This is a genomic window from Planctobacterium sp. AWM4_229, from assembly GCF_056160305.1.
Window position 1 is genome coordinate 230,685 of sequence record NZ_JBSWWX010000006.1, and the last position, 57,671, is coordinate 288,355.

Below are 57,671 nucleotides of genomic sequence, written 5' to 3' on the forward strand. Positions count from 1 at the left end.
AATCTTTCACGTTTTTGGCGCTGTTAAATCCCGGCGATAAAACGGTTACTCCCTCTAACGCTTGCATATAAGCATTGTCATTGAGCAATATTTCAATGGGAGATTGGCCATTGGCCGGTACTGGTTGACGAAGATTTGTCAAAGATTGCTGCATGGCATCCCAGCGTGCTTTAGCCTGCTGCTCTTGGGTCTTTGAGGCGGCTTTGAGTGCTTTGCTGTTGGCCACAAATTTTTTGAAGTCAGCCATTTGACTCTGCTCAAATTCCTGACTTTGTTTAACTATGCTTGGTATTGAAATCGTCATAGGTGCTTCAATTGAAGTTTGCGTAACTGCTTAACTGTTCATTGAGAACAGTACGCATTTGTTCAAATTGCTGCAACATTTGTTGGTAGTAGGCACTGTAACCACCTTGCAAATTGCATTGAAACGTTTGTTGAAAAACATTTGCTTGTGAATTGGCCCAGGGTGAGTTGATGCGAAATAGTTGTTCAGCGTCAATGAAATAAGGTTGTTGTTTGGCCTCAGAGTGAGAATGCTGATGATGAGGCGGAGTTTCAGTCTGATTGCAATGGTTGCGCTCGAAAGACTCACCAACCGGGTCATTTGACTCTACCGGTTTCGGAGGTTCCTGACACTCGTAATTACCTGTTGCTTGCTGAGTGGCTTCAAATATCAAGGGGGCGTTTGTCATCTGTTAGATCTCCTTGCAATTGTGATGTTGTCACTGAGTCTGATGTCGTTTTTAAACTTTTCTGTATTTTGCTCATGATCACATCGAGGTGATCCAGATTACTCTCTTGCAAAACCGTCACCGCTTGCAATGGAACTTCTGTAGAAAGCTGTGCCGCACCTGTGTCCGGATCTGTGCTTTCCCGGCCGTTTGAGTTACTGTGTTGATTTGCATCTGTTGCTCCTGGTGTTACTGCTTTCGCCTTTTTGGTTGATGCTGTCGTTAATGGCAAGTTCTGTTCCACTTTATGTTGCGCGGCGCCATTTAGCCCTGTTTTTGCACCGCTATTGGGTTGTTTTAAGTGTTGAACCATTTCATTGAGCTTGCTTTGTTGCTCCTGCATCAGACGCAGCAATTGTTCATCAGCTTGCTTTTTTATATCCTGCGCTTGCTGTCGAGCATTTTGCTGAGTTTGGCTCAGTGCTTCATTATTCTGAAGCTCGCTTGACACTGCCCCTTGTGGACTTGTTTTTTTCATTGTAATCATCCCACAGTTCGCATTTGTGCTAATCTGCGCTCGACCACCTTCCGGTGAACACCTAGTAAGCGTGCCGCTTCAGATTTGTTGCCATTACTGGCTTCTACGGCTTGTTTAAATAGCGCATCGTTGATGGTTTTAACCTTGTTGTTGATGGGTAAGTCAATGATTTCAAGGGCAACCCTGGTAGCCCAATCTACACCGTGTTCACAGAGCGAAAGGTGTTGTAATGCTGTTGCAGATATTTCCCTGCTTTCTGCTAAAACCGACACTTTTTCAATGGTGTTTTTTAGTTGTCGGATGTTGCCTGGCCAGTCGGCATATTGCAGAAGTTCTAGCGCACAGGGCAGGAGTATCAAATCAGATGAAGTACGTGTGAAATATTTGGCCAGTAGTGGAATATCTTCTCGACGTTGATTAAGAGGAGGAATGGTAAGCTCAAAAAGATTGAGTCTATACCATAAATCTTCTCGAAATAAACGCGCAGCTACCTGTTCTTCCAGCGCAACATGCGAAGCACTGATAATACGGCCTGTAAAAGCCTGTTTTTCAGCACTACCGACACGTGAAAACTGACGTTCTTCCAAAACTCTGAGCAATTTCGCCTGGTGATTTAAGGGGAGCTCAGCAACTTCGTCCAGGAATAATGTGCCTTCAGCGGCATGAAAAAAGAAGCCCTGTTGTTTTTTATCTGCGCCAGTAAAAGCCCCTTTTTCATGGCCAAAAAACAGTGATTCGAACAAGTTTTCAGGGATCGCGCTGCAATTTACGGATATCAGTTCGCCTGGACGCCCACTGACTTGGTGAATGGCTTTAGCAAATAGTTCCTTGCCTGTACCCGTCTCGCCATTGATAAACACAGAGGCATTACTGGCGGCGATTTTTCGAGCCTGAAGGGCCAGCTTCTGCATCTCTTTATTCCGACTGATTATTCCCGGTAGCACTTCCGGGAAAACAGGAGCAAAAGTTCGTATTGCATCCATTTCAAATCCTCCATTTAAATCCAGAGGACCATATTAAAGGTCAATAAAATAACCTTTCTTTTGATTTTGACTCAATATTTTTGTGAATCTGACACTTTTTTTCAATTTTTATCTTATATTTTTTTAATGGGACGAAATCAGCCTTTCAAATATTTGTTTTTGGATGAACTGCTCCAGATGTTTTTAAATGCTTTTTTATATTTTACGGGGTTTCGGACGAATTCGCTTTTTAAGAATTAATAACCTGCCTTAATTTGACCGTTTTTTATTGATTTTGATGGGTTAAAAAATGTGGCATTCGTGTTGCACATGTCGATTTTATCTTTGCTGTTTTACAGGACCTTTTTGCGAGGCTGTCGAGTTCCAATGAATGAAGAATATCTGTTATTTACTAAAGCGGTACACCGCATTTTCTCCGAACCAGAGCTACAGGAGGAAAAGCGATTTTTATTGGACTGGGCGACAGCGGTATGGTTGGTTCGAATCTCAGGCGAAAAGAATACACGCTTGAACTCCAACAGCGATGGCATTTTACAATATTCAGTCCTGTGTGAGCTTTTGCGCATTATACAAACACGTTCTGCAACCCTGCCATCACCTGATGCAATGCGTAAGCAATTTGATTATGGAAGGGAACGCAAAAAACGTCAGCAGGCACAAGACGACATTACTTTTTTATTGACTCAGTGCGAGACCTTTTACCGAGACAAAGCGTTGCACGAATCCACATCTTTAAACCGCTGTGGTACTGAATCCAATTCAACTAGCACCTCGAAAACTCCGTCGAAAATGCCGTCAGTAACGCCAATTGAGCCCTCTTTTTCCAAGGAGGAGGGCGAATCGACAGCGCATAGGGATGTTAGTGAGCAAAGGTTACTAATGGATGATTTTTAATTTTTAACAGGAGGAGAACTATGAGTTCAACGCGAAACATTCCATCTGTCTTTCAAGGCCAGCAAAGAAGCTGGCTGGAGCAAGGGCAATTCAAAGAGTTGTACGAACAGCTTCGGGACGAAATATCAAATTACTACAAAGTTGATAAACTGGCGCCCACAGACACCTATAGCGACCAGTCTGCTCAGACCGTTTTTGGTTTTGAGGCTGAATTCGCACAGAGTGTTTTTGGACGAGAAACCGGCCAGGTGCTAATCAGCAAAGCGTTGCAAGTCCCGGCAAACAAAGAACAGTTGAAGAACGCGTTAGGAGTAAAGGACCTGACACAGGAAGTGTTGCAAGAGTGGGAAGACAAAGTCGCCTCACTGGAAAATCTTTTTCATATGGACATAGAGAAATCACCTTTTTATGAAAATGGTATCAAAGTAGATAAGAAAATCGGCGGCTGGGAGTTAGGTACTGATTATTTTGATGTGCTGGAGTTAGCGACACCCGCTTTGAAATACAAACCTGTATGGGATACCAGTGGTGATTTTCCGAAGCTAAAAGGCGTGGGCGCATGGAAAGAGATGAAAGATATTGGCAGGGTTTGGGAAAAAGCCCTTTGGATAGCTACCTCGGAACGGGCATATCTCGCCCTTAAAGATCAGAAGTTTCCCAATTTACCCCAAGATGAGCAGAAGCACTCCAAACCGTTTTGGGAAAAAACTAAAACGGTAGACATGGTGTTGCAATTGCTGCGAGGAGGAGCGCCGGATGGATTATTAAAGGATGGTTTAGCGGTCTCCTGGAAAGAACAGAGTAAAGACGGCGACCTGGTGCTGGAACCCAAACATTTTACCTTGCACCCTAACGAGCTGCCCAATTGTATTTGTGCTACCCCTCCGAAAGTATTAAAGAAAAATCTTTACACGGCTTTGATACAGCGCAATTTTGTGAAAAATGGGCTGCGCTTGATCGCGCCGCAATACAATATCACCTTGCCTGCTACCTGCGCACTTGCGCTGGTGGAGCAAGGCGTCAACCTTGAAGCGTCCTTTGAATCCAAATATTTGGATGCATTAAATAATTTGCACCTGGGATTTCGCAAATACCTCACCGCTAAGTGTAACCCCCAAACGGATATTGCCAGGTACGCGGTGACTTTACTGGCGTATTACCTCACTAATATTTGTGGGCTGCCCAGTCAAATTCGCGGTGATTTGCGCACCCAAACAAAATTCGACGTTTGTACCGATCCGAAAAGAAAGCAGGCATATCTGGAAAAAATCAAAGAGATTGATAAAGCCTGGAAAGACTACGAAACCAAGGCCTATTGTTATACCCATAGCTGGATCAAGGATGTGGCTCATACCTGGATTAAAGCGAATGGTGTTACCAGTTTGCAAGCCGTTGTTAATTGCTTTAAAAACGATGCGGATAAACTGGTCTTTCTCGAAGTGTTTAAACAAGCATTGCTGGCCATGGCACCAGATGATGACAACGACCTCCAGCAGCTTAAAAACAACTTGTCCAGTGGGGATATTAGTACGCCATTACTTAAAGTTGCCGGCTTGATGGATTATGACTTTGAGGATCGTAAGTTTGTGCGTTTTGTATTCAATAGTGAAAGACTGGATCAGCTTGTAGGAGGCCCAATAAAGCGCCAGGAAATATTTCAAAAATACAAACCGGGTTTATTTGATCCCGCCGATCCGGCTAAGCCCAAAGCAGAATTTCAACCAGAACAATACTTTCAGAGTGGCCTGGAGCAATGTATTTGGGCTATTAACAACGTAGTGAGATGTTTCAAATATCACAGCTACACGGAATACAACCAACTTACAAAAGGCGTAAAAACAGACCAAAAGGTCATTGATAGGTTTAAAGAGTACAAGGATATTACCTGGTGTCGCTCGGATACCTATAAGGTTTATGAAGAACACCTCTATAAAGATAACGATCAGCTGCCTGGTAAAAACAATGTGTTGGTGACTGAGGTTCGCGACCAGGAATTTCTGGACAAGTTGTGTGACGATCTTAATTACAATGAGAAAGGGGGTTAGAGATGAGCGGTTCTGAATACTTTCCTGTGGTCATCGATAATGATCAGTATCAGGGATTTCAATATCGCTGGCAGCCGTTGGTAAATACAACATGCTTCCTGGTAACCATATTCGGATCAGGTGGCGGCGGAGCGGGGGGAGAGTCAACCCATGCTGATACCTGTAGCTCCAGAGCGGTTCTTAATGCGGGTGGCGGTAATGCTGGCATGTTTTGTACCTTTAAGTATTACCCGGACGGCAGTAATCCTGATATAGAACTCAGTGTTGGCAAGGGGGGAGCTGGTGGTGGAGCCGGACAATACGGTGCCAATGGCGAAGAAACTCGATTCGGTGATTGGGTGCGTGTGGAAGGGGGCCGAGGAGGAACCTATTCCGGCTCACAGCCTGAACCTCGTGTAATTTGGCGAGATTCAAAATCTATCGAAATGATAGCTTATGGCGTTAGCCAAGCCGGTGAAATTATGTCATCCACAAACAGTGGGTCTTCTGCTCACATGACTACTGAAAGTGTCGAGGTGACCTCAGGAGATTCCCGAGGCGGGCAAGGCGGCAAAGGTGCGAATGGTCAGATTATCATTTCTCGCGGATGAACCAGAGATTGTCTTTTTAGTAAAAACAAACAAAAAAATACGGCGAATACTGAAGCAATTCTAGTCAGCTTTGGTAGTTCGCTGTTATTTTTAATTTAGCTATCACAATGTTTTACGTGGATACTAAAACACTTTTCCTGTCTTTATTTTTATCGAAACGCTTTTTGTTTTTTCAATATTTTTTCTGGCGGTTTTTTTCTTAATATGCGGAACTTGAATAAAATAAAAGGTATCTCGCAAATCGCGTCTAATACTATGCCAGGTTTAGTCAGGAGTAGAGCACTCTTTAGTTCTTAGTTTTCCAGCTCAATTTCCGATCTCAGTACGGTCAACAGTTCACTTAATTGTTTGTGTAATACTGAATTTTGTTTTTCGTCGCCGCGGTAATAAAATGTGTCATTGTCTGAGGGGGGCTTGGCTGAAAATGGGAGTAAGCGAAAACCTACCTTGCGAGTGGCTTTATGCGATGCTTTATTGTGTTCAAAGATCTTAGTAAAGCAATCCTTCAAATCAAAATGTGTCTCTCCTAGCTTTAACAGCTGAGCAACGGCTCTGGGACCAAACCCTTTGCCTCTGAAGCTCTCTCCTAGCCAGTAGTAGAAAAAACCGTGTCTTTGGTGTACATGAAGACAAGTAGAACCGATAAAGCCAAACTCTTTGTGGAATATTGCAAAGAGGTGGTGATTCGGGTCTTTTTGGCAGTTGTGTAGCCAATTAAGCCAGGATTCAGCCGTGTGAAAAACCGGAAGATTACACAAAGAGGCAATGCTTGGGTCGTGGTACTGCCAGCCAAAATCAGCGACGTGGTGGTAGTCGAGTGGAGTAAGCCATAATTCCTTATCTTGTTGCGTTGTTGTTAAGTAGGGGTGTTTTTGCATTGTTTCTGCAATTAGGGCCCGCTGTTGAATAAGCAATAAGTCACCGGGGTGGTGGCGCAATGCTTCGTCATTGATCTCTTTTGCATGTGTAAATTTACCCATATGAATAAAGGGGACTGCTCTATCTAATTCGCCAGGGTTGTATAGGTTTTGCTGTATCAGGTAAGTCAACAAAGGCCAATCAGCGAGGTATTGGCTGAGAGAAATAATCTTCTGCAATATTTGCGAAGTCGGGTCCGGTGAGGCTCGAATTGCACTGCGCATCGCATTTAAAAAAACGCTGCGATCATTCGCCACAATGGTTTGAGGATTAATGTTAATAAAGGCCGCGATAGCATCGCTTTTTCCGGCCAATGCACCTGAAATTAAATGCCAAAACGGATGAGACGAGATGTTATTGCTAGCGGTGTGAAAATTTGCCATGTTACTTATTGTGTTTAATATATTTAACAATAAGATTAGCAAGCGCAGTGCCAGCAACTGTCACAGGGATTGCGGGTGAATTGGCACAAAAAACTGGTATTTATTGGCCATAATTGGGAAAGTAAATGGCTGTATCCGACCAGTGTTTGTGCGGATGCAGCTCAGGACTAAGCGTTGCGGTCGACAGCGATGTCTGCCAGCGCAATTAAAGCCTGTTTGTATTCTGAGTCTGGAATAGGGGTAAGTGCAGCAACGGCTTGATCTCGGGCCTGAAAAGCGAGCTTTTTGGTATAGTCCAGTGAGCCTGTGTTGTGCATTGTTGCCAGGATGGCATCGAAGTGCTCCGTACCATCATTGTTTTCTATTGCTGAACGTATCATTTGACTTTGCTCAGGTGCGCTGTGCCACATTGCGTGTAACAGCGGTAAAGTGGGTTTACCCTCTGCCAGATCGTCACCGGCATTTTTGCCCATGGTACCGCTATCGGCGGCATAATCGAGAATATCATCCATTAGCTGAAATGCCGTACCCAGGTATTTGCCATAGTCCTGCATGGCGGTTTCAATTTCAGCTGGTTGGTCCGTTAATACTGCTGCCAGTTGGGTTGCCGCTTCAAATAATCGAGCGGTTTTGCTGTAAATCACCTGCAAGTAACGCTCTTCAGTGGTATCCGGATCGTTACAGTTCATTAGCTGCAGCACTTCACCTTCGGCTATTACATTAGTGGCATTCGCCAGAATTTCCATAACCCGAAAACGCTCCAGGCTCACCATCATCTGGAAAGAGCGAGTATATAAGAAGTCACCCACCAGAACACTGGCCTGATTGCCAAACACTTCGTTGGCGGTTTCTCGCCCACGGCGCATGGTGGATTCATCCACCACGTCATCATGTAATAAGGTCGCAGTATGGATAAATTCAATAATAGCCGCTAGTGTGTGATGTTGGTCATTCTTAATGTCCAGGGCTCTTGCCGCCAGAACGCAAAGCATTGGCCGAAGACGCTTACCACCACTATTAACAATGTAAAATCCAAGCTGGTTTACCAGAGAAACCTCTGATTGCACTTGTTGTTGGATTAGTTGGTTGACACTCAGCATGTCTGAGTCGCTGAGTTGACGAATTTGCTCTATTTCCATTGGCGAAGGGTACAGATAAGCGTTTGAATTTAAATTCCTAAGTGCGCGAATTCTGACAAAAAATCATTACGGTATCCAGTTTTTCTGGCCTGTCGAAGTAAAATGACTGCGGAAACGGGAATTGTACAAAATAAATTCAAATTTAGCCTTGATAGTCATAGATAATTCACATACAATTCGCGCCCTGTTTTTTGAATGAATGCACTGAATAGTTTCGGGTAAACACAGTGCAAGTGCGGAGTAAGTTATGTACGCGGTTTTCCAAAGTGGTGGTAAACAACACCGTGTGGCTGAGGGCCAAACTGTTCGCCTGGAAAAAATTGAAGTAGCTCCAGGTGAAACTGTTACTTTTGACGAAGTAATGATGGTGAGTAATGGAGACGATATTAAAATCGGTACTCCATATGTAGCGGGCGGCAAAGTGACTGCAGAAGTAGTGACTCATGGTCGTGGCGAGAAGGTAAAGATTGTTAAATTCCGTCGCCGTAAGCATTCACGTTCTCAGATGGGCCACCGTCAGTGGTTCACAGAAGTGAAAATTACTGGCATTAGCGCTTAATAGGAGAGACGACAAATGGCACACAAAAAGGCCGGTGGTAGTACTAAGAACGGTCGTGACTCAGAAAGCAAACGCTTAGGTGTTAAGCGTTTCGGTGGTGAGTCTGTTCTGGCTGGTAACATCCTTGTTCGTCAACGTGGTACTAAGTTCCACGCAGGTGACAACGTAGGTATTGGTAAAGATCACACTTTATTCGCTTTATCAGACGGTAAAGTTCAGTTCGACGTTAAAGGTCCTAAGAACCGTAAATACGTGAACATCGTAGCTGCTTAATCAGCACTTCGAACCGAATTGAAAAACCCCGCATAAGCGGGGTTTTTTTTGTTATATTGTAGGTTCGACCTACAAAAATGTAGGCTCTGCTTTAGCTGGACATTGGGGGCTATTTGACTGCCCTTGTCCGACTGAAGTCGAACCTACAGATATTTTCTTAAATATATAGTTAGATCCTCATGAAATTCGTAGATGAAGTTGATATCCGTGTTGAAGCGGGTGATGGTGGTAACGGTATTGTTAGTTTCCGTCGTGAAAAGTACATTCCCAGAGGCGGCCCTGATGGCGGTGACGGCGGTGATGGCGGTGACGTATATTTGTTAGCTGACGAAAACCTCAATACGCTAATCGATTATCAATTTGAGCGATTTCACCGCGCCGAAAGAGGTCAAAATGGTCAGCGTACCGATTGTACCGGGAAGCGCGGTCAGGATTTGGTTATTAACATGCCGGTGGGCACTCGTGTAACTGATAAAGACACTGGTGAAGTGCTGGGTGATCTCACCCGCAATGGTCAAAAGCTGATGGTGGCCAAAGGCGGATTTCACGGTTTGGGTAATGCCAGATTCAAAAGCAGTACCAACCGTGCACCGAGGCAAAAATCTAACGGTACACCGGGCGAAATACGCAATCTGCACCTGGAGCTGATGTTATTAGCTGATGTGGGGCTCTTGGGTTTGCCTAATGCCGGAAAAAGTACCTTTATTCGCAGTGTGTCCGCAGCTAAACCAAAAGTGGCTGATTACCCATTTACTACGCTGGTTCCCAATCTTGGGGTGGTGCGTCAGGACGCTCGCCGCAGTTTCGTTATCGCTGACATTCCAGGCCTGATTGAAGGTGCTTCAGATGGGGCTGGTTTGGGGATCCGTTTTCTGAAACACCTGGAACGCTGCCGGGTGCTGCTGCATTTGATCGACTTATTACCTGCTGATCAGTCCGATCCATTGGAAAATGCCAAAACCATTATTGCTGAGCTAGAAAAATACAGTCCAAAACTGGCTGCAAAACCCCGTTGGATAGTGTTTAACAAGATAGATTTGATGTTGCCCGATGAAGTTGAAGCAGAATGTCAGCGCATTCTTGAGGGATTAGGTTGGGATGAAAAACACTTCCAAATCTCTGCATTCCAAAAACTCGGCACGGATGCACTTTGTCACGATGTTATGAACATGCTGGACACATTGCCAGTTGAAGAGCTCAACACCGAAGAAGAAACTGATTTCAAGTGGGACAATTATCAAGAGCAGGTGATGTCGGAATACGAAGATGACGACGATGATGATGACTTTGATGATGACGATTACGATGTGGAAGTGATTTACGAGCGCTAAGGTTTTTAGATAAGGATATATTATGAAAATCTCAATGATTGCCGCCATGGCCAACAATCGTATTATCGGCTCAGACAATCAAATGCCGTGGCACCTGCCGGCAGATCTGAAGCATTTTAAAGCCGTAACCTTGGGCAAACCCGTGATTATGGGGCGCAAGACCTTTGAATCTATTGGTCGTCCATTACCCGGGCGACTGAACATTGCTATCAGCCGCTCAGGGTTTATGGCAGAAGGCGTAACCGTTGTTGCCACTCCTGAAGAGGCGTTGGCGATGGCCGGAGATGTCTCTGAAGTGATGATTATCGGCGGTGGTGTAATTTACGATTTGTTCTTATCTAAAGCGACACGCCTGTACCTCACCTTTATCGAGCTTGAGGTATCGGGAGACACGCAATTTCCTGACTATCAACAAGACGGACAATGGATTGAAGTCGAATCGGAAGATCATCAGCCAGATGACAAAAACCCTTATAATTATCGCTTTGTCACTCTGGAAAGGAGAGATTAGGCTCTTCTGGAAGCGGACTCAAACGTAGTTGGGTAACCAGTTTTGCACAGATTCCTTGCTGGTTACTTCAACGCTATTTGGGACTTCCTCATAACGTAAATCCATGACTTTTTGATCCTGAACTAACATCACATAGCGGGTGGAACGTTTGCCTAAACCCAAATGACTCAGGTCTACATTAAGGCCTAGTTTAGTGGCAAAGTTGGCGTTTTTATCGGTATAAAACGCCATGCTATTTTTTACCTGCATTTTTTCTGCCCAGGCGTTAAGAGTGAATGGATCCGAAGCAGATATACAGAGTACTTTTTTGACTAACCAGTTGTCCACCAGTTCTTTGGCATAGGGGATAAATTCAGGTAGGTGTTTCTGGCTACAAACCGGGCCGAACGCATTAACTACGCCCACAACCAACACCATTCCCTCCTGGAATATATCCGCGGTACTGTATGACAGTATTCCTTCTGTACCGAATTGTACAAACTCTGCATCGGGCAGTAGTGTTCCTTTTTCAATAACTGCTTTCATAGCCGTCTCCACTAATACTCATTTAATGAGTGTAATCGCGGATAACAAGGAAGAAAATTCTACCTTAGTTGTACACTCTCAGATGGTTTAGAGAGTCTTTGCTTTTACTGATACCGTTTTGAGATCTTTCAAGTTGATAGCTGTCATCTTGCCGCCCCAAATGTAGCCGGTGTCCAGCGCGTGAATACGCTTACTTGAACTATTACCTTCCAGAGCGGCCCAATGACCAAATAGCAGGTGATTGTTATGCTTGAGCCTGGGGTGTTGAAACCAAGGGAAGATACCTTGAGGAGCGTCTTGAGGCGACGTTTTGAGCCGCAGATTGAGTATTGCTTTTTGGTCTACAAAACGCATGCGGGTAAAGGCATCGATCACAAACTTATGCCGTTCTAACCCCATTAAATCGTCTTTCCAGCGCAGCTCTTCACTTCCGTACATGTATTCCAACAAACTCAGCCATTTGTCGCTTTTCAGGTAATAACTGGTTTCCCGTGCAAGCTTTAGCGCTTTGCTTTCAGACCACAGCGGATACAGGCCCGCATGACTCAAAAAAAAGCCATCTTCAGGGATAGCGGCCAGGGGTTTTTCACGCAACCAATCGATAATGAGATTTTTTTTCTTGCTCTGCAACAGTGGGGCAAAGCCGTCTTTGTCTTTAACTTCGCGAATGCCCTGACTCACTGCCAGAAAATGCAGATCGTGGTTGCCTAATACGGTGTTGAAACTGTCGCCTAACGACATTAGAAATTCGATAGTTTCAAGCGCCTGTGGCCCACGACCGATGAGGTCACCGACAGCCCAAAGCTGGTGCTCTTTTGGGTTAAACCCCACTTTTAGCAACAGCTTTTTCAGTCCGGCATAGCAGGCCTGAATATCACCAACAACAAAAATGCTCATAATAGCCTTTGAACTTAATTCAGACTGTTCGGAACACTGAGAGTAAATACCTCAATGGGGACCTTGAAAAGATGCTCGTCATGACTTTTGAACTCGTAATGTCCTTGCATAAAACCTACCGGAGTGTCCAAAATTGCGCCTGACTTGTAGGCAAAGCTTTCTCCGGGGTGAATTATGGGAGTTTGGCCAACGACTCCGGGTCCGGCAACTTCAGAGTTTTTGCCATTACCATCTGTAATTAACCAATACCGGTTGAGCAATTGCACTGCAATGTCGGCGTGATTGCTGATAGTGATGTGGTAAGAGAAAGCGTATTTGTTTTGTTCTTTGCCAATTTGTTCGGGCAACCAGGTGGTTTCCACTTCAATCTTGATCAATTCAGAAATAGTGCTTTCCTTATCCATAGCAACGCCTATGATTCTGTTTTATTGGCCAGGTTTGCAAAGTCCTGTAAAGACAGGGTTTCAGCTCTTGCGGCCGGATTGATACCCACAGCTTCAATATCCGCTTCCGACAATAGCTCTTTGAGACTATTGCGAATCGTTTTGCGCCTTTGATTAAATGCGATAGCGCATACCTGGTCTAGTGCTTTCTTATCCTTCACTGCTACAGGGGGGGCTGCATGGGGTATTAACCTAACTACTGCAGAATCCACTTTGGGGGGCGGTTGGAAAGCATGCGGTGGCACTTCTAATACCGGGATCACCTGACAATAATACTGTGCCATAACAGACAGACGACCATAATTTTTATGCCCAGGTTCTGCTGCCAACCGATTTACTACTTCTTTTTGCAGCATAAAATGCATGTCTTGCACCAGTGTAGAGAAGCTAAACAGGTGGAACATTAAAGGCGTTGATATATTGTAGGGTAGGTTGCCGAATATTCTTAGTGGCTTGTCTTGCGCTAGTTGGGCGAAGTCATACTTCAAAGCGTCGCTCTCAACAATGTTGAGTTTATCGCGAATAAAGGGGTGTGAGCGCAAGCGAGTTGCCAGGTCACGGTCTAATTCTACTACGGTGAGTTTTGAAACCTGTTCGCAGACAGGCTCTGTTAACGCCCCCAAGCCTGGCCCAATTTCCACCAGGTTTTCACCGTCAACTGGTCTGATAGCACTAACGATGTCGGCTATCACTTGCTCATCATGCAAGAAGTTCTGACCAAAACGTTTCCGGGCCACATGTCCAAGATGTGCTTTACTCATTGATGTTCTTCGCTAATTTAATGGCTTTTCGGATGGCCACTTTAAAACTGCCATTGTCTATATTTCCGGTGCCCGCAAGGTCCAAAGCGGTACCGTGATCTACCGATGTACGGATAATGGGAAGTCCAAGTGTGACATTCACTGAAGCGCCAAAACCTTTGTATTTAAGCACCGGTAAACCTTGATCGTGATACATGGCTAACACCACATCTGCGTCATCCAGATACTTTGGGTGAAAGATAGTATCTGCCGGCAGCGGACCCATCAGATTTATCCCCCTTTGTCTAAGCACGTCCAATGTCGGGTTGATCACCAGTTGTTCTTCTTTGCCTATGTGGCCATTTTCTCCTGCATGAGGGTTTAAGCCGCACACATAAATTTTAGGGGAGGGAATTTTAAACTTGGTGATCAGATCATGATTAATGATGGAGATCACTTTTTCCAGGCGCTCTGGTGTAATGGCTTTACTGACGTAGGCAAGTGGAATATGTGTGGTAACCAGAGCTACTCGTAATCCTTCTGTAGACAGTAACATCACAACATCAGAGGTATTGCTTTGCTGAGCAAAAAACTCAGTATGACCGGAGAACGAAATTCCCGCTTTGTTAATAATGCTCTTGTTGACCGGACCTGTTACAACGGCATCAAATTCTCCACGCAAATTGGCTTCGCCGGCTTGACGAAGCGTTTCAACAACGTAGCGTCCGTTTTCTTCGTTTAGCTGGCCTGCAACGACTTTAGCCGCCAGTTTGACGGGTACGATTAATAACTTTCCGGCGGGTAAAACATGGTTGCATTCAGGTGTGTATTCTACCAGGTTTAGTGGTAGGTTTAACTGAGCTGCGCGTTCTTGCATCATGTCCGGATCAGCAAAGGCGACAAGCTGTACATCCCAATCTAACTGAGCCATTTGAATCACTAAATCAGGCCCAATACCTGCCGGCTCACCGGGCGTAACTGCTAATTTTAAAGGCATCACTGTCTCCATGAGATGGTGTTGAGGCTTTTGCTTATTCAAGCACTTCTACGTAAGCCTGATCTCGCATTTGTCTGATCCAAGCTTCTCTTTCTTCACCAAATTTACGCTGGAATAACAACTGATAGGCCTTTTCTTGTTTCAATTTATCGGTTACGTCACCAACGCGCTTTCCTATTAGCTGAACAAGGTGCCAACCGTGCACGGAGCGAAAGGGCTCGGATAACTCGCCTGGCTCATTTAGTTGCGCAAGCGTTTCTTTGAACGCTGGTACGTAAATTGAAGGATCGTTCCAACCTAGCTCACCACCGCGAGCTGCGCTGCCAGGATCTTTGGAGTGCTCTTTGGCGAGATCTTCAAACTCAGCTTCGCCATTGATGACTTGCTCTTTGAATTCACTCAGCATTTGCTGCGCGCGCTCTTCACTGAGGATCACAGAGGTTTGGATTAAGATATGACGAGCATTAACTTCTTCAATCTCGGCTATTTCTTTGCCACGGATATCCAAAATTTTGAGAATATGGAAACCCGCACCGCTGCGAATTGGGCCAATCAGGTCGTCCTTTTTGGCATCTGCCACCACTTCAGCGAAAAGTGTGGGCATGGTATTGACGTTCATCCAGCCCAAATCACCACCCTCTAGTGCTCGGGGACCTGAAGAAGCGGTAGTGGCAATTTTTCTGAAGTCGGCATCTTCTTTTTGCAGTAACTCTATGACCCGCTCTGAGCGTGTTTTGGCCGAGTCAATATCTTCTTGTGTTGCTTCTGACGGGAATCCAACAAGAATGTGACCCAGCTGAAATTCAACTTCCTCTGCGCCTTGTTCATTAATCAAACTGACCATGTTATCGATTTCTTGAGGAGTTACATAGACGCGGCGTCTAACATTGGCGCGTGTGACTTCACCGGTGATTAGCTCTTTACGGATACGCTCTCTGTATTGCTCCCAATCCATACCCTCTGACTCTACCTTGGCGCGCAATTGTTCTGCTGTGAGGTTTTCTGAAGAGGCGAAATTTTGCAGGGTCTGCTCAAGTTGCGGATCGCTTACCTGAATACCCATGCGCTGCGCCATTTGCATTTGCAGCGCTTCGGTAATCAACCTTTCAATCGCCTGAGTACGCAATACGCGGTCATTCGGTAAGTTCTGATTGTTTCTGATGGCATTGGCCTTAACTGTGGTAATTAAGTCCTTAATTTCACTTTCTAAAACCACGGTTTGGTCTACTATGACAGCGACCTTGTCCAACTCCTGGACCTGGGCTTTAACGAAAGCTGAAAAACTCAGAATAAAAATTGAAAATACGGTTATTAATTTCATAGATAATTTATTGCCCTATTACATAAGGTTGCTGGTAACCATACAAGCCATCTTGTAACAATGACTTGCGGTTTCGGCGTTGCCCCATTCCTTTAAACTCGAACTTTAAGCTGATACCAGAATCATATTCATCCAGGCTTTGATTTCCAAGTGCATCAAAGCGATTGGTTAAATGTCGTTCCCAAACAAATTGTAACGACCAGCAACAGGAATCATACTGAAATCCTGTGTAGCTCTCTGTGGTGCGATTTAAGTCGAGATCCCGGTAATAACGCCCCACCCAAAGCCAATTCTTAGCAAAACTCCAGCTGGCGGTTATACCAGCCTGATTGATCTCCACACCGGATAAGTCTCTAACGAAGCGATGACCAACCTGAATTATGTTATTGTTGCTCTGGCGATACTCCAATGAGACACTGCTTCTTTCAACTCGTTCATTTTGAGATGAAACTTGTGCCTCTAAGGAGGCAATCCAGCGAGAAGACAAGTTCCAATCCAGCTCAGTGGCAATGGCGGAGCGATTGCTATCCTGACGCTCAGCTTCCAGAATTCGGCTATCGTCCAGATAAAAAATCTGGCCCAGGCTGAATTTGAGCTTATCCTGTCCCTTGCTGTTTAATATTCGGGTAGTGACACCTAAGGTTAACTGGTTCTTATCACTTATACGGTCAAGCCCGGTAAATTCCTGCCCTCGAAACAAACCTTCAAAGTCATTCAGCAGCCTGGTGGTATCATACAGGCCGATGTTGTCCTGATTTTTGTAGCTGGTGTACAAATACTGGGCTTTTGGCTCTAGTGTTTGGGTCGCAGAGTCACCAAACCAATTGATGTCTCTTTCAAACGCCATAGTACCGTAAAGCCGAACTTGTCCAAGGGTGCGGCTAACGTCTTTGTCGAGTGTTGTGCCATCGGTGTTTTTTTGCCGGTAACTGGTATGCAGAACACTGGTTTCAGCCAGGAATTCAGCCCACGGTGTTCTCCAGGGGAGCGACAGCTTTGGTGCAATATGAAAACGAGCCGCTTTCGGTAGGTCCGTTTCGGCATTGTCAAATAGAGTCAATTCAGAGTGTATGTCCAGGTTTAAATAATCCCCATGCCATGCCTGGTAATCCAATTTGATTTCAGGCAATGCCCGGTAGGTGCTGGGATGGTCACCGATAACCTCAAAGTCTCGAAAGCTGGCATTGATATCTAGTTGCTGAGTATCGTAGTTGAGAGAAACTGTCTTGAATAAATGAGTGTCAGCTCGGTTGTAAAAATCTGAACCTAAGTCTGCTATGTAATTGTCATCGCTAAGTTGGTTCCATTCAGCATTGATTGACCACTCTTCTGAAAGCTGTCCGAAATGTGTTAAACGATAAAAGTAACGGCTATCCTTTTCTTCGGTGTCTCTGTCTTCAGCCATGTATTCAAGGTGAATGGCCCCTGTATGCTGCTCCGTCAGATAGCGAAATTCATTTTGTAGTTGGAAACCTCTGTCCGTCATCACCCGAGGGGTAATGGTGGCATCGTAATTGGGCGCAATATTCCAATAAATGGGTTGAGCGTAAGACACACCGAATGTATCAGAGCTATTGATTTCGGGTAGGAGTAAACCACTTTGGCGTTGGTTGGTTACCGGGAATGAAAAATAGGGCAAATAGAGCACCGGCACATCTTTAACGTAAAATCGTGCATGTTTCACCGTGCCCCAAATATCACCAGGTTTTAACTCAATGCTGCTAGCTTTAATTTGCCAGTCTTCGCCACCTTCAGGACAAGTAGTGAAGCTAACATCCTCAAGCGCGACACCTTGTTGCTGATTCAACATGATCTTGTCCGCAGCGCCTCTTCCCTGGAAGCGCACCATGCGATAGCCGGTTTGATTCATCTCCATCTTGTTGGAATCCAGATCCAGTAGCAGATCTTCGCTTTCAACTAAGATTTGTTTGTCACGGAACTGAATGTCGCCGGATGCTGTGAGCTTTCTGGCTGTCTTGTCAATTCTGGCATTTTGTGCGCTGATATGCGCTTTTGGACTGGCAATCTCCACATCGCCATCGAAATCAGCCAGTTTGTCTTGAGTCATGGACACTGAATTGGCTTTTACGACTATTTCACCTTTTTCCGCCAGGTTTTTTTTATCCAACGGGCTAATTGGCACCAGACACTGTTCTGTGGCTAGAGTAAACCCACTGAAGATCACTAACGGAAAGATTGAAAATCGCTTGATATGCATAAAAAAGGTTGTGTGGAGCCTTGGTTTGACCAGAAAAAGTGAGAAACACGGCTGAATTCTAAAGGTTTCGATGTTTTTTACCAGCGTAACGTTAAAAAAAACGTATTTCCTGTCTATTTTTGGCCCCCACGGGGTTGTGAAACTGGTAGACTGAACGCAAATAATAAAAAGAGTGAGATATTGTTGATGCAACCCCGCTCGTATTGTCACGAGTGTTAACATGGGGAAAGCCTTTAACAATACTGCTATTCGTGTGCGTTACTATTAGAGTTTTCTATGATTGCAAATCAATCCGATGAGCAGCGATTAAGAGCTGATGCCTTATTAAACTGGATTAATACCCAAACATGTTTTCTTGCTAAAGCGTTAGAAATGGTTTCTGGAGATGCCAGTTTTCGCCGTTATTTCCGTTTTACATTTGAAGGTAGCAGCTATATCGCAGTCGATGCGCCTCCAGAAAAAGAGAACAATCCGGCATTTTTTCACATAGCAAAGCGTTATTTTGATGCCGGGGTACAGGTACCTGAAATAAAAGCCGTTGACTTAGATATGGGATTTTGGGTGCTTGAAGACTTTGGGGACACTTTGCTGGCCAACCAATTTTCCTCTGACAACATCGAACAGTTGTACAGCCGCGCGTTGGATGGACTTATAGGTATCCAGAATGTCGTGGCAACAGATAATGGCAAATTGCCCGAATTTGATGATGCCTTGCTGGATGCTGAATTTCATCTGTTTAATCACTGGCTATTAGAGGTGCATCTTAAACTGGGATTAACTGAAGCACAGTGGGACATCATTCATCAGGCACAAGATGCGATTCGCAATGTGTTTAAAGCCCAACCTCAAGTTGGGGTGCACCGAGATTACCACTCTCGCAATCTCATGCTATTACCCGATAACTCCATTGGTATTATTGATTTTCAGGATGCCGTGACAGGTCCGGTAACTTATGATGCCGTGTCTCTGTTGAGAGACTGTTATGTGGTGTGGCCTGACACCATGGTGGATGGCTTGATTGGTCAATGGCGAGAAAAGCATTTCCCGCAATACGACGCCAAAGAGTTTACACTGTGGTTCGATTTTGTTGGTATGCAGCGACATATCAAAGCCAGTGGCATTTTTTGCAGATTGTGTCATCGTGATGGTAAGCAGGGGTATCTGGCGGATATTCCCCGTACCTTAGAATATGTCGTGAAGTTTGGTAGACGCTATAGCGAAACCCGCGATTTTGCTGACCTTGTTGAGTCAGTGGTCATTCCAGCCGTTGTCTCCAAACTGGCGGCTTAATTAGAGATGATCGAATGTGCCATGATATTGGCTGCTGGACGCGGCGAAAGGATGCGACCATTAACGGATGTTTTGCCTAAACCTTTGTTACCGCTCAGGGCCAAGCCCCTAATGCAATATCACCTGGAAAAACTGGCCGCAGCTGGTATTCGCAAAGTCATTGTTAATCACGCCTGGTTAGGAGAAAAAGTCGAGGCTGCCTTTGGTGACGGAAAAGCATTTGGTTTGGAAATTATCTACAGTGCAGAAAGCGAAGCGCTGGAAACAGCTGGCGGCATTGTAAAGGCTCTACCTCACTTCGGGAATAAGCCTTTCATGGTGGTTAACGGTGATGTTTATTGCGATATCGATTTTAGCCAGTTTTGCCGGGAACCCTTGCAAGGGTTAGCGAGACTGGTATTGGTGGACAACCCTGAACATCACCCTGAAGGGGATTTTGCACTATCTCATGGTCTGCTAGTGCAAAAATGCCCGGAGCAAAGCAGTTACACCTTTTCTGGTATTGCTCTTTATGCTCCGGCATTTTTTGAAGGATTAAAGGTGGAAAAAATGCCTCTTGCTCCACTTATCAGAGCTCACATGAAAAATGGTGGCGTTGAGGCTGAAGTGTTTCATGGTCGTTGGTGTGATGTGGGCACTCCTGAGCGTCTTGCCAGTCTTGAACAGGAATTATCGTCATGAATATATGGGGTAAGGTGCTAGGCACTCTATTCGGTGCCATGTTCGCCAAAATACCCGGCGCCATTTTGGGATTTATTGTGGGTCACATGTTCGATCGTGGCTACAGTCAGGATTTCAACCAGATGGGCGGCTTTGGCCGTTTTTTTGTGGATAAAGATGCTGTAAAAAATCAGGCTGTCTTCTTTCATGCCCTATTTTCAGTATTAGGGCATGTCGCCAAGGCCGATGGTCGCGTTACCGAAGCCGAAATTCAGGTGGCCACCCAATTAATGGATGATATGAACCTCACAGGTGATACCCGCAAAGAGGCTCAGCAGGCGTTTAGGGAAGGCAAGGCGGCCGACTTTCCGGTAAAAGACATACTGAAAGAGTTTTACGACTCTTGTTATGGTCGCAGAGATATATTGCAAATTTATCTGGAGATCCTGATCCAGGCCGCTTATGCCGATGGTCGGCTGGATCCGCAAGAGCAGAAAATCTTGCTGGAGGTGGCACAAGTATTAAAATTCCAGAAGCAGGAATTAATGTACTTGATTTCAGCATTTGAAGCAGAGTTGCGTTTTCGTCAGGCCAGTCAGCAACAAGCATGGCAACAGGAACAGACTCGACGTCAGCAAGAACATCGCGGACCGGGATGGCGACCGCGTAGTAAAGCTGAACAAAAGCGTTCTCGTGAAGAGCGAGATGATACGGCTCATGATGACTTTGATGAAGAGGCCTATTACAAGCAGCAGCGGGAGCAGTACTCCCGCAAAAACTATCAGCAACGGGGCGGTTATCAAGGACGGCAACAATCGCAATCCACTTATTCTCACACTGACCGCGTCAACGACGCCTACCGAATCTTGGGGGTAAACGCTAATACCGACCCCAAAGCCATTAAAAAAGCTTATCGCAAATTGATGAGCGAACATCATCCCGACAAGCTTGTATCTAAAGGGTTACCCCGTCAGGCGCTGGATATTGCTAAACAGAAGGCGCAAGACATTCAGGCCGCTTGGGAATTGGTTAAAAAAGAGAAGGGCCTTTAACGTCCCTCTTTTTTAATACCCAAACTACCTCAAGATACTCGACTTCAGCGGGCGAATAAAAGGATTTAGGCAAGGTAAATTGGAGATGGCATGGCTGTTCTCACGTCGATACAATTTAACGCCGCATAAATGCTTTTAGGCCCCGCCCTTCGGGAGCTTCACAGCGCTTCCATTACTGTGTTGCACTTGTTTGAAAGGTAGTCGACATTCCTTCTCAAGTGCGCCTTATACCAATTAATATCAATATGTGATCGCTCAGCGCAGTCTCAGGAGCATTAGTTCGAGGCGTGCGAATGAGAGAATACTGGTGGTCTTATGAACTTCGCGCAACAAAGAAATAATGTTCCTGAGGCGCGTCTTCGATGGGTTTGAAACGCATTTATACGGTGTTGGATGTTTTCGATTTAGCCCCACTAGACCATCAAACATCCGCCTTGTCTAAATGCGTTTCAACTCCCACTGAGTAGAGCAAATATTGATATTAATTGGTATTAACTGAAAGCGCTGTGATAGTTCTGAAGCGGGCATCTTGAGGTGGCTTGGGTATACATGTTACTGAGCTGCAACGACAGGCTCTGGCAGTAAGGTAACTTTCTTCAGCATAACATTCTCCACAGGCACGTCTCGCCAGCCTAATTCCATATTGTAGGCGGTTTCGACTTCAGCAAGCTTATCGACTACTTCTGCGCCTTCTAATACCAGACCGAATACCGTGTAGCCCCAATTGCGACCCGGATTTAAGGTCCTGTTGTCTTGTACATTAAAGAAGAATTGACGGTTCGCGGAGTGTGGGTCGTCTCCTCTAGCCATGGCAACGGTGTACATGTCGTTTTTCAGGCCATTGCCGGATTCATTGTAGATTTGTCCAAAAGCTGGCAGTGTATTGAACTCGGCATCGTAACCGCCACCTTGCACAACAAATCCCGGAATAATGCGATGAAAAACGGTGTTGTCGTAGCTGCCTTTTTCCACATAGCGCAAAAAGTTATTGACGGTGATAGGTGCTCTGCGACGGTCCAGTTCGACAGTCATATTTCCCAAATCTGTTTCGATCTTTACTTTCGGATAGAAATTATCTGGCTGTATGTGAGAACCATCTTTGCTCTGAGCCGAAATTGACAATGAAACCATGGCGAGCAGTGCTATCAGAAAGCGAAAAGTAAAAAACATGAATATTCCTTTTATCGTTTAATGCTGCTTAAAATAACGAATTTGCGATTGCTTGCAACTACTTTGCAACCACCATACAACCGTTTTAGTTTTTCGTGATAGTTCAAATGGCGGTTACCCACAATGCGCAGCTCACCGCCTTTTTTAAGGGCTTTTTGAGCGTCATTGAACATTTGCCACGCGATGTGATCTGTGATGGTATTTTGCTGATGAAATGGAGGGTTGCATAAGATCACATCAAGTTGCTTTACCGGTACCTGCTCCAGACTGTTGGAATGAAAAAAGTCAGCGGGTATTTCAGGACAGTTTGTTTGCAGAGTAAGTTGTGCTGAAGCCACTGCCATTGCTGATTCATCCACACAGATTATTTTTGCAGGCTTTTGCTGAGCTGCATGTACCGACAAAACACCGTTACCACAGCCGAGGTCAAGAACTTGTTTGTTGTGGCAATCGGGTAGGTGTTCTAGCAAAAACCGCGCGCCGATATCCAATGAGGTTGAAGAGAATACATTGGCGAGGTTTACTATTTGAGGTCCGGAATTTTCCACTTGCCAGCGTAGCGGAAACTTTGATTGGCTGGAGAGACTTTTGTTAACCCGGGTATAGATCAAGCGCGCTTTTTTTACCGCCAGAGAGGTATGCGTTGGCCCGAGGTGTTTTTCAAATAGGGTAAGAGTAGACTTTTGGATCTGATTAGCTTTACCTGCAGTGATCACCAGTGCATTTTCTGGTAGTAGCGTTCTTAAGGTGATTAATTGCTCTGCCAAAAAGCCATTGTTTTTGGGTAGTTTTAAAATCGCTTGCGTAGCGTTACCAGGTAAATCAGACAAATTGCTGTGAATGCTAAATTCAGGAACACATTGAAAGTTATTCTGCCAGTTTTGTTGCATGGCCAGTTCAGCCACTTTTGAATCTGAATACCAAGCGCAGATTTGCTCCGGTAACATACAGGCAAGGGCACCAAAGTCATCGTTGAGGATGACAGTTGGCTGTGCTTGTAGATCAGGGTTTTCATGCAGATGCTGATAAATGTATTCATCTGCAGCATCCCAGGCTTGTAGGCTGACATGTTGCTGCTTTGGCGGGTAACGGTGAAGTTGCCAGCATTTATCCTGTATACTTAACTCTGTTCTCATTGGATTGTCTTAAGGTAATTTATTATGAAGCAGTTTGACTTGTTTCCAGGCGCCTCTTCAGGTGAAGCTGCGCAGCACAAGTCTACCACAGAATCATCAAATAAAGGTGTTCGCGAAGTTGCTGCTTCGAATCAAGTACTTCATCGCAATCGGCGACGTTTATTGCCAGATATTAATACGTTTTTTGACGGAGAGTTGCACTATCGCCCTGATTTCCTTACACCAGATGAGGCTGATGTATTGTTTGCCTTATTGCGTACACAACTGCAATGGCAATCAGACAGGATTAAAGTGTATGGCAAGTGGCACACTATTCCCCGGTTGCAAGCTTGGTATGGCGAGCCAGAAAGTCGCTATCGTTATTCCGGGAAAACCTTCGTACCATTGCCGCTAACAGAAGCGTTGCACAGTTTACTCAAATCTTGCAGCGAGATTGCACAGGTTGAATTTAATAGTGTTCTGGCAAACTTGTACCGCAATGGAGCAGATTGCATGGGTTTGCACAGTGATGATGAGCCTGAACTGGGAGAGCAGCCGACAATTGCATCTGTTACTTTGGGGGCTACCCGAAGATTTGACCTGTTACATAAGCGTGAACCGGTGAAGTTACAGTTGCTCTTGGAATCGGGCAGTTTGTTGTTGATGAGCGGTGATACTCAAAAGTATTGGCAGCATGGAATTGCCCGAACAAAGCAGCCTGTAGGGGAGCGCATCAATTTGACCTTTAGAAGGATCGTAAAGCCTTAAATTAAGGTTATAAATTCTCTTGTATTTGCAGTTTAAAAATATATGTCATTGACTCAAACAGTTACCAAAATGCAAGTGGTTTTTCTGCAAATTTCAGTATTTAAATTCAGGATCTCAGGCTAAATTTAGACATGAGGAAGGCAACATACAGTCTCCTCATGTACAGAGTCTTTTGCGGCTGTATCAGGCGCAATTTTCTCCGGTCTGTGTTAGCGGCAGATTTGATTTTGGAGGTATTTGAATTGTGAACATTCAAAACACAATAGAAGATAAGTTAACGGAGCATTTCGCACCAGAATTTCTTGAGGTCATTAATGAGAGTTCTCAGCACAACGTGCCCATCGGCTCAGAAACCCACTTTAAAGTGGTGCTGGTAACCCCTCGTTTCGCCGGTCAGCGATTGCTGCATCGCCACAAAGATGTCAACAAGGTGCTCAAAGACGAGATCGAAAACCACATTCACGCCCTTGCGTTACATACCTATACTGACCAGGAATGGGAGCGGTTGTATGGTGATGCACCTGATTCACCAGCCTGTTTGGGCGGGGCAGGGCGCAAGGTTTCCTGATAGCATTTCCATTTTTTTAAGTTTGAAAGAAAAGCGCCGTAGGGCGCTTTTCTTGGTTTACTGCTCATAACAAAATTGTTCCGCAAACAAGGATTGCCTCTGGTATGATTCCCAAAACCACAAATTTTTGATAAAACGTTGCATTATCAACGGTTTATTTTTTAGCGCAAAAACAACGATAAAAACTAACAGACTTGCGGATATTCATGTCGGACAAATTCAGCCAATTTATTGATCGCTTTCACGCCAGATTGTGTTATCTGGTCAGCCTGTTCACACTTATTATGACCGCCCTGACATTTCTGATTGTGGTGCTCAGATATGGCTTTGACATGGGCTGGGTTGCCATGCAGGAATCGGTTATGTATTTGCATGCGGCAATTTTTATGCTGGGTGCCGCTCATACACTCAAGTTGGATGAACACGTACGTGTCGATGTGTTTTACCGCAATTATTCACCCAGGAATAAGGCCCGGGTGAACTTTTTCGGTGGTTTGGTGTTTTTACTGCCATTGACCGGGTTCATTTTCATCATGAGTTGGAGTTATGTGCTCAAGTCCTGGCGGTTGCTTGAAGCATCGCAAGCGGCAGGTGGTTTGCCAACATTGTTCTTGCTGAAGACTTTTATCTTGCTATTTGCGGCAACGCTGTTTTTACAAGGAATTTCTGAAGTACTTAAAAACGCCAGACTGGCTTTGAAAGGAGAATAATCATGGAATTGATGGCATTACTCCTGTTTTTATGCGTGTGCGGTGCACTATTGTTAGGTTATCCGGTTGCATTGACCCTGGCCGGAACATCATTGATCTTCGCCGGTATTGGTGTGGTAACCGGCACATTCGAAACCTCTTACCTCAATGCTTTGCCCTCCCGTTTATTTGGCATTATTAATAATCAAACCCTGTTGGCGGTGCCGCTTTTTGTATTGATGGGCATCGTATTGGAAAAATCCAAGGTGGCTGAAGAACTGCTCACCGCGATGGCCAGTTTATTCGGTAATTTTCGCTCAGGTTTAGTGTTATCGGTTATTTTTGTAGGTATGTTGCTCGCTGCCAGTACCGGTATTGTTGGCGCTACCGTGGTGACTATGGGGTTATTGTCGTTGCCAGCGATGCTGAAAAAAGGCTATCCGCAATCACTGGCTTGCGGCAGCATCTGTGCTACGGGGACGTTAGGTCAAATTATCCCACCGTCAATCGCGCTGGTATTGCTGGGTGACGTACTTTCTGGAGCCTATCAACAAGCACAATTGAATATGGGGAACTTTTCACCGGATTCGGTTTCGGTGGGCGATTTGTTTGTTGGCGCCATTGTTCCCGGATTATTGCTGGTGGCTTTGTATGCCCTGTATGTATTGATATTTACGCCTAAGTTAGAAGCCGATGAAGCACAAGATGCACAGGAAAAGAATACCACTAGTGTATTTGGTGCCTTGTTCCCGCCATTAATGCTGATTATTTTAGTGCTCGGCTCCATTTTAGCCGGTTTCGCGACGCCCACTGAAGCCGCGGGCGTCGGCGCAACAGGTGCTATTTTACTGGCATTCGCTCAGCAAAAAATGGACTGGACACGTTTACAGGCTGCTGCACTAGATACCACTAAAGTCACCGCTATGATCTTCATGATATTAATCGGTGCTTCCATCTTTTCATTGATTTTCAGAGGCTTTGGTGGTGAAGAAATGATCCATCGTTTCTTTGAACGCTTACCCGGTGGTGAGTTTGGCGCGGTGTTGATGGTGATGGCCATTATCTTTGTATTGGGCTTTATTCTGGATTTTATCGAGATCACCTTCGTCGTCGTGCCTTTGGTAGCACCCGTATTATTTATGATGGGGGTTGACCCCATCTGGTTAGGTATCATGATTGCGGTGAATTTGCAGACTTCTTTTTTAACGCCGCCATTTGGTTTCGCGCTGTTTTATTTAAGAGGCGTTGCGCCGCCTTCCGTGCAAACCTTGGAAATTTATAAAGGGGTGGCGCCGTTTGTTTTAATTCAGTTGGGTTTGTTGATCATGATGGCTATCTGGCCTGAAATTATTACCTGGCTACCTGACACCATTTACGGATAGGAAAGAGTATGAAAGCACTAAAATTTGGTTGGATGATTGCGCTGTCAGCTATGCTTATGAGCTGTTCAGAATCATCCACTCAAGAATCAGCACAATCGCAAGCTGTGCAGCAAACCTTTGAGTGGAAATTGGTAACCAGTTGGCCCAAGAACTTCCCGGGATTGGGCAAAGGTCCGGAAACCTTTGCGCAAATGGTTAATCAGATGTCAGGTGGCAGGCTGACAGTACGAGTGTATGGTGCAGGTGAAATTGTTCCCGGATTTGAAGTATTTGATGCAGTTGCGGAAGGCACTGCTCAAATTGGCCACTCAGGCCCTTATTATTGGAAAGGTAAAGCACCTGCGGCGCAAATTTTCACGGGTGTGCCGTTTGGTATGAATGCTCAGGAGATGAATGGCTGGCTGCATTATGGCGGTGGCCTTGAGTTATGGCGTGAACTTTATAAGCCCTTTGGCCTCATTCCTTTTGCGGGCGGCAATACTGGCACCCAGATGGCGGGCTGGTTTAAAAAAGAAATTAACTCTGTTGAAGATTTAAAAGGCCTGAAAATGCGTATTCCCGGCTTGGGCGCAGAGGTCTTGAGACGCGTTGGGGGCGTGCCAGTTACATTGACGGGGGGGGAGCTATTCACGTCTCTTCAAACAGGCGCCATTGATGCCACCGAGTGGGTAGGGCCCTACAACGATCTGGCGTTTGGCTTGCATAAAGCTGCAGATTTTTATTACGCCTTTGGTTGGCACGAAACCGGTACAACACTGGAGTTTATTGTTAATGAGCAAGCCTATAATCAACTTCCTGAAGATTTACAAAAAATTGTAGAAGTCGCTACCAGAGCGGTTAATCAGGATATGTTGGATGAATATACGGCGCGTAACAATGCTGCTTTGCAAACGCTGCTAAACACCCACGGTGTAGACTTACGTCAATTGCCTGATGATGTTATTGCGTCTCTGAAACAAGCCACAGAACAAGTACTGGCTGAGCAGTCGGCAGCAGATGCGCAGTTTGCCAAGATTTATGCCGAGTATCAGAAGTTTCAGCAAGAAGTGGCTAACTTCCACGGTATTACTGAAGCGCGTTTATATCAAAGTCGCGATTAGAAGCCGATTGGAAAGTCACTGTTGGCGAAAGTAGCCCGTACTCAGCTGTTCAGAGTTGTTGAATTCGTTGTGCTGGTTACAATAGCCACAATTTTAATACTGGACGATTGACTCGTTCTTGCAAGCAAGGAATTTCCTCAATTATGGTAATCCAACCTAAAATTCGTGGTTTTATCTGTACTAATGCGCATCCCGTTGGCTGTGCTCACAATGTCAGCACGCAAATTGATTATGTAAAAGCACAATCCCACTCCGATGAAGGGCCAAAAAACGTGTTAGTTTTAGGCTGCTCCACTGGCTATGGATTGGCCTCGAGAATCGTGTCTGCATTTGGTTATGGTGCCAAAACGTTGGGGGTGTGTTTTGAAAAAGCGCCAACCGAGAGAAAAACCGGCACGGCAGGTTGGTACAACACTGCAGCTTTTCATCAACAAGCAGAAGAGGCGGGGCTTTACCACAAAACCTTAAATGGCGATGCGTTTTCCAAAGAAATGAAGGCTGACGTTATCGAAGCGATTAAGCAAGATATGGGGCAAGTGGACCTGGTGATATATAGCCTGGCATCTCCTCGCCGCACTGATCCTGAAACCGGTGAAGTCTATAAATCAGTGCTTAAACCTGTTGGACAAAGTTATACCACTAAAACCTACGATACCGATAAAGACCTGGTGCACGAAGTGTCATTGGAGCCAGCTTCTGAAGAAGACATTCAAAATACCGTTAAGGTTATGGGTGGCGAAGATTGGGAATTGTGGTTAGATGCTTTAGCAGAAGCGGGCGTATTGGCACAAAACTGTAAAACTACCGCTTACACTTACATCGGTAAAGAGTTAACCTGGCCCATCTACGGTCACGCGACTATCGGCAAAGCCAAAGAAGATCTGGATCGCGCAGTTAAGGCCATTGAGTCTAAGCAGGCCAATCTCAACGTTAAAGCTTATGTTTCGTCATTGAAAGCGCTGGTTACTCAGGCGTCCTCTGCGATTCCAGTGATGCCGTTGTACATTTCTTTGATTTACAAAGTCATGAAGCAAGAGGGCACTCATGAAGGTTGTATCGAGCAAATCGATGGCTTGTTCCGGTTGTTACTGCAAGATGCGCCGGAAGTAGACGAAGCCAACAGATTGCGCATGGATGGCAAAGAAACTAACGATGCCACTCAAGCGAAGATCAAAGAGCTTTGGCAGCAAGTGACACAAGACAACTTCCATCAGTTGAGTGATTACGCTGGTTACCATCAAGAATTCTTACACTTGTTTGGTTTTGGGTTTGACGGTGTTGATTACGATGCCGATGTCAGCCTCCTGGCTGATTGGTAAGACTGCCTTATTAATTTGTTTTTAGAACACCGCTTCGGCGGTGTTTTGTTTACTGAACAGATCTTAAAGCTGCCAGAGCAGGTAAATATCTTCGCTTGGCGTTGACAAAAATTCGTCAATTGCTAGGGTTTAGGTTAAAAAATAATCGGCGCGTGGCTAAAAAAAAAGCAAAAAAACCAAGTCACACACATTGCCGTAGCACAAAATGCTCAGGTAGTGCTAGAATTCTAGAGTTTGTATTCAAGGTTTATTTCTGTAACAAAACGTTTTAGTTAAATTCGATAGAAATAACGAGTAAATGCAGTCTTTAACCTTGTCGGGTTGAACCAGGAAAAATTGGATACTTATCAGGATTGGGTTTGTCTGAACGCAATCCTGATAAGTATTAATCCTTAACTAGTGCATGTATGTATGATTAAAATAAAGAAAGGCCTCAACCTCCCTATTACGGGAGCGCCAAAGCAAGAAATCCATGACGGTGCGCCGATTTCGCGCGTTGCTGTTCTGGGTGAAGAGTACATCGGCATGCGTCCCACTATGCATTGTCAGGTGGGTGATGTCGTTAAAAAAGGGCAGGTTCTTTTTGAAGACAAAAAGAACCCAGGTGTGAAGTTCACAGCGCCTTCTGCCGGTGAAGTTATTGAAGTCAACCGTGGTGCAAAACGTGTTTTGCAGTCAGTTGTCATCAAGGTTTCCGGTGAAGAGCAGGTAGAATTTGCTAAATATGATGCGACTGAGCTTGCTTCTCTGGAAAGAGACAAGGTCGTTGCGCAATTAGTTGATTCTGGTTTGTGGACCGCACTGCGTACTCGTCCTTACAGTAAAACCCCTGCGATTGACTCTGCGCCTTCAGCGGTGTTTGTCAACGCTATGGATACCAATCCTCTAGCCGCTGATCCTGCAGTGATCATTGATGGTAATCAGGCGGATTTTGAAAACGGTTTGAACATCGTTGCTAAGCTGACCGAGGGTAAAACCTGGTTAACTAAAGCGCCGGGCGCGGTTATTGCCACTGGCAGTGCTGCGGTTTCTACCGAAGAGTTCTCTGGTCCTCACCCTGCAGGCCTGGTAGGCACGCATATTCATTTTCTCGATTCCGCTGGCGCCAACAAAATGGTATGGCACATCGGTTATCAAGACGTGATTGCCATTGGTAAGCTATTTACCACTGGCGAGCTGGATTCCTCTCGCGTTGTTGCATTAGCGGGTCCAGTGGTGTCAAATCCAAGACTAGTTCGCACCACTTTGGGTGCCAACACAGAAGAATTAACCGCTGGTGAATTATCTTCGGATGACCCGCGTGTGATTTCTGGCTCTGTGCTGCACGGTATGCACGCCCATGGTGTTCACGCTTACCTCGGTCGTTACGCTACTCAGGTTTCAGTGGTAGCTGAAGACAGCGAGAAGAAGTTCCTCGGTTGGATCACGCCGGGCTCTGATAAGCACTCTATCACGCGTGCCTATCTTGGCCACATGGGTGGTGGCAAACTGTTTAATATGACTTCTACAACTAACGGTTCAGACCGCGCCATGGTACCCATCGGCAACTACGAGCGAGTTATGCCGTTAGACGTATTACCCACTTTATTACTGCGCGATTTGCTTTCTGGCGATACAGACGGTGCCCAAACTTTGGGTTGCCTGGAGTTAGACGAGGAAGATCTGGCGTTGTGTACTTATGTATGTCCTGGCAAATACGATTACGGCTCCGTGCTGCGTGATTGTCTGGATAAGATTGAGAAAGAGGGCTAATCATGAGCTTGAAAGATTATCTTGAAAAGATTGAACCCGATTTCGAACCGGGTGGAAAACACGAAAAGTGGTATGCGCTTTACGAAGCGGTTGCCACCGTTCTTTACACGCCTGGTAAAGTGACTAAAGGTACAGCTCACGTTCGTGACAGTATCGACCTGAAACGCATCATGATCATGGTGTGGATGGCGACATTCCCGGCCATGTTTTACGGTATGTTCAATATTGGTCAACAAGCGCATTTAGCCATTTTAAATGGCGCTGGAGCAGTAACCTTACCTGACGTATGGCAAGCAGCAATCTTTACGGCGCTTGGCGGTCAGTTAGGTGTCGACGGCGTAAGCTGGTTAGGCATGATGGGCTACGGTGCCTGTTTCTTCCTGCCTATCTATGCAGTAACGTTTATCGTTGGTGGTTTCTGGGAAGTCTTGTTCGCCTCGGTGCGTAAACACGAAGTTAATGAAGGTTTCTTTGTTACTTCAGTACTGTTTGCCTTAACCCTGCCAGCGACCATTCCTTTGTGGCAAGTGGCATTGGGTATCACCTTTGGTGTGGTAATCGCCAAAGAAGTATTTGGTGGTACAGGTCGTAACTTCCTTAACCCAGCATTATCCGGTCGTGCTTTCTTGTACTTCGCTTACCCGGCGCAAATTTCCGGTGATGCTATCTGGACTGCTGCAGATGGTTTCTCTGGTGCAACTATGCTGAGTAAGGCCGCTTCTGGTTCGTTGGATTACAGCAATGTAGCGCTTTGGTGGGATGCCTTCTACGGCAACATTCAAGGTTCTGCGGGTGAAGTTTCAACCCTGATGTTATTAATCGGTGGTTTGTTCATTATTTATCTACGCATCGCTTCATGGCGTATTGTGTTGGGTGTGCTTTTAGGTGCAGCCATCTTCGCCACCTTGTTGAATTTGGTAGGCAGCGAAACTAATCACATGATGTCCATGCCTTGGTACTGGCACTTGGTAACGGGTGGTTTTGCCTTCGGTATGTTCTTTATGGCCACCGATCCGGTATCAGCCTCATTCACCAATCAAGGTAAGTGGGCCTATGGCCTGTTGATTGGTGCCATGTGTGTCATGGTACGTGTACTAAACCCGGCTTTCCCAGAAGGTATGATGTTGGCCATCTTATTTGCCAACCTGTGGGCGCCGTTGTTTGATTATTTTGTCGCTCAAAGCAATATAAAACGGAGGATGGCACGTGTCAGCGCGTAAAGAAACTCTCGGAAGAACTATCGGCATCGTTGTTGCCGTCTGTCTTGCTTGCTCAATTGTTGTTTCTTCTGCTGCTGTCGGCTTGCGTAGCCTTCAGCAAACGAATGCAGCGCTGGATAAGCAAACAAACATCATTGAAGCGGCTGGTCTGCTAGAGACCGCAGCAGGTGATATTGCAGGTGTCTACGACAAATACGTAGAAGAACGCTTTGTCGACCTTGAAACTGGAACTTATGTCGATGCGCCTTATGAAGGCTACGACATGTTCAAAGCGGCTAAAAACTCTGACTACAACGTAAGAGTTGAAGGCAGCAATGTCGGTTTCCAGACCCGCGCTAAAGTTGCCAGTGTTTACGTCATCAAAGACGACAGCGGTAACGTACAACGCCTGGTGTTGCCTGTTTATGGCAGTGGTCTTTGGGATCTGATGTACGGTTTCCTGGCTATTGAAGCAGATGGCTCTACCATTCGCAGCTTAGTGTATTACCAGCACAAAGAAACTCCCGGATTGGGCGGTGAAATTGTCAACCCTGCGTGGAAAGCGAAGTGGGATGGTAAGCAAGCGTTTAAAGATGGTGAAGTTGCCATTAAGGTTAAAAAAGGCGCTGGCACTGACAACCCTTATGCGGTTGATGCATTGTCTGGTGCGACTTTAACCAGTAATGGTGTACAGAACAGCGTAACTTACTGGCTGGGTGAACAGGGCTTTGGTAAGTACCTGAGCAAACAGTCCTGGAAATCTTAAGGGGCAGAACAATGGCTGAAACAAAAGAAATGAAAAAGGTATTGTTCGGGCCCGTCCTGGACAGTAACCCAATTGCATTGCACGTTCTGGGTATCTGCTCAGCACTGGCAATCACTACCAAGTTAGAAACCGCTTTGGTTATGTCAATGGCCGTAATTTCGGTATTGGCGTTCTCTAACCTGTTTATCTCTTTAATCCGCAATCACATTCCTTCCAGCGTGCGTATCATCATTCAGATGACGATTATCGCTTCGTTGGTAATTGTTGTGGACCAAATCTTAAAAGCCTATTCCTATTCGGTGGCAAAAGAACTCTCGGTATTCGTGGGGTTGATTATTACCAACTGTATCGTAATGGGACGCGCGGAAGCTTACGCCATGAAGAGCCCACCTTTGATGAGCTTTATGGATGGTATAGGTAACGGCTTAGGTTATGCCTTTATCTTGATTTGTATTGGTACTATCAAAGAGCTATTTGGCTTCGGTACGATTCTGGGTTTTGAAATCTTACCACTGGTGCAAAACGGTGGTTGGTACCAAGGCAACGGTTTATTGATTCTTCCATTTAGCTCGTTCTTCCTGATTGCCGGCATGATTTGGTTCATCCGAACAATCCGTCCAGAGCAAGTGGAACCAAAGGAGTAAGTCATGGAACATTATATTAGTTTATTTGTACGTTCCGTATTTATTGAGAACATGGCGTTGTCCTTGTTCTTGGGGATGTGTACGTTCCTTGCGGTATCTAAAAAAGTTAAAACCGCTATTGGCTTAGGCGTAGCAGTAATCGTGGTGTTGGGTATTTCAGTTCCTGTTAACCAGGTGATTTATGTGAACATCCTGGCACCGGGTGCGCTGGCTTGGGCTGGCTTCCCGGATGCAGATCTTAGCTTCCTTAACTTCCTGACCTTTATCGGTGTTATCGCAGCATTGGTTCAAATTCTGGAAATGAGTTTGGATAAGTTCTTCCCGGCTTTATATAACGCGCTAGGGATCTTTTTGCCGCTGATCACCGTAAACTGTGCCATATTCGGTGGTGTTGCTTTCGCAGTTCAGCGTGAATACAACTTCACCGAAAGTATTGTGTACGGCATTGGCAGTGGTTTTGGTTGGGCGATTGCTATCACCCTTTTGGCTGCAGTGCGTGAAAAGCTGAAGTATGCCGACATGCCAGAAGGTATCCGTGGATTGGGCTCAGTGTTCATGATCGCGGGTCTGATGGCGTTGGGTTTCCAGTCATTCACGGGTGTTGCCCTGTAAACGCCGATACGAGAGGAAAATTACATGAATCAAGTTGAAATTTATCTTGGTGTCGGGATGTTTATTGCCATCGTACTTGCGTTGGTATTTATCATCATGTTCGCCAAATCGAAATTGGTCCCTACAGGTGACGTTAAAATCCTGATAAACGGTGACCCTGAAAAAGCTATTACGGCCTCTCCGGGCGGTAAGTTGTTGGGTGCTTTGGCCGACAGTGGTATTTTCGTAAGCTCTGCTTGCGGTGGTGGTGGCTCATGTGGTCAGTGCCGCGTTGATATCAAAGCGGGCGGTGGTGAAATCCTGCCTACTGAACTGGATCACATTACCAAGCGCGAAGCCCGTGAAGGCTGTCGCTTGGCGTGTCAGGTTGCTATCAAGCAAGACATGGATATCGAGCTTCCAGAAGAAATCTTTGGTATCAAAAAGTGGGATTGTGAAGTTATTTCAAACGATAACAAAGCTACCTTTATCAAAGAGCTTAAACTCAAAATCCCTAATGGCGAAAGCGTGCCTTTCCGTGCTGGTGGTTATATTCAGATTGAAGCGCCTGCGCATCACGTTAAATATAAAGATTTCGACATTCCTGAAGAATATCGTCCTGATTGGGAGCGCTTTGGCTTCTTTGATATCGAGTCTAAAGTCGATGAAGAAACTATCCGTGCCTATTCCATGGCTAACTACCCGGAAGAAGAAGGCATTATTATGTTGAACGTGCGTATTGCTACGCCGCCACCTAATAATCTGAGCTTGCCTGCTGGTAAGATGTCTTCATATATCTGGAGCTTGAAAGAAGGTGATAAAGCCACGATTTCTGGTCCGTTTGGTGAATTCTTCGCTAAAGAAACGGATGCTGAAATGGTTTTCGTTGGCGGTGGTGCTGGTATGGCGCCGATGCGTTCACACATCTTCGACCAGTTACGTCGTATTAAAACTGACCGTAAGATTTCTTTCTGGTATGGTGCGCGTTCTTTGCGTGAAATGTTCTATGTTGAAGATTTCGACATGCTACAAGAAGAGAACGAAAACTTTAATTGGCATGTTGCTTTGTCTGATCCACAACCCGAAGACAACTGGGAAGGTTACACTGGCTTCATCCATCAGGTATTGTTAGAAAACTACCTGAAAGATCACCCAGCGCCAGAAGACTGTGAGTTCTACATGTGTGGACCACCTATGATGAACGCTGCTGTTATCAATATGCTCAAAGACCTGGGCGTAGAAGACGATAACATCATGCTTGATGACTTCGGTGGTTAAGTTTATTTAAAGTGTAAAAAAGGGGCTTATGCCCCTTTTTTGTTATCCGTTTGTGCAAGAATCAATTCCCATGAAAACTAAAAATACTGTCAAACCTCACCTGTTTGGACTGCTTTTAGTCAGTGTTCTGATGGCGCTAATCTCTGCCTGTCAGCCCGTTCCAAACGAAATACATTTGAGCGGCCCTACTATGGGCACCACTTACAACATTAAATACTGGTCTGAGTCTGAGCTGGTGCCAGAGGATATTCAGGCGAAAGTGGATGCCGAATTAGTGCATATCAACAAATTGATGTCCACGTATGACCCAGGCTCTGAGCTTTCTATTTTTAATCAAACCAAGAGTACTGAAGCTTATCCTTTGTCTGATGAGACCATGTTGGTCATGAATGAAGCAATCAACATTGCCAACATGAGTAATGGCTACCTGGATATAACTGTGGGACCTCTGGTTAACCTCTGGGGCTTTGGTCCACAAGCGAAACCCGAAGTTATTCCCACCGATGCGGAAATCGCTGAGATCAAAGCTAAAGTGGGTTTTGACAAGCTTTCTGTATCCGGCAATACAGTTACTCGTTCACATCCTGATATGTATGTGGATTTGTCAACAGTTGCCAAAGGCTATGGTGTGGATCAGGTTGCTGAGATTGTTGAGTCTTTTGGTATTAGCAACTATCTGGTGGAAATTGGCGGAGAGATGCGGGTAGCCGGAGAGAAACTCAATGGCCAACAGTGGCGTATTGCCATTGAAAAACCGGTAACCATGGAGCGGGCAGTACAGGAGGTAATTTCTGTGGGTAACAACGCGATTGCTACTTCAGGAGATTATCGCAACTACTATGAAGAAGAGGGGATCCGCTACTCTCATCTGATAGATCCAAAAACCGGAAAGCCAATTCAGCATAATCTGGTCTCTGTTACGGTAGTGCATCCATCTTGTTTAATCGCAGATGGTCTGTCAACGGCGATAGCGGTGATGGGTAAAGAAGCAGGCCTTGAAATGGCGCTGCAAAATAACCTGTCGGTTTTACTGATTACCCGAGAAAATGGCGAGTTTAAGGAGTATACTACGCCGGGTTTTGAATCTTTTCTGATAAATAAAGGATAAGTACGTAGTGAGTACCTTTCTGTTAGCTTTTGTATTCTTTTTAGTGGTCGTGGCTGCCATGGCTATTGGTTATATTCTGCAGAATAAAACCATATCTGGCTCATGCGGTGGACTGGGTGCCTTAGGTATTGAAAAGGCTTGTGATTGCCCAGAGCCCTGTGATCGCAAAAAGGCCAAGTTAGAGCGTGAGCAAGCCAGACAAAAGAAAATTCAGGAATGGCAAAACAATAAAATTGTTTAATGGCATTTTGAGCCGTTAAAAGCTTTTCAGGTGCTGTCTCCCAGCACCTGCCTGAATCTGGAGGCGTAAAGCTGCATAAACACGTCAGGCTTTCATACTTTGGTCTTAATACTGTAAAAATCCCGTCACAATCCTTTACATAACTGCTGTAAATTCAGACAATGACCGCAATTTTGTGGTGAAAAACCAATGCTGGCAGTATCCAATTCCGTGATCTGCATTCAACTATTTACGTGTCTTGCCGTTAAGGTATTGATAATCAAAACAAATAATTAGAAAGGTTGCTCTATGTGGTTTCAAAAGTCTATCAGTCAGCGGCTGATTGCGATCTGTCTTTCGGGTATCGCTGTGTTGTTCCTGCTCTACGGCATCTGGCAGGTACAGCAAGTTAAATCCAGTACCATTGAAAAAGTAAATGGTGATATCCAAAACATAGTCGCTCAAAAAGCCACTGAGATAGCTGGGTTTTTCTATGCCAAAGGGCAAGTAATACATAGTGTATTTGCTAATCCATTGGTATTGGATTGGTTCGAAAACTATGACGATCGTCGCAGTGACCTTTCAGGTGATGAAGACTACCGCAAGGTTTGGGATTTCTTTAAATTCTTTTCTGATAAAGATCCTGCCATCAAAAGTGTGTTTTTTGGTTCGGCTAACACCTTTGAGTATTTCGATCTAAACGGTCGTTATGACGGCGATCCTAATTATTTTACTAACAAGCGCCCTTGGTGGTTTGAAGCTCAAGACAAAGGCCGTTTATACCTCTCTGACCCTGCTGTTGACGCCAACGATGGCTCTATCTCCGCCACTATTAAAACCGTCGTTAATCGCAATGGCCGATTCTTGGGTATTGGCGGTATGGATATCTTAATCACCACTATCGGCGAAGAGCTACTGAGTAAAATCAAGTATGAAGGTATGGGAAATGCGTTTCTGGTAACCGATAAAGGCGTGTTGGTGTATTTCCCGGGCTTTACAGAGCGATTTCCACCAGGCTCAGACATGAGCAAGGTGGATTCTTATTTTAATGATACAGAAGGCTTTGCCCAGCTGAAAAATATGGTGTCCAGACAAGATAGCGGTATGGCAGAAGTGCGCTGGCAGGACGAACACTACAAAGTAATTTTCGACAAGGTTTCTGGTGAGTATCCCTACTTTAACTGGAAACTGGGCTTTATGGTGCCAGATCAAGCGGTAAGCGAACCGGTGGCCAGCGCAGTTTGGCAGGTGACCGTCCTGATGCTGGTGATGTTGGGAATTATCGCTGTCATGGTATACATGATAGTGCGTCCTATGCTTAACCCGCTGAATTCAATGGTTGATGCCATGAAGGATATTTCTCGTGGTGACGGTGATTTAACTAAGCGTATTGACTTGAATCGCGAAGATGAAATTGGTCAATTGGCCAGTGAATTTAACGCCTTCATGGACAAGATTCAGTCTTTAGTTAAGCAGACCATGGACATCACTGCGGAAGTGAACCGTGCCACTAAAAACGTGAGTGAGATCACCCAGCACAATCTGGATCTGGTGAACAACGAGAAATCAGAGATTGAGTCAGTAGCCAGTGCCAGTTATGAAATGGCGGAAACCAGCAAAGATGTATCTCGCAATACCAGTGGAGCCATGGAAGTGGCAGATAATGTTAAAGAGGAAATGGACAAGGGCAGCTCAGTAGTTAAGTCTGCTGTGGGTGATATCAACTCACTATCCAGCCAGATTGGCGAGGCCTCACAAGTGGTGGCGGCGCTGGAAGCAGAAACCGATAAGATTGGGGAAGTGCTCGACGTTATTTCCGCCATCACTGAGCAAACTAACCTCTTAGCACTCAATGCAGCGATTGAAGCGGCCCGCGCTGGCGAGATGGGACGTGGCTTCGCGGTTGTGGCGGATGAAGTTAGAACACTTGCAAGTCGTACGCAAGAGTCCACCCGTCATATCCAGGAGATTATCGGCGCTTTGCAAACTACAGCAAAACAAGCCAGCCAGGCTATGACTGCCAGTAACAGCCAGGCGGAATCCGGCGTGCAACGGGTGGCAGATCTGCAAAAAGTGTTGGATCAAGCCTTTACCGGGGTTGAGCAAATCCAACAGCAAATGCAAAGCATTGTGGCTGCCAATACACAGCAGTCTTACACTGCGGAAGAGATTGCCCGCAATGTTAGCCATATCACTGAGCTGGCAGATGAGACGGTGTCTGAAAGTAAAGACGTTGAGAAGAATATCTCAGACCTTAAGCGTCTGGCAGAGAATCTGGATGATGTTCTTAAACACTTCCGGGTGTAACGTCTATTGAAAAATTCTTTTTCATTGTTTTAAGAAACCCGCCGCACGGCGGGTTTCTTCTGCTTTCTTTCAGGCGTGATGAAGGAGCCTACGAAGAAGCTTTCATCACTCGTCGAAGAGTGCTTCGGCTCCTATGAGTGGTAGCAGTCGCAGCAAAACGTTTTGCATGACGCCATTTTCCGCTGTAGTAATCTTTTTTGCTTTGCGATCCTGCCAAGCGAGCGTCTGGATGAGGTTGGATGCAACAACGCTGGGTTCATCTAGATTAGCAACAGGTACTTCAGTCACGTGTCCGCGAATACTGGTACTGATGGGGCAACAAATTAACCAACTGGTTTTGCAGTTATAATCCTTGCTTGAAAGCACAAGTGCAGGACGGTATTTACCAATTTCTTTGCCTCCTGTGGGTTCAAAATCTAGCCATATAATGTCATTGCGTTCGGGTATGTACTTAGGCATTACTCACCAAGCTCTTTGCTTAACACTGTAGAGAGTTCATCACAGTGCGCAGTATGTGAATCCAAGCCTTGTAATAAATCTTGTTCACTAAAAGGAAAGTGTGTGGACTGTTTTTTAACTGGTTCAATGGTTATTTTTTGACCATCGGTTTTTACTTCTATTTCGGCACCTTCCTTCAATTCCAACTGACGGATAAAAGCAGAAGGAATGATATTACCAAGGCTGTTTCCAATTTTTCGTACTTGTGTGCGCATATTTATTACTACTGTAATTACAATGTTATAACACCAATAATCCTACATTACTCGCAGGCTGTATCAACATTGTTATAACTTTGATGGAGTGGTCGGGCTTTTATGTTAAAAAAACATAAAAGGGTGAATAGCATAAAGTTATTCTCGAAGCTGACTTCATTAGTTAAGGCGCTAATAAATAGAAACTGTCATCAAAATCAACTAAGATACTGTTTAAATAAACAGTGTTTCAAGGCCTGTTGTTCTTTGCGTAAATTTATTCACATTGATATGGATTGTTTTTATGCCGCAGTGGAGATGCGGGACAATCCAGAGCTTAGAGATATTCCGATTGCGATTGGCGGTAGCTCCGACCGGCGTGGGGTGATTTCCACCTGTAATTATCCGGCGCGTAAGTTTGGCGTGCGTTCTGCCATGGCCACAGCTCATGCCATGAAATTGTGTCCACAACTCACCTTGGTGCCGGGGCGCATGGATGTTTACATTGAAGTATCTCGCAAAATAAAAGCTATCTTTAAGCGCTACACAGATATCATCGAGCCACTGTCTCTGGATGAAGCTTTTTTAGATGTCTCCCAATCACATCTGTTTGGCGGCAGTGCTACTCGGATTGCGCAGGATATTCGCCAGGCCATTTATTCTGATACTGGTTTAACTGCTTCAGCAGGCGTTGCGCCGATTAAATTTGTGGCGAAAGTGGCCAGCGACGAAAATAAACCCGATGGGTTATGTGTTGTTACACCGGATAAACTCATGCAGTTTGTCACGGGGTTACCACTCAAAAAAATACCGGGGGTGGGTAAGGTAACCCAGCAAAAACTAGCGCTGTTAGGGTTGGAAACCTGTGCCGATGTGCAAAAGTTTCCGCGAGAGCGATTGCTCAAACAATTTGGTAAGTTTGGCCGTATATTGTGGGAACGATGCCATGCAGTGGACGACCGAGAGCTGAGTACCAGCCGGGAACGCAAATCAGTGGGTATTGAAACCACTTTGGCACAAGACATCTACACACCCCAGCAATGTCTGGAGATTATTCATAAACTCTACCCAAAACTCATCAAGCGATTGAAAAAAGTCAGCCCAAATCTGACTGTGCATAACCAAGGCATTAAGCTCAAGTTTTCGGATTTCCAGCAAACCACCATGGATCAGCGCACGCAAACCGTTTCATTAACGACCTATGAGCGATTGTTGCCGCAAATTCTGGAGCGGCAAAACCAAAGAGGGATTCGACTGGTTGGCTTACACGTTGCAATGCCTCACGAAGCTGACAGTCGTCAGCTTGCTCTGGAGTTTGATGGCGAGCACACTGCAGCGCGTTCGGAATCATAAGTGCACAGCCTGGCGGGTTTTCAGGTTAGTTTAGATGAAGCCTTGCCTTGTAGCCCCGGTTGGAAAAATGCAGAATATGCGCCTCAGTTATTACCCTACAATAAAGGATCTTGTTCATGGCCTTTCCAAAAATTACTGAAATAAATGATTTATCCTCAGCATTGAGCGCATCAGCAAAATGGGATGCGGTTATTGTTGTTGCTGCCGATAGCAACGCAGTTAGCGAACCCTTAATCAAAACTGCCCTGAATGCGCATCAGAAAATTGATGCCCGCATTAATTCACAAGTATTGTTGTTAGGCAATGAGCAGGTACCTGGCAAACGCATTATCTTTGCTCCTACCGGACAACTTGATCGGTATTACGATGATGTTCGACGTTTTTTTGATGTTGCGAACCAGGCGGCGAAGCTTGCGGCGAGCGCGGGCGTAAAACAACCTTTGGTGCTGGTAGATGCGCCAGATGATGCGCGTTTTAAAAATGCAGTATCGGCAGTTTATCTCGGTTTGACTCAAGGACTATGGCAGCCATTGGAAGCGCGCATGGCGCTGGATGAAAACGAACTTGAACCCATCACTGAAATCGGTTTACCAGGCAGCAATGGCAATATCTCTGCTAATTGGTTAATGGCTGCTGAAGCAGGCAAACGAGTGGCTCGAGATTTATGTGGCACTGAGCCAGAACGCATGGCACCTCCGGGCTTTGCTGATTATTGTGTTGAAGCATTGGCGGGTAGTGCCGTTAAGGTTGAGGTGATCAGCGATCAACGCCTGTTGGAAAAGGAATATCCGTTATTATTTGCTGTCGCTAGAGCTTCTGAAGCTGTTGAGCGTCATCAGGCCAGAGTCATTACCATGACGTATGAAGGCAAGGGGCCGATACAGCACAGTTTGTATCTGGCTGGTAAAGGCATTACTTATGATACCGGCGGTGCCGATCTGAAAGTGAATGGTCACATGGCAGGCATGAGCCGCGATAAGGGCGGGGCGGCCACCGTAGCGGGCTTTATGAAAATGCTGGCGGAGCTGCAACCGAATGGCATTAAAGTGGTGGCGGAGATTGGCGCGGTACGCAACAGTATCGGAGCTGATGCCTTTGTTGCAGATGAAATCATTACCAGTCGAGGCGGCGTTCGGGTGCGCATTGGCAATACCGATGCCGAAGGACGTCTGGTACTGTCTGATGTACTCACTCATCTACTGGAGCTGGCTGAAAACGACGATAAAGCTGAGTTTTTCTCAGTAGCTACTTTAACAGGTCATGCTGCACGTGCGGTTGGGCCATACACCGCCTTGGTGGAAAATGGTGTAGCCCGTGCAAAAGAAAGTGCTATTAAGCTGTCGGCAGCAGGAGACTTATGGGCCGATCCGGCAGAAGTTTCTCGCTCTCGTCGTGAAGATTTCGATTTTGTTAAGCCGCGTACCAAGGCCGACGATTTGTTGTCTTCTAACAATGCCGCTTCGGCGGTAACAGCTCGTGGCCACCAGTTTCCGATGGCGTTTTTGCAAATTTCCTCCGGACTGGATAAAACCTCCCACGCTTACACCCATGTGGATATTGCCGGAAGTGGTGTTGAAGGCGGGGACTGGCAACATGGTAAGCCAACAGCTGCGGGCTTGATGATGCTGGCCGGACGGTATCTGTAATCACTGCTGGTGAGTGGCAGAACTGTTAGACACTAAAACAGGACTCTGCTTGAGTCCACAAAGTAAATATGAGGCACTATGAAGTTTCCCCCCATTGTCTGGTTGTTGGCCAGTATATCCGCGCTGGCCACCACATCGGGTACCCTGATGGTACTGGTGGCGGGGATCTTTGGTGCCCAGGTTGCACCTGAACAACAGTATGCCACTTTACCATTAGCCTTGATGATTCTGGGCACCGCGTTTTCGGTTTCGCCATTGGCTTTATTGATGCGTAAAACCGGACGCAAACCGGTGTTTTTAATGGCCGCAACCACAGGTGTTGTAGCCAGCTTACTGGCCGCCTTTGCCGTTGGGCAGGCGTCTTTTACACTGTTCTGTCTCTCTGCGGCACTGCTAGGGTGCGCCATTGCCGGCTTCCAACAGATCCGTTTCGCCGCGATTGAGTGGGTGGACATGGAGCAAGTACCCAAAGTGGTGTCACTGGTACTGTTGGGTGGATTATTTGCTGCCATTTTAGGGCCAGAGCTGTCTACTTTGGGGCAGTACCTAACCCCTGAGAGTTTTCAAGGTACCTTCTATTTATTGGCTGCTATTCAGGCCTGTTGTTTGTTTTTATTTTGCTTCTATAAAGCAAAGACTAACGACGAATTAACCGTGGAAAATACAACGAGTATCAGGCCCAGGAAGCGTCAGTTTTTACTTAAACCCGCGTTCCTCGCTGCCGTGCTTTCTGCCAGCCTGGGCTATGGTTTGATGGCTTTTATCATGACGGCCACACCAGTGCACATGCATGTTATGGGAGAGCACAGTCTGGCTGATACCAAAGTGGTTATTCAGAGCCATATCATTGCCATGTTTTTGCCGTCGTTTTTTAGCGGCTGGCTTATCGGTAAAATCGGGGAGCTGAAGCTTATTCTGGTGGGCATTGCACTGTTTGGGTTTTGTATCATGATGGGCTTTTTCGCCACCGGATATTGGCATTATTGGGTTACTTTGGTGTTGCTTGGTATTGCCTGGAACTTCCTCTTTACCGCGGGCACCAGTTTATTGCCCAAAGCTTATGCGCCAGAAGAGCGTTTTCAGGCACAAGCATTGAATGATGGCATTATGTTCGCCATTCAGGCGGCAGCGTCGCTTTCTGCAGGGGCTGTTTTGTATTTATTGGGGTGGCAGGCAATGATGCTTAGCTGTATCCCTGTGTTATTTGTTTTGATGTTTGTGCTGTATCGCTGGCATCAGGACAACATTAAACAAACTCGGGAAAGGTTATCTCCAGCCCCTTAAAGATGAGTTATCTATGACATCAATACTCCCCGGTTTATACCGGCATTATAAAGGTCACGATTATCAAGTGATCGACACCGCCACCCATTCAGAAGATGAAACCCTGTATGTGGTTTATCGCCCTTTGTACGGCGAGCGAAAACTCTGGATAAGACCTTATTCTATGTTTATTGAAACGGTTGAATTAGATGGCAAAACTATACCGCGTTTTGCCTATGTCGGCCCTATGGAGGAGCAGCAATAATGGCTGATTTTAATTTGTTTTCGGTAGTGAGTTTGTCTTTGCCGGATTCCTGGCAAAAGGATGAACCTGAGTTGTTGCCTGATGCCGCCCTTAACATGGGCGCTAACGTACCAGAGTTAACGCTATTCAATAGTGAAAATGAAGCGGGCAACCTGGCGATTAAGTGTTATCAGTTTGATACCAAAGGCACAGAGCAGCAGGAACAACTACTTAAAAGTGTTTATGCTGAAACCGAGCGAGAGGAAATTGCACCATCGGTGTTTTGTGGCCTGGAAGAGTTAAAAGGCGAAGAAGAGGGTGAAGATATCGCGGTGACTCGTTGGTTGATTGCCATAACAAAATCAGACAAGCAATTCACATTACTCACCTTTAGTCACAGTATTCCGGTGAGTGAACTGAGCAGTGATGCCAGTAATCAGGATATTGAAGCCATAGAAAACGCCATTAAACAGGCGAAGTGGTGAGGCTCTTGGCGTCATCAAAGCTCAAAATAAAGCGTGTGTAACAAAAACCAATGATAAGATCTGAAAAGTTGGTTATTTATGCTCTGATTTGAGGTAACTTTTTTACTTCATTTACGAGAGAAAACTAAAAGGATTCAAAAATGAAAAGTCTGATTATTGCTATCTTTTCACTTTTTTTTGCAACCGCATCTGTTGTGGTCCGTGCTGGTGTTTGGCACACAGCGGAAATTATTAATATCTATCCTAATTCGCAAGGGAATTTTGTACTTCAGTTGAATGAGGATTCCGTCGAGTGTGAAAGCTCCTCTGAACCTGACTATTATTGGGTTACAGTCGGTTCAAATGGGGTAACTGCTGAAGGCGCTGATAAAATGTATGCTCTGTCATTAGCGGCAGCCATGGCAGGTAAAAAAGTTAAGATTTATTTCGCTGAAAATACAACTTCTTGCTATATCAACAGAATGCAGCTGATACTGTAATTATCCTGAGTAAGAGAAGCTGGCAAGCTGAAACCTGCCCCTCTTTTCCTTGCCAGCTATTTTGTTTGTAATAAAAACCCTTCAATCGACACTATCTTCGTATTCAATAAAATTTCATACGATTTCGAAGGCAAATTAATGACGATTTCACAACTCTTAACCTTCCCAAAAATCCTGGGAACCTTGAGCGTACTTTTAGGATTGAAAGTGGTTTACGAACTATTTTTTCTGGTTACGCCCATGCCTAATATTACTTTGTTACTTAACTCTATTTCCGGCGAGGCGGCTTGGGCAGAACCCGTATCTTTTATCTTATCTTCGCTATTGGCGTTACTCGCCTTAACCCTTGGCATGAAGGGAATCATTTACAACAATGTTTGCATTGGTGAACAGTGTTCTGTGGATAATTAGCGAAGGTCCATCGTTAAAAAGACATGAATCGTTTGGGGGCAAAGGTAAGCTTAATAAAGCGCCAGGCAACGAATTTTAATGAGAGCCAGTGGTTCTGATTTAATTTGAGTCTAGCCCTCGGGTTTTCTGCCCCGGGATTTCCACCCTCGAATTCAGGATGAATATCCTACTATTTTTGATAAATGATTGACCAAATCCACATATTTGCTTAGCATTCATCCTCGACTATTTGTAACTTTCTGTGAATGGCAGGGATAGCTTCTCCACTCACTCCTAAATTAAAAACCGGATCTTATTATGTCTCATCGCATAGCGTCCTTGTTGGCGGGCTTTGGCCTTTTGTTTAGCGTGTCTGTACAGGCCACTACTTATGTTCCCATTGTGGTGGGAGATATTACGGTGATTATTCCCATTGATGATCCGCCTGTGGCGCAGGGTGACAGCGCTATTGTTGATGAAGATACCCAAATTACCATTGACGTATTAGCCAATGATTCCGATGAGAATGTCGCGACGCTAGCTATTGAAATTACCGGGCAGAAGGAAAAGCAAGGTTTGTTCAGCACCCTGTCTGTGGTGGATAACCAGGTGGTTTATCAAGCTCCACAAGATTGGAATGGTGAAGATTGGTTTACCTACACCCTAACCGATGAGCATGACAATGTCTCTGAGGAAGTAACCGTAACAGTTGCAGTGAGCCCTGTTAATGATGCGCCAGTGGGAGTAACCGATGTCATTTCTATCGGCGAAGATGACTACATTGTTATTGATGTGTTGGCTAACGATTACGATGTTGACGGCGATACCTTGCGAATTGAGCGCGCTCTTGAAGGATATAGCAACATCGAAATCCATAGTGGTGCCACTAGAGTGGGTGTTAAAATTCTGCCTGGAGACTATGAAGATTTCACCGCAAGAATTGTTTATGACCTCACCGATGGCATAACGACTGTCGATGATGTTGAAATATTTCTGAAAATCCAGGCCACCAACTTTGCCCCTGTTGCCTATTCTGGCAACAGTACACTCGACGAAGACACTGTGCTTCGGCTAAATATTGCAGACTTAGGTGAAGATCCCGATGGCGACCCTATCACACTGGCAATCGACTCTGTGAGTCAGGGCACTGCAATTGTTGCAGCATCGGGCGACTATATCGAGTTTACCCCTATCGCCAATTTCTATGGCACAGCGCGACTGGTTTATACCTTGTCGGACGGCGTCAATACTACAACAGGCACCCATACTATCTCCGTACAATCGGTTAACGATGCGCCCGTTGCAGAGCCAGACAACGCCTATGTCTATGAAGATACTCAAACCCTCATTGATGTATTAGCCAACGATCATGATGCGGATGGGGATAGCTTGAGTATTGTTGCCAGTTCACTTAGTGCGACACATGGCACAGTCTCAGTGGAAGGTGATCAAATTTCTTATACTCCAGCCGCCGGATATAATGGTAACGATACCGTTACATATAACGTGACAGATGGCATGGAAACCGGTTTTCAAGCATCATTTGTTGACGTAACTGTTGTTGAAGTGAATGACGCGCCTGTGGCGGTATCCCGCCAAGTGCCCACTTCTGAAGATATTCCCGTTACCTTTGAGCTTACCGCAAACGATGAAGACAGTGCGTCTTTAAGCTTTACTGTGATTAGCGCTCCGACTCATGGACAATTGATCGGCACCACTCCAAACTTAACTTACACACCTGATTCGAATTTTAATGGGGTTGATTCACTGACCTTTGTTGCCAACGACGGATTAGAGGACTCAGGGCAAGCTACGGTTACCTTTAACGTGTCATCGGTTAATGACGCGCCAGTGGCGGTTTCCCGCCAGGTGCCTACTTCCGAAGGCATGTCAGTGGCCTTTGAGCTCACCGCAACCGATGTAGACAGCACATCTTTGAGCTTTACTGTGACTAGCGCTCCGACTCAGGGGCAATTGACCGGGACCGCTCCAAACTTAACCTATACCCCCAGTGAAAACTTTAACGGTATTGATTCACTTACATTTATCGCCAATGATGGATTAGAGGATTCCGCCCAAGCCACTATTACCTTAAATGTAGCCTCGGTTAACGACGTCCCGGTGTTCGATACCACCGTTATGCCTATATCCTCTTTGCAAATCGAACAGGCCTTTGCTTTTCAGCCAGAGGTTTCAGATGTAGATAACGATGAATTGACCTTTGCTATCACGAACCTACCGGATTGGATTGATTTTGATAGTGCGACAGGCGCATTGTCAGGAACGCCTTCGATACCCGATATTGGCAGTTATCAAAATATCCAAATTAGCGTAAATGATGGCAACGGCGGCAGTGACACTCTGCCCGCATTTGATATAGAGGTGCTAGCCGAGCTTGTCAGTGTCGAAATCACTAATCCGGCTGTCGATACAAGCCAGGATTACAGCGATATTGTGGTAGAGGCCAGTGTTTCTGATGAAGCCCAAACCCGTACGGTATTCTTCCAATTTAATGGTGGTGAATGGTTGGAAGACACCGATGGTGCGCCATGGGGGATGACGTTTAGCAACGTGATAGCTGGCACCAATACGGTGCAGGCAAAAGTGGAAAATTTATCTGGTGCAACTTCAGAATCAAGTGTCCGCTCGGTGTATTTAGAAGCGGACTTTTCCAAACGCGCTGGCACGGTGAATGATGCAACTTTAACCGCGGTAAACGAAACAACATCAACTTACTTCGGTGCAGTTGAAGGGAAGGGCGGCGTAAGTGGTGGCGCTGCTACCTATCAAATTCCCATTGTGGTCCCGCCTGGACGCAACAACATGACGCCTTCGGTGAGTGTTAACTACTCCAGTCGAGCTGGTGCCGGAGTACTAGGCGTAGGCTGGCAGCTGAGTGCTTTTGATACAATCTCTCGCTGTGGCGCAATTGCAGCAATAGACGGCTTTACTCGCAATGTAGCCTTCGATGCTAGCACCGATAAGCTCTGTTATGGTGGTGAAAGGTTGATTGTCGTTAGCGGTAATTATGGTACCGCAGGTGCTATATATCGCACCGAGATAGATCAATTTGCCCGCATCACACAAAGCAACGCAATCAATGCCAGTGATGCAAGTTTTACCGTAGAGCATAAAAACGGTTTAACCGAAACCTATGGCGGCACAACCGATTCGCGATTCGCGCCGGATGGTTCTGAAGTGCTTACCTGGGGATTGTCTAGTCGTTCAGATCAAAGTGGCAACCGCATTGAATACAATTATAGTACGGCGTATTCAAAGCAATTGTTAATTGAACAAATTGATTACACGTTACACGATGATTTGCCAGGTGCTGAAACTCGCAGTGTGCAGTTTTTCTATGACGATACCAGTGCTGCACAGGCCAGCTATGCCTACATTGCAGGCTTAAGAACGGAATCCAGTGCCAAGCTAACCCATATTAAAACCTATGTTGACACGGACTTGATACGTGACTATCAGTTTGGCTATGACTCGAGCACGAGCAACGGCCGATTGCTGTTAGATGATATTACCTTGTGTGTTGAAAATGGCAGTGTTTGTACCGCAACTACGGATGTTTCTACTTACAGTCCAGCACTAAGTTGGGACGCCTCTGAGCTCGTGGACATTGCCACCGACACATTGGAATTTGTTGAGCCGAGCCAATCCGGCAATCCCAACCGCTATCTATTGAAAGATATAGATGGAGACGGTTTGTCTGAAATGATAGCTATGCACTTCAATATCACTGCAGGCAGCGTACAGGGAGTCGAGGCGAAGGTATTAAAAATTGGCAGCGGTGGTAGTTATGTCGTCGAGGCCACCTTTAATGGCGATGAAGCCAGTGCCTTAATAAGCGGTGTAACCGGCGATTTGAACGAAGATGGTATTACTGATTTCATTGCTTATGAAAATAGCCAACTCGTAACGTATCAATATGACAATGCAACCCAGCAGCTAGACCACAGCAATTTAGGGCATGCGCTGTCGAGTGGTTACACCAATTTAAATTCCACCAATACTCAAGTGATGGACCTTGATGGCGATGGTTTACAAGATATTGTCCTGAGTAACTATTTGAATAGTGCTGGTGACAAAATCATTGCTTATTATCAGAGTAATATGGACTCGCAAGGAGATATTAGTTATACATTTCATAATATCTTGACGCTAGATTCAGGAACTGATGCCTTGAGCAACCTTACCGTTCATGAATCCTCCAGTTGGCAAGACATTAATGGTGATGGTATTCAGGACGCGGTGTTAAACTTTACCTTGAATAGTCAAACACGCCTCAATATTCGATTAGGGCAGGTAAACCAGGGCACATTCAGTTTAGGTGCTGCACTGAGCACAAGCACAACTAACCTCCCAGCGAACCCCTATTTAAACCAGTACACTTTCGCCGATCTCAATGGCGATGGATTGCGGGATTTTGTTATTGCCAGAGAAGGCAGTACTGAAGGCTCAGTTGATGGCTGGTATGTACAAATCAATACTGGTGATGGCAGTTTTGCCGACGAAGCATCACTGGGAACTGCGACTGGTCTTCATGCCTGGTCAGATCAAATTGAACGTCAAGAAGGTGATGATCTCGATGGATACAACCCTGAACATCGCTATCGCACACAAGCAATGTTTGGTGGTTTGGTCGTGGGCGACTTCGATGTCGATGGCCAGGATGAACTACTGGTGGCAACAGGTACGAATGATGACTATTGTGTTGTCATTGAAGGTGATAAAACCGGTACAAATGGTGAAAATCTAGGTGAATTGTTCATCGCCAGTTGCGGCGATCAAATCCATAAATCCAATCATATCAACACTGAAGACACCGGGACATCATCGCTAACCAACGCCAAGCTCAGCCACTACGACTTGCGTCGTTTTAACTGGACATTATTGGATTTCGAAGCGGGTAGCAGTTTAACGAGTCCAGTATTGCGCACTCAATACGACGATGTGGTAAGCGCGCCACTGGCGAATACTGCCTTTTATGATGGCGACACCTTGCAATCGTTAAACCTTAAAGACTTTAACAATGATGGCTATCTGGATTTCAGTTATCAAACCTTGACCGGCGGTACACTGACTGAAGCGGATTTTACCGTGGGTGGCAACTTTATCACCAACGGTGCCATCTCCGCGGTGTTTAACAGTAATGCGCCGCAAAATGGGGTTTATGTGCAAAGCAGCGCATTAAAAAATGTCGCTGATGGACGCCTGGTGGATATGGCGTGGAAAATCGACGATGGGATCGGCAATGTACATCAGTGGGAATACAGCAATATTTCTACGCCCACTGGTCCGAATGAGCCTGCACGCTATTATGTGCCCTCTGATCGCGATGCTCGCTATACCGGTGATTTCACTCGCGATTATTTCTACTTTACCTCCAGTATGCCAATGGTCACCACCTATAAAGCGCCCAATGGCAACGGCGCGCAAAATGACTATGAATACTATTATCGCGAAGCGGTATTTAATCGCAAAGGAAGAGGTTTCCAAGGGTTTCGCAGTATTCTGATTGATAACCCAGACGGTACCCGCAGTGAGACCGACTTCCATCAGGTATTTCCATTAACGGGAAAAATTGAGCAAAGTCGGATTTGTGAACAATCGCAAAGTATTGCTGATTGCACCAGTAATCCACTGAAAACCAATGAAATAAGCTACCACACTACGAATACTACTAGCAGCGGTACACTGTGGGTGATAGCTGATGAGGCGATCGAAACACAATATGCGTTGCATACTGATCGTGCGCAGATATTGCAAAAAACCACCACCGTGGACACCAGTTCGCTGAATAGCAATTATGGTCAGGTGAAGGACGTTACGGTATTGATTGATGATGGTTTTGGCACAACTGAAAATCACACAAATACCGTTTTTTACGCTAGCGATGAAGACAACTGGTGGATCAACAAAGTAGAGAAAGTGATCGTAACCAGCAGTGCCAGAAGTGGGGATCCAAGAGCTGTATACACGGCAAACAGCGCTTTAGATAGTCAAACTCAAATCGAAACCCTCTATACTTACACTGCGCAGCGACTACCGGATACCGTGATTGTAGATGTTAAAATCGGGGACGGGAAGACCACCACCACTGACAACGATTACACCACTGCAGGCGCGATTAACACTATTACCTTGCAGGCACAAGGAGAGTCCAGCGATAGAGTACAGCAGTTTTTTTATGACACGGACAGTGAATATTACTTTCCTGACCAAATAATAAATGCTGAAAACCACAGAACCACTATCGAAACAGATAAAGCCTATGGGCAACCAACGTTGCAGACCGATGTAAATGGGGTGGAGACTTCATACACTTATGATGGTTTTGGGCGTATCACATCCACCCAGACAGAGACTATGCCTGTCACTTACATCGCATATGTGGAATGCAGTGCCTGCGAGGGACAAAGTAGCGACTACATAACTCACTATATTGAAACCAAATCGGCAGGCTCACCTGCGATGAAAGTATACCGTGATAGCCTTGGTAGAGAGCGATTAAAAGAAATGCAGAATCGTTCCGGTGATGTCTTTACTCGTACATTATACGATGATCTAAATCGGGTTACCTTCCAGTCTCAACCCGCATTTAGTAGCAGCTCTAGTCATGGCACACACTTCTCAGACTTTGATGTGCTGGGTCGACCGCAGCAGAAAACGGTGAGTCAGGCCACAAGTATTCTGGAGATCAGCTATACCTATCACGCTGGAGGTGATGCTCATCGAACTAAGATCGAAGCCAATAGTCTTCCTGAAATGTATCGAACCCATAGTGGTACTGGACTATTGATTAAAACCACCGATGCAATAGGTGGAGAAACCCAATATGCCTATGATGGGCGCAATAACCCCATGGTTATTCGCGATGCCAATAATGTTGATATCACGGCCCAATACAATGCGTTATCGCAAAAGGTTAGTGTTGTCGACCCCAACCAAGGTACATCCGAGTATACCTATACCGGATTTGGGGAACTTTACACTCAAACGGATGCAAAAGGGCAAATCCGCCGTTGGGCCTATGATGGTTTGGGCAGACAATTGACTTTGCATTTAGATGGCGTCTTACAGTGGACTAACACTTATGATTCTGCCGACCGCGGTAATAGTTCAGAACACTGTTTGGGTATGGCGGCAAGTCAAACCGTAAACCGTAGCGGTGAGAATTTCAGCGAATCTTATGAGTATGACAGTTATTGTAGATTGCTAAAAACCCATACCAGTATTGACGGCAGTACCTATACCACCGAAACCCAATACGATGGTAACTACGGTCGTCCCAAAGCGATGGTTTACCCCACGAATTTGGTAGTTGGGTTTGAATATGATGCGCAGGGAATGCAAAGTCGTATATTTAATGCCGAGTCGGATTACACCTATCAACAGATCAGTGAGATGGACGCCTACAACAACTGGACACAGGCTACCTATGCGGGAGGCAATAGCAGTGTAGAGCGATTCTATTTTGCCAAAACAGGCCAGATGGAGTACTCCAGGTTCAGAGATGGTGGCTCTCTGAAACAAGAGGTGATTTATAGTTACGATAGCTTCGGCAACCTGGCAACCCAAACCGTTAACAGGCACGATGTTAGCATTGGATTGGTGGAAGAATCATATGATTATGACGATTTGCACCGATTGGAAACCGCTACCATTGCTGTTGATGGTACGGCATTACCTGCAATAAATTATGATTATGATGCAGTTGGAAATATCAAAAAGAAAACCGACTTCAGTACCGACAACGACAATGCTTATCAATATGGTAGTGCAGCGCGCAATTCCGGGAATGCCGGGCCTAATGCGGTTCGCACTGTAAGTTTGGGCAATGGTGCTGGCACTCGTACTTATGGTTACGATTTGAACGGCAACCTAACCAGTGATGGTTTGCGCACCATAACCTACAATGCCGATAATTTGCCCACCCAGATTGTGCTCAGTAGTGGCCGAATTAACCCGGTGCTGGATAGTGTGGACACCGCAGCGACCACGATACAGTTTGGTTATACGCCCGCACTGGTGCGTTATCGCCAGAATGTCGTGGGTAAACGGGACGTACATTATGTGGGTAAACACTACGAGAAAATATTCCACACTGGTGGCGAAGTAGAGCAGCGCTTCTATATCGGCGATGTGGCGATACTGACCGAAAAAGACGAAATGGTAAATATTGGTTTTACTCACAAAGACCGCCTCGGCTCCTCCATCGGTATATCCGATAACTTGGGCCGATTAAAGGAAGTTCATAGTTTTGACGCTTTCGGTAGGCCGCGCGGTGGTGAGTTCGATTATGGGGAAACCCAAATTTTCGATTCGGAATACACTAACCAAGGCTTTACCGGGCATGAGCAACTGAATGATGTGCAGCTCACCCATATGAATGGTCGGGTGTACGATTATAACCTTGGGCGGTTTTTGAGTGTTGATCCGTTTATACAAGGCTTTGGTGATAGCCAAGGGATAAACCCTTATTCCTATATTATGAATAATCCGCTGGCGGGGACTGATCCGAGTGGTTATAACATCGTCTGGTTCACCAATACTTATGTTGACTATATTGTTTGGAGAGAAGAAAACAAAGAACATAATCAACAAGTCTTTTTATCTATGCTTGACAGCATGGATCCTCGCCAGCAAATTATGGATATTGGTGAAGGTCTTTCTAGTAATGATCCATTAGAGCAGACAGCTGCAATTATGGAAATTGCTGCCTTAGCCAGTACTGCTTCACTGGCAGCTTCAATGAACAGGCATAGAGGAAATGGTGCTGATTCAAGAGTTAAAAACGACGCAAACAACTCAGCTGACATCGGTCAGCAAAGTTCAAAGGAAGAAACAGAGATCGGGGATTTCTTAGTGGGTGATAAACGTTCAGAAAGCAGGCAGCATGCGCAAGAAGCAAGTGAAGCTGGATGTTGCTTAACTGGTGTTTGGGACCCAGACGGAGCTGATGCTCGCAGAAGACAAAATTTGCGAGGTGTACCGACTGAGAAAGGAAAAGATCGGGATGAATTTCCACCAGCTTCGATAGAGTTGGATGACTCAAGCAAACAAAGCGTAAAGTTGATTGACTCTTCTGATAACAGAAGTAGTGGATCAGGTCTTCGTCACGAGATAAGGCAAAAAAATATACAACCGGGTGATAGGGTTAAGATAAAAGTACCTGCCGTTGCTAGGGTTAATGGTAGAATAGATAGTCGTAAACTTAGAAAATTAGAGGAACAAAAGTAGTGACAAACCTGAACAAACTGCTAAGCATTGCTAAAAACTTCTCTGATAAGCCGAATAGCCTGAAAATAGAAGATATTGATCATCTTTATAAAATAAACAATGGTTTCATTGCCTTTGAGGGTGCTCTTTTATGCTTTCCGGACTTCATGCTAGAAAACATTAATAATGATGAATGGAAGGACTGCTATGGCGAGTCAGTAAGTAAGACTGTTTTCTTTGCAGCAGATTTGTTCGGCCATATGTTTGGCGTGTTAGAAAAGAAAATTGTTAAGTTTAATCCGGAATCAGGCAGACTGGTTTTGCATTCAGATGACCTCGAAACTTGGGCTGCAAAAATTATCTCGGATTATGATTATGAAACAGGTTGGTCATTATCGAGAAGTTGGCAATTAGCTAACAAACCGCTAGATAAAATTGAAAGGCTAGTGCCACTCATTCCATTTTGTTTGGGTGGAGAATTTGCCGTTGAGAATCTAGTGAACTTAGATATTTATTCTGTGTTAAAACAATATTCAGGCCTTTATTCACAAGTAAAAAATATTGAGAAAGGACAGAAGGTTAAAGTTAATAATTGGCTTATATCGTCATAAATTTAATCAAGACTCTCGTCCTATTTTTGCAAAGAAAGCCCGATTCGTCGGGCTTTCTTTTGCCCACAAGTTTCAGCATTGGTAATTTGATAATAAAAGGGGTCATAATAAAAGGGGTCAGAGCCGTTTTATAATAAAAGGGGTCAGAGCCGTTTTAAATGGTCTATACTGAAAAGTATGGGCCATTTTAGTTTGTGGGGGAGGGTATCATGCCGAGAAAACCGCGCGCTTCAGCGGCAGGCGTGCCAGAACATGTAATCCAAAGAAAATAAAAGGGGTCAGAGCCGTTTTAAATGGTCTATACTGAAAGGTATGGGCCATTTTAGTTTGTGGGGGAGAACTAGAGTTAACGGGACACCCATCGAACTAGAGTTAACGGGACACCCATCGTACCTTCTGACAAATTTAACAGGACACCCATCATAAATTTTAAGAAACCCGCACTTGCTGCGGGTTCTTTTTTGCTTGATTTGTATTCGCAGTTTCACCAGCCGCATTTGCAGTCATGACCGGAAGGGATTTGCAGCGGCAACCAGCAGCGCTGGTAATTCAGGGCAGCGCCGCTACCTGGTGGTTCCGGTAAAAGTGCGAGAGGTTGCTGGTAAGAACTGCAAATCACCGCTGATAAACACTGCAATTGGTGCTGGTAAAACTGCAAATTAACTTTTTGGAGGTTGAGCTATTTCGAGATTGATTATCGTTGGCATGTGCCAACACATCTGGGGTTGAAGTGGAAACTGATAGTGTAAACGATATGGTTACTAATGTTGCAAAACATATCATAGAAGATATGCAACATAATAATGCCTTAAAAGTAGCAATAATGACCTTTCTGCCATATTAAATGGTCGCCAATTTTTTTTGCAAAATAGAGTGTTTTTTCTATATAAAACAACAAATAAAACAACATTGTTGCTCTGAAAAATACAAATATTTGTAAAACAACGGTCTGTTTTTAATACTCAGTCTATTCGCCTGTTTTTCACTTTTTGATGTACATTATTATATTGTATTTGTCCCTTAGCGGTGTACCTTCTCGCTAATCCCTTAAAAAACCAGCTTTTAATTCCCTCTCAACATTTACAACTCGCAATACTTAGGCTACTAATTAAGATTAGGTGTGTGTTTTATGAGCAAAAACGCATTATTAAAAACCATTTCTGAGGAGAAGGTTATGCGGCGCTGACGAATATCAATCATTTTCTGGCGAACAGAAACAAGAAAGCCGCCAATAATTTTCGAAATTACTCGCGGCTTCTTGTGGATTAGTCAATTGAGCCTGACTGTCTACAAGTATTGTTTCCAATTTCACCCTTGTCAAGCTTCTGTAGCTTTTTTGTGCAGACGGCGTGGTGAAGCTCGCCTTTTTATAAATCAAATGGCCACTTAAAAGTTGGTTAAGGGCTTTTTATGTCTTTAAAAAAGTGAGGGTTATTATGAAACTCAACATTGAAAGGGAGATGCTGCGGCTGCTGTGTAACTCAGAAAAAAACTGCTACCAAATCGCTGAGATTACAGGAAAGTCATGGCACACGGTAAAACGGTATCAGCAGTTATTGAAAGCATTAAAATTAGATTGGTCGCAGGTTAATCAAATGAACGACCAGAAATTAATTTTGACGTTTAAGTCTGGCGTTACAAGAGATGCAAGAAAGGCTTCTCCAGATTGGGCATATATACATTTTCTTAAACAGATTGAAAAACATCAAACCTTGAGGCAACTGCACTATGAGCATGAATTGATATATGGTGAAGATGCCCTCTCTTATTCTCAGTTTACGCACCACTATCGTGAATACGTTAAAAGCATTGATGTCAGTATGCGGCAAACGTGGCGCCCCGGTGAGGTATGTTTTGTAGATTTTGCGGGTAAACGCATCCCTTGGGTTGACAGTGAAACTGGGGAAGTGCACTACGCTGAAATCTTTGTTGGGGTGCTAGGATACTCGCAACTCACGTTTGCAATGGCACTACCCAGCCAAAAGATACCTGACTTTTTGGCAGGACACATTCACATGCTGAGCTATTTTGGTGGTGTTCCAGTAACAATAGTCCCCGATAATTTAAAGTCGGCTGTAACCAGGGCGGGACGATTCCCCATCATTAATCGTTCCTATCAGGAACTGGCAGACCATTTCGACTTTCTGATTGAGCCTGCACGTGTCAGACGGCCTAAGGATAAAGCCCTGGCTGAGATAGGAGTATTGCTGGTGACTCGCTGGATAACCGTTGTCTTGCGGCGTCGCAAATTTTTTAATGTTGAAGAAATCAATCAAGCTATCCAGCCACTGTTAGAGCACTTGAATCAACGGCCATTCAGACG

The 57,671-nt window shown here is 45.3% G+C and carries 52 protein-coding genes (2 of these 52 cut by a window edge); 35 read left to right on the forward strand and 17 right to left on the reverse strand.

The genetic code is table 11. The features are described from left to right. The 4 genes from ACXAGP_RS14960 to ACXAGP_RS14975 form a co-directional block, all read right to left on the reverse strand. Nucleotides 1–247, reverse strand: the 5' portion of a protein-coding gene (locus ACXAGP_RS14960) for a hypothetical protein (protein ID WP_475262366.1). It extends 71 nt beyond the left edge of the window; the window shows 247 of its 318 coding nt (coding positions 1–247); the start codon lies at nucleotides 245–247; its stop codon lies beyond the left edge, outside the window. Between the two features lie 64 nt (nucleotides 248–311). Beyond that, nucleotides 312–692 (reverse strand): hypothetical protein, encoded by a 381-nt coding sequence (locus ACXAGP_RS14965; RefSeq protein ID WP_475262367.1) that lies wholly within the window; start codon nucleotides 690–692, stop codon nucleotides 312–314. Beyond that, nucleotides 667–1,209, reverse strand: a complete 543-nt coding sequence (locus tag ACXAGP_RS14970) for a hypothetical protein (protein WP_475262368.1) — start codon at nucleotides 1,207–1,209, stop codon at nucleotides 667–669. Before ACXAGP_RS14970 ends, ACXAGP_RS14965 begins: the two co-directional genes overlap by 26 nt. 5 nt (nucleotides 1,210–1,214) lie before the next feature. Continuing rightward, a complete protein-coding gene (locus tag ACXAGP_RS14975) occupies nucleotides 1,215–2,192 on the reverse strand; it encodes a sigma 54-interacting transcriptional regulator (RefSeq protein WP_475262369.1) in 978 nt (325 codons plus the stop codon). A gap of 366 nt (nucleotides 2,193–2,558) precedes the next feature. Between ACXAGP_RS14975 and ACXAGP_RS14980 the strand changes: the two genes are divergently transcribed. The 3 genes from ACXAGP_RS14980 to ACXAGP_RS14990 are packed head-to-tail and all read left to right on the forward strand — an operon-like array spanning nucleotide 2,559 to nucleotide 5,721. Further along, nucleotides 2,559–3,086 (forward strand): hypothetical protein, encoded by a 528-nt coding sequence (locus ACXAGP_RS14980; protein ID WP_475262370.1) that lies wholly within the window; start codon nucleotides 2,559–2,561, stop codon nucleotides 3,084–3,086. 20 nt (nucleotides 3,087–3,106) lie between these two features. Next, nucleotides 3,107–5,131: a hypothetical protein gene (locus ACXAGP_RS14985; protein ID WP_475262371.1), complete on the forward strand. Its 2,025-nt coding sequence runs from the start codon at nucleotides 3,107–3,109 to the stop codon at nucleotides 5,129–5,131. A 2-nt stretch (nucleotides 5,132–5,133) separates the two neighbouring features. After that, entirely contained in the window at nucleotides 5,134–5,721 is a 588-nt protein-coding gene (locus ACXAGP_RS14990) for a hypothetical protein (RefSeq protein ID WP_475262372.1), read from the forward strand. Between the two features lie 293 nt (nucleotides 5,722–6,014). On the opposite strand, the gene ACXAGP_RS14995 is transcribed toward ACXAGP_RS14990, so the two are convergent. Beyond that, complete coding sequence (locus ACXAGP_RS14995) at nucleotides 6,015–7,022, reverse strand: GNAT family N-acetyltransferase (RefSeq protein WP_475262373.1); 1,008 nt, start codon at nucleotides 7,020–7,022, stop codon at nucleotides 6,015–6,017. A gap of 167 nt (nucleotides 7,023–7,189) precedes the next feature. After that, nucleotides 7,190–8,161 (reverse strand): octaprenyl diphosphate synthase, encoded by a 972-nt coding sequence (gene ispB, locus ACXAGP_RS15000; protein WP_475262374.1) that lies wholly within the window; start codon nucleotides 8,159–8,161, stop codon nucleotides 7,190–7,192. A gap of 247 nt (nucleotides 8,162–8,408) precedes the next feature. Here ispB and rplU point away from each other — a divergent pair, with 247 nt between their 5' ends. From rplU to folA, 4 genes are all read left to right on the forward strand, one after another. After that, nucleotides 8,409–8,720 (forward strand): 50S ribosomal protein L21, encoded by a 312-nt coding sequence (rplU, locus tag ACXAGP_RS15005; protein WP_338291378.1) that lies wholly within the window; start codon nucleotides 8,409–8,411, stop codon nucleotides 8,718–8,720. Between the two features lie 15 nt (nucleotides 8,721–8,735). After that, on the forward strand, nucleotides 8,736–8,993 hold the full coding sequence (gene rpmA / locus ACXAGP_RS15010; protein ID WP_338291379.1) for a 50S ribosomal protein L27: 258 nt from the start codon (nucleotides 8,736–8,738) through the stop codon (nucleotides 8,991–8,993). 179 nt (nucleotides 8,994–9,172) lie between these two features. Continuing rightward, nucleotides 9,173–10,324 carry an Obg family GTPase CgtA gene (gene cgtA / locus ACXAGP_RS15015; RefSeq protein WP_475262375.1) on the forward strand — a complete coding sequence of 384 codons (1,152 nt, stop codon included), beginning with the start codon at nucleotides 9,173–9,175 and terminating at the stop codon, nucleotides 10,322–10,324. Nucleotides 10,325–10,346: 22 nt separating this feature from the next. Next, nucleotides 10,347–10,835: a type 3 dihydrofolate reductase gene (gene folA / locus ACXAGP_RS15020; RefSeq protein ID WP_475262376.1), complete on the forward strand. Its 489-nt coding sequence runs from the start codon at nucleotides 10,347–10,349 to the stop codon at nucleotides 10,833–10,835. 18 nt (nucleotides 10,836–10,853) lie between these two features. Here folA and ACXAGP_RS15025 read toward each other — a convergent pair whose 3' ends face one another. The 7 genes from ACXAGP_RS15025 to ACXAGP_RS15055 all read right to left on the reverse strand — a co-directional run bounded on the left by ACXAGP_RS15025 (nucleotide 10,854) and on the right by ACXAGP_RS15055 (nucleotide 17,886). Then, a complete protein-coding gene (locus tag ACXAGP_RS15025; RefSeq protein WP_475262377.1) occupies nucleotides 10,854–11,360 on the reverse strand; it encodes a redoxin family protein in 507 nt (168 codons plus the stop codon). 87 nt (nucleotides 11,361–11,447) lie between these two features. Next, nucleotides 11,448–12,257 (reverse strand): symmetrical bis(5'-nucleosyl)-tetraphosphatase, encoded by an 810-nt coding sequence (locus tag ACXAGP_RS15030; protein WP_475262378.1) that lies wholly within the window; start codon nucleotides 12,255–12,257, stop codon nucleotides 11,448–11,450. A 14-nt stretch (nucleotides 12,258–12,271) separates the two neighbouring features. After that, the gene (gene apaG / locus ACXAGP_RS15035) at nucleotides 12,272–12,661 is read right to left on the reverse strand and encodes a Co2+/Mg2+ efflux protein ApaG (protein ID WP_475262379.1); all 390 of its coding nucleotides are present in this window, start codon (nucleotides 12,659–12,661) and stop codon (nucleotides 12,272–12,274) included. Nucleotides 12,662–12,669: 8 nt separating this feature from the next. Beyond that, a complete protein-coding gene (rsmA, locus tag ACXAGP_RS15040) occupies nucleotides 12,670–13,461 on the reverse strand; it encodes a 16S rRNA (adenine(1518)-N(6)/adenine(1519)-N(6))-dimethyltransferase RsmA (protein ID WP_475262380.1) in 792 nt (263 codons plus the stop codon). Then, a complete protein-coding gene (gene pdxA / locus ACXAGP_RS15045; RefSeq protein ID WP_475262381.1) occupies nucleotides 13,454–14,437 on the reverse strand; it encodes a 4-hydroxythreonine-4-phosphate dehydrogenase PdxA in 984 nt (327 codons plus the stop codon). Before pdxA ends, rsmA begins: the two co-directional genes overlap by 8 nt. Before the next feature lie 34 nt (nucleotides 14,438–14,471). Further along, entirely contained in the window at nucleotides 14,472–15,758 is a 1,287-nt protein-coding gene (surA, locus tag ACXAGP_RS15050) for a peptidylprolyl isomerase SurA (protein ID WP_475262382.1), read from the reverse strand. 7 nt (nucleotides 15,759–15,765) lie between these two features. Further along, a complete protein-coding gene (locus tag ACXAGP_RS15055; RefSeq protein WP_475262383.1) occupies nucleotides 15,766–17,886 on the reverse strand; it encodes an LPS-assembly protein LptD in 2,121 nt (706 codons plus the stop codon). A 366-nt stretch (nucleotides 17,887–18,252) separates the two neighbouring features. Here ACXAGP_RS15055 and ACXAGP_RS15060 point away from each other — a divergent pair, with 366 nt between their 5' ends. From ACXAGP_RS15060 to djlA, 3 genes are read left to right on the forward strand one after another with little or no spacing between them, the layout of a single operon-like run. Next, nucleotides 18,253–19,266: an aminoglycoside phosphotransferase family protein gene (locus ACXAGP_RS15060; RefSeq protein ID WP_475262384.1), complete on the forward strand. Its 1,014-nt coding sequence runs from the start codon at nucleotides 18,253–18,255 to the stop codon at nucleotides 19,264–19,266. 6 nt (nucleotides 19,267–19,272) lie between these two features. Beyond that, nucleotides 19,273–19,947, forward strand: coding sequence for an N-acetylmuramate alpha-1-phosphate uridylyltransferase MurU (murU, locus tag ACXAGP_RS15065; protein ID WP_475262385.1), 675 nt, complete (start codon nucleotides 19,273–19,275; stop codon nucleotides 19,945–19,947). After that, nucleotides 19,944–20,978: a co-chaperone DjlA gene (djlA, locus tag ACXAGP_RS15070; protein WP_475262386.1), complete on the forward strand. Its 1,035-nt coding sequence runs from the start codon at nucleotides 19,944–19,946 to the stop codon at nucleotides 20,976–20,978. Before murU ends, djlA begins: the two co-directional genes overlap by 4 nt. A 552-nt stretch (nucleotides 20,979–21,530) precedes the next feature. Here djlA and ACXAGP_RS15075 read toward each other — a convergent pair. Then, nucleotides 21,531–22,148 (reverse strand): peptidylprolyl isomerase, encoded by a 618-nt coding sequence (locus ACXAGP_RS15075; RefSeq protein WP_475262387.1) that lies wholly within the window; start codon nucleotides 22,146–22,148, stop codon nucleotides 21,531–21,533. Nucleotides 22,149–22,159: 11 nt separating this feature from the next. Further along, nucleotides 22,160–23,284: a methyltransferase gene (locus ACXAGP_RS15080; protein WP_475262388.1), complete on the reverse strand. Its 1,125-nt coding sequence runs from the start codon at nucleotides 23,282–23,284 to the stop codon at nucleotides 22,160–22,162. Between the two features lie 24 nt (nucleotides 23,285–23,308). Here ACXAGP_RS15080 and ACXAGP_RS15085 point away from each other — a divergent pair, with 24 nt between their 5' ends. From ACXAGP_RS15085 to ACXAGP_RS15155, 15 genes are all read left to right on the forward strand, one after another. Beyond that, nucleotides 23,309–24,031 carry an alpha-ketoglutarate-dependent dioxygenase AlkB family protein gene (locus tag ACXAGP_RS15085; RefSeq protein ID WP_475262389.1) on the forward strand — a complete coding sequence of 241 codons (723 nt, stop codon included), beginning with the start codon at nucleotides 23,309–23,311 and terminating at the stop codon, nucleotides 24,029–24,031. Between the two features lie 244 nt (nucleotides 24,032–24,275). Next, nucleotides 24,276–24,599, forward strand: coding sequence for a BolA/IbaG family iron-sulfur metabolism protein (locus ACXAGP_RS15090; RefSeq protein ID WP_338291398.1), 324 nt, complete (start codon nucleotides 24,276–24,278; stop codon nucleotides 24,597–24,599). A gap of 206 nt (nucleotides 24,600–24,805) precedes the next feature. After that, nucleotides 24,806–25,309 carry a TRAP transporter small permease subunit gene (locus ACXAGP_RS15095; RefSeq protein WP_475262390.1) on the forward strand — a complete coding sequence of 168 codons (504 nt, stop codon included), beginning with the start codon at nucleotides 24,806–24,808 and terminating at the stop codon, nucleotides 25,307–25,309. 2 nt (nucleotides 25,310–25,311) lie between these two features. Continuing rightward, nucleotides 25,312–26,670, forward strand: a complete 1,359-nt coding sequence (locus tag ACXAGP_RS15100) for a TRAP transporter large permease (RefSeq protein ID WP_475262391.1) — start codon at nucleotides 25,312–25,314, stop codon at nucleotides 26,668–26,670. A gap of 8 nt (nucleotides 26,671–26,678) precedes the next feature. Beyond that, nucleotides 26,679–27,770, forward strand: coding sequence for a TRAP transporter substrate-binding protein (locus ACXAGP_RS15105; RefSeq protein ID WP_475262392.1), 1,092 nt, complete (start codon nucleotides 26,679–26,681; stop codon nucleotides 27,768–27,770). Between the two features lie 143 nt (nucleotides 27,771–27,913). Next, a complete protein-coding gene (gene fabV, locus ACXAGP_RS15110) occupies nucleotides 27,914–29,089 on the forward strand; it encodes an enoyl-ACP reductase FabV (RefSeq protein ID WP_475262393.1) in 1,176 nt (391 codons plus the stop codon). Nucleotides 29,090–29,500: 411 nt separating this feature from the next. Beyond that, nucleotides 29,501–30,841 carry a Na(+)-translocating NADH-quinone reductase subunit A gene (locus ACXAGP_RS15115; protein WP_475262394.1) on the forward strand — a complete coding sequence of 447 codons (1,341 nt, stop codon included), beginning with the start codon at nucleotides 29,501–29,503 and terminating at the stop codon, nucleotides 30,839–30,841. 2 nt (nucleotides 30,842–30,843) lie between these two features. Further along, nucleotides 30,844–32,061, forward strand: a complete 1,218-nt coding sequence (locus tag ACXAGP_RS15120) for an NADH:ubiquinone reductase (Na(+)-transporting) subunit B (RefSeq protein WP_475262395.1) — start codon at nucleotides 30,844–30,846, stop codon at nucleotides 32,059–32,061. After that, nucleotides 32,048–32,806 carry a Na(+)-translocating NADH-quinone reductase subunit C gene (locus tag ACXAGP_RS15125; protein WP_475262396.1) on the forward strand — a complete coding sequence of 253 codons (759 nt, stop codon included), beginning with the start codon at nucleotides 32,048–32,050 and terminating at the stop codon, nucleotides 32,804–32,806. Before ACXAGP_RS15120 ends, ACXAGP_RS15125 begins: the two co-directional genes overlap by 14 nt. 11 nt (nucleotides 32,807–32,817) lie before the next feature. Continuing rightward, nucleotides 32,818–33,450 carry an NADH:ubiquinone reductase (Na(+)-transporting) subunit D gene (locus tag ACXAGP_RS15130; protein WP_475262397.1) on the forward strand — a complete coding sequence of 211 codons (633 nt, stop codon included), beginning with the start codon at nucleotides 32,818–32,820 and terminating at the stop codon, nucleotides 33,448–33,450. Between the two features lie 3 nt (nucleotides 33,451–33,453). Then, nucleotides 33,454–34,062 carry an NADH:ubiquinone reductase (Na(+)-transporting) subunit E gene (gene nqrE, locus ACXAGP_RS15135; protein ID WP_338291407.1) on the forward strand — a complete coding sequence of 203 codons (609 nt, stop codon included), beginning with the start codon at nucleotides 33,454–33,456 and terminating at the stop codon, nucleotides 34,060–34,062. Between the two features lie 24 nt (nucleotides 34,063–34,086). Continuing rightward, a complete protein-coding gene (gene nqrF / locus ACXAGP_RS15140; protein ID WP_475262398.1) occupies nucleotides 34,087–35,319 on the forward strand; it encodes an NADH:ubiquinone reductase (Na(+)-transporting) subunit F in 1,233 nt (410 codons plus the stop codon). Between the two features lie 70 nt (nucleotides 35,320–35,389). Then, entirely contained in the window at nucleotides 35,390–36,427 is a 1,038-nt protein-coding gene (locus ACXAGP_RS15145; protein ID WP_475262399.1) for an FAD:protein FMN transferase, read from the forward strand. A gap of 7 nt (nucleotides 36,428–36,434) precedes the next feature. Then, complete coding sequence (gene nqrM, locus ACXAGP_RS15150; protein ID WP_475262400.1) at nucleotides 36,435–36,668, forward strand: (Na+)-NQR maturation NqrM; 234 nt, start codon at nucleotides 36,435–36,437, stop codon at nucleotides 36,666–36,668. A gap of 288 nt (nucleotides 36,669–36,956) precedes the next feature. Then, complete coding sequence (locus ACXAGP_RS15155) at nucleotides 36,957–38,954, forward strand: methyl-accepting chemotaxis protein (protein ID WP_475262401.1); 1,998 nt, start codon at nucleotides 36,957–36,959, stop codon at nucleotides 38,952–38,954. Nucleotides 38,955–39,059: 105 nt separating this feature from the next. On the opposite strand, the gene ACXAGP_RS15160 is transcribed toward ACXAGP_RS15155, so the two are convergent. Beyond that, nucleotides 39,060–39,413, reverse strand: a complete 354-nt coding sequence (locus tag ACXAGP_RS15160; RefSeq protein WP_475262402.1) for a type II toxin-antitoxin system PemK/MazF family toxin — start codon at nucleotides 39,411–39,413, stop codon at nucleotides 39,060–39,062. Then, complete coding sequence (locus ACXAGP_RS15165; protein ID WP_475262403.1) at nucleotides 39,413–39,667, reverse strand: AbrB/MazE/SpoVT family DNA-binding domain-containing protein; 255 nt, start codon at nucleotides 39,665–39,667, stop codon at nucleotides 39,413–39,415. The genes ACXAGP_RS15160 and ACXAGP_RS15165 overlap by 1 nt, the downstream gene beginning before the upstream one ends. 246 nt (nucleotides 39,668–39,913) lie before the next feature. Here ACXAGP_RS15165 and dinB point away from each other — a divergent pair, with 246 nt between their 5' ends. The 10 genes from dinB to istA form a co-directional block, all read left to right on the forward strand. Continuing rightward, a complete protein-coding gene (dinB, locus tag ACXAGP_RS15170; protein WP_475262404.1) occupies nucleotides 39,914–40,999 on the forward strand; it encodes a DNA polymerase IV in 1,086 nt (361 codons plus the stop codon). Between the two features lie 116 nt (nucleotides 41,000–41,115). After that, entirely contained in the window at nucleotides 41,116–42,645 is a 1,530-nt protein-coding gene (locus ACXAGP_RS15175) for a M17 family metallopeptidase (protein WP_475262405.1), read from the forward strand. A 78-nt stretch (nucleotides 42,646–42,723) separates the two neighbouring features. Next, nucleotides 42,724–43,929: an MFS transporter gene (locus ACXAGP_RS15180; RefSeq protein ID WP_475262406.1), complete on the forward strand. Its 1,206-nt coding sequence runs from the start codon at nucleotides 42,724–42,726 to the stop codon at nucleotides 43,927–43,929. A gap of 13 nt (nucleotides 43,930–43,942) precedes the next feature. Then, the gene (locus ACXAGP_RS15185) at nucleotides 43,943–44,173 is read left to right on the forward strand and encodes a DUF1653 domain-containing protein (protein ID WP_475262407.1); all 231 of its coding nucleotides are present in this window, start codon (nucleotides 43,943–43,945) and stop codon (nucleotides 44,171–44,173) included. Next, nucleotides 44,173–44,637 (forward strand): hypothetical protein, encoded by a 465-nt coding sequence (locus ACXAGP_RS15190; protein WP_475262408.1) that lies wholly within the window; start codon nucleotides 44,173–44,175, stop codon nucleotides 44,635–44,637. Before ACXAGP_RS15185 ends, ACXAGP_RS15190 begins: the two co-directional genes overlap by 1 nt. Before the next feature lie 140 nt (nucleotides 44,638–44,777). Beyond that, nucleotides 44,778–45,116 carry a hypothetical protein gene (locus ACXAGP_RS15195; protein ID WP_475262409.1) on the forward strand — a complete coding sequence of 113 codons (339 nt, stop codon included), beginning with the start codon at nucleotides 44,778–44,780 and terminating at the stop codon, nucleotides 45,114–45,116. Between the two features lie 138 nt (nucleotides 45,117–45,254). Continuing rightward, complete coding sequence (locus ACXAGP_RS15200) at nucleotides 45,255–45,527, forward strand: hypothetical protein (protein WP_475262410.1); 273 nt, start codon at nucleotides 45,255–45,257, stop codon at nucleotides 45,525–45,527. A gap of 297 nt (nucleotides 45,528–45,824) precedes the next feature. Continuing rightward, nucleotides 45,825–54,758, forward strand: coding sequence for a tandem-95 repeat protein (locus tag ACXAGP_RS15205; protein WP_475262411.1), 8,934 nt, complete (start codon nucleotides 45,825–45,827; stop codon nucleotides 54,756–54,758). Next, nucleotides 54,758–55,348 carry a hypothetical protein gene (locus ACXAGP_RS15210; protein WP_475262412.1) on the forward strand — a complete coding sequence of 197 codons (591 nt, stop codon included), beginning with the start codon at nucleotides 54,758–54,760 and terminating at the stop codon, nucleotides 55,346–55,348. Before ACXAGP_RS15205 ends, ACXAGP_RS15210 begins: the two co-directional genes overlap by 1 nt. A gap of 1,436 nt (nucleotides 55,349–56,784) precedes the next feature. After that, nucleotides 56,785–57,671: the 5' portion of an IS21 family transposase gene (istA, locus tag ACXAGP_RS15215; protein WP_475262413.1), read on the forward strand. 589 nt of this gene lie beyond the right edge of the window; the window shows 887 of its 1,476 coding nt (coding positions 1–887); it begins with the start codon at nucleotides 56,785–56,787; the stop codon falls past the right edge of the window.

Coding starts and splice junctions, on each gene's coding strand:
- ACXAGP_RS14965 (WP_475262367.1), bottom strand. CDS start 692: ATGACAAACGCCCCCTTGATATTTGAAGCCACTCAGCAAGCAACAGGT.
- ACXAGP_RS14970 (WP_475262368.1), bottom strand. CDS start 1,209: ATGAAAAAAACAAGTCCACAAGGGGCAGTGTCAAGCGAGCTTCAGAAT.
- ACXAGP_RS14975 (WP_475262369.1), bottom strand. CDS start 2,192: ATGGATGCAATACGAACTTTTGCTCCTGTTTTCCCGGAAGTGCTACCG.
- ACXAGP_RS14980 (WP_475262370.1), top strand. CDS start 2,559: ATGAATGAAGAATATCTGTTATTTACTAAAGCGGTACACCGCATTTTC.
- ACXAGP_RS14985 (WP_475262371.1), top strand. CDS start 3,107: ATGAGTTCAACGCGAAACATTCCATCTGTCTTTCAAGGCCAGCAAAGA.
- ACXAGP_RS14990 (WP_475262372.1), top strand. CDS start 5,134: ATGAGCGGTTCTGAATACTTTCCTGTGGTCATCGATAATGATCAGTAT.
- ACXAGP_RS14995 (WP_475262373.1), bottom strand. CDS start 7,022: ATGGCAAATTTTCACACCGCTAGCAATAACATCTCGTCTCATCCGTTT.
- ispB (WP_475262374.1), bottom strand. CDS start 8,161: ATGGAAATAGAGCAAATTCGTCAACTCAGCGACTCAGACATGCTGAGT.
- rplU (WP_338291378.1), top strand. CDS start 8,409: ATGTACGCGGTTTTCCAAAGTGGTGGTAAACAACACCGTGTGGCTGAG.
- rpmA (WP_338291379.1), top strand. CDS start 8,736: ATGGCACACAAAAAGGCCGGTGGTAGTACTAAGAACGGTCGTGACTCA.
- cgtA (WP_475262375.1), top strand. CDS start 9,173: ATGAAATTCGTAGATGAAGTTGATATCCGTGTTGAAGCGGGTGATGGT.
- folA (WP_475262376.1), top strand. CDS start 10,347: ATGAAAATCTCAATGATTGCCGCCATGGCCAACAATCGTATTATCGGC.
- ACXAGP_RS15025 (WP_475262377.1), bottom strand. CDS start 11,360: ATGAAAGCAGTTATTGAAAAAGGAACACTACTGCCCGATGCAGAGTTT.
- ACXAGP_RS15030 (WP_475262378.1), bottom strand. CDS start 12,257: ATGAGCATTTTTGTTGTTGGTGATATTCAGGCCTGCTATGCCGGACTG.
- apaG (WP_475262379.1), bottom strand. CDS start 12,661: ATGGATAAGGAAAGCACTATTTCTGAATTGATCAAGATTGAAGTGGAA.
- rsmA (WP_475262380.1), bottom strand. CDS start 13,461: ATGAGTAAAGCACATCTTGGACATGTGGCCCGGAAACGTTTTGGTCAG.
- pdxA (WP_475262381.1), bottom strand. CDS start 14,437: ATGCCTTTAAAATTAGCAGTTACGCCCGGTGAGCCGGCAGGTATTGGG.
- surA (WP_475262382.1), bottom strand. CDS start 15,758: ATGAAATTAATAACCGTATTTTCAATTTTTATTCTGAGTTTTTCAGCT.
- ACXAGP_RS15060 (WP_475262384.1), top strand. CDS start 18,253: ATGATTGCAAATCAATCCGATGAGCAGCGATTAAGAGCTGATGCCTTA.
- murU (WP_475262385.1), top strand. CDS start 19,273: ATGATCGAATGTGCCATGATATTGGCTGCTGGACGCGGCGAAAGGATG.
- djlA (WP_475262386.1), top strand. CDS start 19,944: ATGAATATATGGGGTAAGGTGCTAGGCACTCTATTCGGTGCCATGTTC.
- ACXAGP_RS15075 (WP_475262387.1), bottom strand. CDS start 22,148: ATGTTTTTTACTTTTCGCTTTCTGATAGCACTGCTCGCCATGGTTTCA.
- ACXAGP_RS15080 (WP_475262388.1), bottom strand. CDS start 23,284: ATGAGAACAGAGTTAAGTATACAGGATAAATGCTGGCAACTTCACCGT.
- ACXAGP_RS15085 (WP_475262389.1), top strand. CDS start 23,309: ATGAAGCAGTTTGACTTGTTTCCAGGCGCCTCTTCAGGTGAAGCTGCG.
- ACXAGP_RS15095 (WP_475262390.1), top strand. CDS start 24,806: ATGTCGGACAAATTCAGCCAATTTATTGATCGCTTTCACGCCAGATTG.
- ACXAGP_RS15100 (WP_475262391.1), top strand. CDS start 25,312: ATGGAATTGATGGCATTACTCCTGTTTTTATGCGTGTGCGGTGCACTA.
- ACXAGP_RS15105 (WP_475262392.1), top strand. CDS start 26,679: ATGAAAGCACTAAAATTTGGTTGGATGATTGCGCTGTCAGCTATGCTT.
- fabV (WP_475262393.1), top strand. CDS start 27,914: ATGGTAATCCAACCTAAAATTCGTGGTTTTATCTGTACTAATGCGCAT.
- ACXAGP_RS15115 (WP_475262394.1), top strand. CDS start 29,501: ATGATTAAAATAAAGAAAGGCCTCAACCTCCCTATTACGGGAGCGCCA.
- ACXAGP_RS15120 (WP_475262395.1), top strand. CDS start 30,844: ATGAGCTTGAAAGATTATCTTGAAAAGATTGAACCCGATTTCGAACCG.
- ACXAGP_RS15130 (WP_475262397.1), top strand. CDS start 32,818: ATGGCTGAAACAAAAGAAATGAAAAAGGTATTGTTCGGGCCCGTCCTG.
- nqrE (WP_338291407.1), top strand. CDS start 33,454: ATGGAACATTATATTAGTTTATTTGTACGTTCCGTATTTATTGAGAAC.
- nqrF (WP_475262398.1), top strand. CDS start 34,087: ATGAATCAAGTTGAAATTTATCTTGGTGTCGGGATGTTTATTGCCATC.
- ACXAGP_RS15145 (WP_475262399.1), top strand. CDS start 35,390: ATGAAAACTAAAAATACTGTCAAACCTCACCTGTTTGGACTGCTTTTA.
- ACXAGP_RS15155 (WP_475262401.1), top strand. CDS start 36,957: ATGTGGTTTCAAAAGTCTATCAGTCAGCGGCTGATTGCGATCTGTCTT.
- ACXAGP_RS15160 (WP_475262402.1), bottom strand. CDS start 39,413: ATGCCTAAGTACATACCCGAACGCAATGACATTATATGGCTAGATTTT.
- ACXAGP_RS15165 (WP_475262403.1), bottom strand. CDS start 39,667: ATGCGCACACAAGTACGAAAAATTGGAAACAGCCTTGGTAATATCATT.
- ACXAGP_RS15175 (WP_475262405.1), top strand. CDS start 41,116: ATGGCCTTTCCAAAAATTACTGAAATAAATGATTTATCCTCAGCATTG.
- ACXAGP_RS15180 (WP_475262406.1), top strand. CDS start 42,724: ATGAAGTTTCCCCCCATTGTCTGGTTGTTGGCCAGTATATCCGCGCTG.
- ACXAGP_RS15185 (WP_475262407.1), top strand. CDS start 43,943: ATGACATCAATACTCCCCGGTTTATACCGGCATTATAAAGGTCACGAT.
- ACXAGP_RS15190 (WP_475262408.1), top strand. CDS start 44,173: ATGGCTGATTTTAATTTGTTTTCGGTAGTGAGTTTGTCTTTGCCGGAT.
- ACXAGP_RS15195 (WP_475262409.1), top strand. CDS start 44,778: ATGAAAAGTCTGATTATTGCTATCTTTTCACTTTTTTTTGCAACCGCA.
- ACXAGP_RS15200 (WP_475262410.1), top strand. CDS start 45,255: ATGACGATTTCACAACTCTTAACCTTCCCAAAAATCCTGGGAACCTTG.
- ACXAGP_RS15205 (WP_475262411.1), top strand. CDS start 45,825: ATGTCTCATCGCATAGCGTCCTTGTTGGCGGGCTTTGGCCTTTTGTTT.